Origin of the sequence: Streptococcus lishijunsis, assembly GCF_047290665.1 — a bacterium.
Lineage (GTDB): Bacteria > Bacillota > Bacilli > Lactobacillales > Streptococcaceae > Streptococcus.
The window spans coordinates 1-55,909 of the sequence record NZ_JBLBUC010000011.1; the positions used below are offsets into that span (position 1 = coordinate 1).

Annotated in this window: 64 protein-coding genes (1 of these 64 cut by a window edge); 49 read left to right on the forward strand and 15 right to left on the reverse strand. The window is 37.5% G+C overall.

All coding sequences use genetic code 11. The features are described from left to right. The first annotated feature begins 323 nt into the window (after positions 1-323). From ACLN19_RS05640 to ACLN19_RS05780, 29 genes are all read left to right on the forward strand, one after another. On the forward strand, positions 324-629 hold the full coding sequence (locus ACLN19_RS05640; RefSeq protein WP_413384186.1) for a PH domain-containing protein: 306 nt from the start codon (positions 324-326) through the stop codon (positions 627-629). A gap of 14 nt (positions 630-643) precedes the next feature. Beyond that, positions 644-1,096, forward strand: a complete 453-nt coding sequence (locus ACLN19_RS05645; RefSeq protein WP_413384188.1) for a hypothetical protein — start codon at positions 644-646, stop codon at positions 1,094-1,096. Positions 1,097-1,102: 6 nt separating this feature from the next. Beyond that, positions 1,103-2,764 carry an FtsK/SpoIIIE domain-containing protein gene (locus ACLN19_RS05650; protein ID WP_413384190.1) on the forward strand — a complete coding sequence of 554 codons (1,662 nt, stop codon included), beginning with the start codon at positions 1,103-1,105 and terminating at the stop codon, positions 2,762-2,764. Positions 2,765-3,014: 250 nt separating this feature from the next. Continuing rightward, positions 3,015-4,277 carry a replication initiation factor domain-containing protein gene (locus ACLN19_RS05655; protein WP_413384192.1) on the forward strand — a complete coding sequence of 421 codons (1,263 nt, stop codon included), beginning with the start codon at positions 3,015-3,017 and terminating at the stop codon, positions 4,275-4,277. After that, positions 4,270-4,617 carry a hypothetical protein gene (locus ACLN19_RS05660; protein WP_413384194.1) on the forward strand — a complete coding sequence of 116 codons (348 nt, stop codon included), beginning with the start codon at positions 4,270-4,272 and terminating at the stop codon, positions 4,615-4,617. Before ACLN19_RS05655 ends, ACLN19_RS05660 begins: the two co-directional genes overlap by 8 nt. After that, positions 4,614-4,958 carry a hypothetical protein gene (locus ACLN19_RS05665; protein ID WP_413384196.1) on the forward strand — a complete coding sequence of 115 codons (345 nt, stop codon included), beginning with the start codon at positions 4,614-4,616 and terminating at the stop codon, positions 4,956-4,958. Before ACLN19_RS05660 ends, ACLN19_RS05665 begins: the two co-directional genes overlap by 4 nt. A gap of 4 nt (positions 4,959-4,962) precedes the next feature. After that, a complete protein-coding gene (locus ACLN19_RS05670; protein WP_413384197.1) occupies positions 4,963-5,355 on the forward strand; it encodes a hypothetical protein in 393 nt (130 codons plus the stop codon). Positions 5,356-5,519: 164 nt separating this feature from the next. Continuing rightward, entirely contained in the window at positions 5,520-5,786 is a 267-nt protein-coding gene (locus ACLN19_RS05675) for a hypothetical protein (protein ID WP_413384199.1), read from the forward strand. Positions 5,787-5,843: 57 nt separating this feature from the next. Beyond that, positions 5,844-6,215 carry a hypothetical protein gene (locus tag ACLN19_RS05680; protein ID WP_413384201.1) on the forward strand — a complete coding sequence of 124 codons (372 nt, stop codon included), beginning with the start codon at positions 5,844-5,846 and terminating at the stop codon, positions 6,213-6,215. A gap of 2 nt (positions 6,216-6,217) precedes the next feature. Then, positions 6,218-6,592 carry a hypothetical protein gene (locus ACLN19_RS05685; RefSeq protein WP_413384203.1) on the forward strand — a complete coding sequence of 125 codons (375 nt, stop codon included), beginning with the start codon at positions 6,218-6,220 and terminating at the stop codon, positions 6,590-6,592. A gap of 597 nt (positions 6,593-7,189) precedes the next feature. Continuing rightward, positions 7,190-7,411 carry a hypothetical protein gene (locus tag ACLN19_RS05690; RefSeq protein ID WP_413384205.1) on the forward strand — a complete coding sequence of 74 codons (222 nt, stop codon included), beginning with the start codon at positions 7,190-7,192 and terminating at the stop codon, positions 7,409-7,411. Positions 7,412-7,433: 22 nt separating this feature from the next. After that, complete coding sequence (locus ACLN19_RS05695) at positions 7,434-7,601, forward strand: hypothetical protein (RefSeq protein ID WP_413384207.1); 168 nt, start codon at positions 7,434-7,436, stop codon at positions 7,599-7,601. Positions 7,602-8,583: 982 nt separating this feature from the next. Next, entirely contained in the window at positions 8,584-9,348 is a 765-nt protein-coding gene (locus ACLN19_RS05700) for a spr1630 family ClpXP-sensitive toxin (RefSeq protein ID WP_413384209.1), read from the forward strand. 29 nt (positions 9,349-9,377) lie between these two features. After that, the gene (locus ACLN19_RS05705; RefSeq protein WP_413384211.1) at positions 9,378-10,532 is read left to right on the forward strand and encodes a spr1629 family repressor/antitoxin; all 1,155 of its coding nucleotides are present in this window, start codon (positions 9,378-9,380) and stop codon (positions 10,530-10,532) included. Between the two features lie 140 nt (positions 10,533-10,672). Beyond that, entirely contained in the window at positions 10,673-10,852 is a 180-nt protein-coding gene (locus ACLN19_RS05710) for a hypothetical protein (RefSeq protein WP_413384213.1), read from the forward strand. A gap of 3 nt (positions 10,853-10,855) precedes the next feature. After that, positions 10,856-11,437, forward strand: coding sequence for an ATPase (locus ACLN19_RS05715; RefSeq protein WP_413384215.1), 582 nt, complete (start codon positions 10,856-10,858; stop codon positions 11,435-11,437). A 69-nt stretch (positions 11,438-11,506) separates the two neighbouring features. Further along, positions 11,507-11,977, forward strand: coding sequence for a hypothetical protein (locus tag ACLN19_RS05720; RefSeq protein ID WP_413384217.1), 471 nt, complete (start codon positions 11,507-11,509; stop codon positions 11,975-11,977). Between the two features lie 36 nt (positions 11,978-12,013). Beyond that, on the forward strand, positions 12,014-12,934 hold the full coding sequence (locus tag ACLN19_RS05725; protein ID WP_413384219.1) for a conjugal transfer protein: 921 nt from the start codon (positions 12,014-12,016) through the stop codon (positions 12,932-12,934). Continuing rightward, a complete protein-coding gene (locus ACLN19_RS05730; RefSeq protein WP_413384221.1) occupies positions 12,934-13,158 on the forward strand; it encodes a TcpD family membrane protein in 225 nt (74 codons plus the stop codon). The genes ACLN19_RS05725 and ACLN19_RS05730 overlap by 1 nt, the downstream gene beginning before the upstream one ends. Positions 13,159-13,160: 2 nt before the next feature. After that, positions 13,161-13,556: a TcpE family conjugal transfer membrane protein gene (locus tag ACLN19_RS05735; protein ID WP_413384223.1), complete on the forward strand. Its 396-nt coding sequence runs from the start codon at positions 13,161-13,163 to the stop codon at positions 13,554-13,556. 25 nt (positions 13,557-13,581) lie between these two features. Further along, positions 13,582-16,077: an ATP-binding protein gene (locus tag ACLN19_RS05740; protein ID WP_413384310.1), complete on the forward strand. Its 2,496-nt coding sequence runs from the start codon at positions 13,582-13,584 to the stop codon at positions 16,075-16,077. An 11-nt stretch (positions 16,078-16,088) separates the two neighbouring features. Further along, complete coding sequence (locus ACLN19_RS05745; protein WP_413384225.1) at positions 16,089-18,524, forward strand: hypothetical protein; 2,436 nt, start codon at positions 16,089-16,091, stop codon at positions 18,522-18,524. Between the two features lie 6 nt (positions 18,525-18,530). Next, on the forward strand, positions 18,531-19,949 hold the full coding sequence (locus tag ACLN19_RS05750; protein WP_413384227.1) for a phage tail tip lysozyme: 1,419 nt from the start codon (positions 18,531-18,533) through the stop codon (positions 19,947-19,949). Positions 19,950-19,955: 6 nt separating this feature from the next. After that, on the forward strand, positions 19,956-20,507 hold the full coding sequence (locus ACLN19_RS05755) for a hypothetical protein (protein ID WP_413384229.1): 552 nt from the start codon (positions 19,956-19,958) through the stop codon (positions 20,505-20,507). A 10-nt stretch (positions 20,508-20,517) separates the two neighbouring features. After that, positions 20,518-21,300 (forward strand): LPXTG cell wall anchor domain-containing protein, encoded by a 783-nt coding sequence (locus tag ACLN19_RS05760; protein ID WP_413384231.1) that lies wholly within the window; start codon positions 20,518-20,520, stop codon positions 21,298-21,300. 47 nt (positions 21,301-21,347) lie between these two features. Next, positions 21,348-21,509 (forward strand): hypothetical protein, encoded by a 162-nt coding sequence (locus ACLN19_RS05765; protein WP_413384233.1) that lies wholly within the window; start codon positions 21,348-21,350, stop codon positions 21,507-21,509. Positions 21,510-21,530: 21 nt separating this feature from the next. Further along, positions 21,531-21,830: a hypothetical protein gene (locus ACLN19_RS05770; protein WP_413384235.1), complete on the forward strand. Its 300-nt coding sequence runs from the start codon at positions 21,531-21,533 to the stop codon at positions 21,828-21,830. Between the two features lie 36 nt (positions 21,831-21,866). Continuing rightward, entirely contained in the window at positions 21,867-22,568 is a 702-nt protein-coding gene (locus ACLN19_RS05775) for a hypothetical protein (protein WP_413384237.1), read from the forward strand. A gap of 68 nt (positions 22,569-22,636) precedes the next feature. Further along, positions 22,637-22,963, forward strand: coding sequence for a hypothetical protein (locus ACLN19_RS05780; RefSeq protein WP_413384239.1), 327 nt, complete (start codon positions 22,637-22,639; stop codon positions 22,961-22,963). On the opposite strand, the gene ACLN19_RS05785 is transcribed toward ACLN19_RS05780, so the two are convergent. Then, complete coding sequence (locus tag ACLN19_RS05785) at positions 22,955-23,713, reverse strand: DUF6710 family protein (protein WP_413384312.1); 759 nt, start codon at positions 23,711-23,713, stop codon at positions 22,955-22,957. The genes ACLN19_RS05780 and ACLN19_RS05785 overlap by 9 nt on opposite strands. Here ACLN19_RS05785 and ACLN19_RS05790 point away from each other — a divergent pair. From ACLN19_RS05790 to ACLN19_RS05805, 4 genes are all read left to right on the forward strand, one after another. Continuing rightward, positions 23,643-23,948 (forward strand): hypothetical protein, encoded by a 306-nt coding sequence (locus ACLN19_RS05790; protein WP_413384316.1) that lies wholly within the window; start codon positions 23,643-23,645, stop codon positions 23,946-23,948. The two genes, ACLN19_RS05785 and ACLN19_RS05790, sit on opposite strands and share 71 nt — an antisense overlap. A gap of 11 nt (positions 23,949-23,959) precedes the next feature. Further along, on the forward strand, positions 23,960-24,304 hold the full coding sequence (locus ACLN19_RS05795; RefSeq protein WP_413384241.1) for a DUF771 domain-containing protein: 345 nt from the start codon (positions 23,960-23,962) through the stop codon (positions 24,302-24,304). Between the two features lie 64 nt (positions 24,305-24,368). Next, positions 24,369-25,487 (forward strand): tyrosine-type recombinase/integrase, encoded by a 1,119-nt coding sequence (locus tag ACLN19_RS05800; RefSeq protein WP_413384243.1) that lies wholly within the window; start codon positions 24,369-24,371, stop codon positions 25,485-25,487. Positions 25,488-25,644: 157 nt separating this feature from the next. Further along, positions 25,645-25,980, forward strand: a complete 336-nt coding sequence (locus tag ACLN19_RS05805) for a hypothetical protein (RefSeq protein ID WP_413384245.1) — start codon at positions 25,645-25,647, stop codon at positions 25,978-25,980. Positions 25,981-26,031: 51 nt separating this feature from the next. Here ACLN19_RS05805 and ACLN19_RS05810 read toward each other — a convergent pair whose 3' ends face one another. The 4 genes from ACLN19_RS05810 to ACLN19_RS05825 all read right to left on the reverse strand — a co-directional run bounded on the left by ACLN19_RS05810 (position 26,032) and on the right by ACLN19_RS05825 (position 29,447). Beyond that, entirely contained in the window at positions 26,032-27,516 is a 1,485-nt protein-coding gene (locus ACLN19_RS05810; protein WP_413384247.1) for a nucleotide sugar dehydrogenase, read from the reverse strand. Between the two features lie 119 nt (positions 27,517-27,635). Further along, a complete protein-coding gene (locus ACLN19_RS05815; RefSeq protein WP_413384249.1) occupies positions 27,636-28,202 on the reverse strand; it encodes an ECF transporter S component in 567 nt (188 codons plus the stop codon). Between the two features lie 8 nt (positions 28,203-28,210). Then, positions 28,211-28,768, reverse strand: coding sequence for a phosphopantothenoylcysteine decarboxylase (coaC, locus tag ACLN19_RS05820; RefSeq protein WP_413384252.1), 558 nt, complete (start codon positions 28,766-28,768; stop codon positions 28,211-28,213). Beyond that, positions 28,761-29,447, reverse strand: a complete 687-nt coding sequence (locus ACLN19_RS05825) for a phosphopantothenate--cysteine ligase (protein ID WP_413384254.1) — start codon at positions 29,445-29,447, stop codon at positions 28,761-28,763. Before ACLN19_RS05825 ends, coaC begins: the two co-directional genes overlap by 8 nt. A 163-nt stretch (positions 29,448-29,610) precedes the next feature. Here ACLN19_RS05825 and ACLN19_RS05830 point away from each other — a divergent pair, with 163 nt between their 5' ends. From ACLN19_RS05830 to tpx, 7 genes are all read left to right on the forward strand, one after another. Beyond that, the gene (locus tag ACLN19_RS05830) at positions 29,611-31,281 is read left to right on the forward strand and encodes a formate--tetrahydrofolate ligase (protein ID WP_413384256.1); all 1,671 of its coding nucleotides are present in this window, start codon (positions 29,611-29,613) and stop codon (positions 31,279-31,281) included. An 89-nt stretch (positions 31,282-31,370) separates the two neighbouring features. Beyond that, complete coding sequence (gene cls / locus ACLN19_RS05835) at positions 31,371-32,972, forward strand: cardiolipin synthase (protein ID WP_413384314.1); 1,602 nt, start codon at positions 31,371-31,373, stop codon at positions 32,970-32,972. A gap of 297 nt (positions 32,973-33,269) precedes the next feature. Further along, positions 33,270-34,346 (forward strand): aspartate-semialdehyde dehydrogenase, encoded by a 1,077-nt coding sequence (locus ACLN19_RS05840; RefSeq protein ID WP_413384258.1) that lies wholly within the window; start codon positions 33,270-33,272, stop codon positions 34,344-34,346. 65 nt (positions 34,347-34,411) lie between these two features. Beyond that, positions 34,412-35,341, forward strand: coding sequence for a 4-hydroxy-tetrahydrodipicolinate synthase (gene dapA / locus ACLN19_RS05845; protein ID WP_413384260.1), 930 nt, complete (start codon positions 34,412-34,414; stop codon positions 35,339-35,341). Positions 35,342-35,380: 39 nt separating this feature from the next. Further along, on the forward strand, positions 35,381-35,719 hold the full coding sequence (locus ACLN19_RS05850) for an ATP cone domain-containing protein (RefSeq protein ID WP_413384262.1): 339 nt from the start codon (positions 35,381-35,383) through the stop codon (positions 35,717-35,719). Between the two features lie 83 nt (positions 35,720-35,802). Next, positions 35,803-37,344 (forward strand): ABC-F family ATP-binding cassette domain-containing protein, encoded by a 1,542-nt coding sequence (locus tag ACLN19_RS05855; protein ID WP_413384264.1) that lies wholly within the window; start codon positions 35,803-35,805, stop codon positions 37,342-37,344. Between the two features lie 74 nt (positions 37,345-37,418). Continuing rightward, a complete protein-coding gene (gene tpx, locus ACLN19_RS05860) occupies positions 37,419-37,916 on the forward strand; it encodes a thiol peroxidase (RefSeq protein ID WP_413384266.1) in 498 nt (165 codons plus the stop codon). Positions 37,917-38,208: 292 nt separating this feature from the next. On the opposite strand, the gene ACLN19_RS05865 is transcribed toward tpx, so the two are convergent. From ACLN19_RS05865 to ACLN19_RS05890, 6 genes are all read right to left on the reverse strand, one after another. After that, positions 38,209-39,192 carry an FAD:protein FMN transferase gene (locus ACLN19_RS05865; protein ID WP_413384268.1) on the reverse strand — a complete coding sequence of 328 codons (984 nt, stop codon included), beginning with the start codon at positions 39,190-39,192 and terminating at the stop codon, positions 38,209-38,211. Between the two features lie 176 nt (positions 39,193-39,368). Then, on the reverse strand, positions 39,369-40,106 hold the full coding sequence (locus ACLN19_RS05870) for an excalibur calcium-binding domain-containing protein (RefSeq protein ID WP_413384271.1): 738 nt from the start codon (positions 40,104-40,106) through the stop codon (positions 39,369-39,371). 80 nt (positions 40,107-40,186) lie between these two features. After that, on the reverse strand, positions 40,187-40,696 hold the full coding sequence (locus tag ACLN19_RS05875) for a helix-turn-helix domain-containing protein (protein ID WP_413384273.1): 510 nt from the start codon (positions 40,694-40,696) through the stop codon (positions 40,187-40,189). Between the two features lie 161 nt (positions 40,697-40,857). Next, on the reverse strand, positions 40,858-41,043 hold the full coding sequence (locus ACLN19_RS05880; protein ID WP_413384275.1) for a 4-oxalocrotonate tautomerase: 186 nt from the start codon (positions 41,041-41,043) through the stop codon (positions 40,858-40,860). Between the two features lie 73 nt (positions 41,044-41,116). Further along, complete coding sequence (locus ACLN19_RS05885) at positions 41,117-41,785, reverse strand: ABC transporter ATP-binding protein (RefSeq protein WP_413384277.1); 669 nt, start codon at positions 41,783-41,785, stop codon at positions 41,117-41,119. A gap of 12 nt (positions 41,786-41,797) precedes the next feature. Further along, entirely contained in the window at positions 41,798-43,324 is a 1,527-nt protein-coding gene (locus ACLN19_RS05890) for an ABC transporter permease (RefSeq protein WP_413384279.1), read from the reverse strand. A gap of 249 nt (positions 43,325-43,573) precedes the next feature. Between ACLN19_RS05890 and guaC the strand changes: the two genes are divergently transcribed. Continuing rightward, positions 43,574-44,557 carry a GMP reductase gene (guaC, locus tag ACLN19_RS05895; RefSeq protein WP_413384281.1) on the forward strand — a complete coding sequence of 328 codons (984 nt, stop codon included), beginning with the start codon at positions 43,574-43,576 and terminating at the stop codon, positions 44,555-44,557. Positions 44,558-44,624: 67 nt separating this feature from the next. Here guaC and ACLN19_RS05900 read toward each other — a convergent pair whose 3' ends face one another. Continuing rightward, entirely contained in the window at positions 44,625-45,266 is a 642-nt protein-coding gene (locus ACLN19_RS05900) for an SUR7/PalI family protein (RefSeq protein ID WP_413384283.1), read from the reverse strand. Positions 45,267-45,338: 72 nt separating this feature from the next. Beyond that, positions 45,339-45,530 (reverse strand): hypothetical protein, encoded by a 192-nt coding sequence (locus ACLN19_RS05905; RefSeq protein ID WP_413384285.1) that lies wholly within the window; start codon positions 45,528-45,530, stop codon positions 45,339-45,341. A 154-nt stretch (positions 45,531-45,684) separates the two neighbouring features. On the opposite strand from ACLN19_RS05905, the gene ACLN19_RS05910 reads away from it, so the two are divergent. From ACLN19_RS05910 to budA, 4 genes are all read left to right on the forward strand, one after another. Further along, positions 45,685-46,173, forward strand: a complete 489-nt coding sequence (locus ACLN19_RS05910) for an NUDIX hydrolase (protein WP_413384287.1) — start codon at positions 45,685-45,687, stop codon at positions 46,171-46,173. Positions 46,174-46,189: 16 nt separating this feature from the next. Next, positions 46,190-47,365, forward strand: a complete 1,176-nt coding sequence (locus ACLN19_RS05915; protein WP_413384289.1) for an AI-2E family transporter — start codon at positions 46,190-46,192, stop codon at positions 47,363-47,365. Next, positions 47,355-48,593, forward strand: coding sequence for a tetratricopeptide repeat protein (locus ACLN19_RS05920; RefSeq protein ID WP_413384291.1), 1,239 nt, complete (start codon positions 47,355-47,357; stop codon positions 48,591-48,593). The genes ACLN19_RS05915 and ACLN19_RS05920 overlap by 11 nt, the downstream gene beginning before the upstream one ends. A 92-nt stretch (positions 48,594-48,685) precedes the next feature. Further along, entirely contained in the window at positions 48,686-49,405 is a 720-nt protein-coding gene (budA, locus tag ACLN19_RS05925; RefSeq protein ID WP_413384293.1) for an acetolactate decarboxylase, read from the forward strand. Positions 49,406-49,426: 21 nt separating this feature from the next. Here budA and ACLN19_RS05930 read toward each other — a convergent pair whose 3' ends face one another. Then, on the reverse strand, positions 49,427-51,082 hold the full coding sequence (locus ACLN19_RS05930) for an Rqc2 family fibronectin-binding protein (RefSeq protein ID WP_413384295.1): 1,656 nt from the start codon (positions 51,080-51,082) through the stop codon (positions 49,427-49,429). A 340-nt stretch (positions 51,083-51,422) separates the two neighbouring features. On the opposite strand from ACLN19_RS05930, the gene trpX reads away from it, so the two are divergent. Genes trpX through ACLN19_RS05945 form a run of 3 tightly spaced genes read left to right on the forward strand, consistent with a single transcriptional unit; the run spans position 51,423 to position 54,059 of the window. Next, positions 51,423-52,418: a tryptophan ABC transporter substrate-binding protein gene (gene trpX, locus ACLN19_RS05935; RefSeq protein WP_413384297.1), complete on the forward strand. Its 996-nt coding sequence runs from the start codon at positions 51,423-51,425 to the stop codon at positions 52,416-52,418. Between the two features lie 16 nt (positions 52,419-52,434). Continuing rightward, positions 52,435-53,304 carry an ABC transporter permease gene (locus ACLN19_RS05940; RefSeq protein WP_413384300.1) on the forward strand — a complete coding sequence of 290 codons (870 nt, stop codon included), beginning with the start codon at positions 52,435-52,437 and terminating at the stop codon, positions 53,302-53,304. Further along, positions 53,301-54,059 (forward strand): ABC transporter ATP-binding protein, encoded by a 759-nt coding sequence (locus ACLN19_RS05945; RefSeq protein WP_413384302.1) that lies wholly within the window; start codon positions 53,301-53,303, stop codon positions 54,057-54,059. Before ACLN19_RS05940 ends, ACLN19_RS05945 begins: the two co-directional genes overlap by 4 nt. 52 nt (positions 54,060-54,111) lie before the next feature. On the opposite strand, the gene ACLN19_RS05950 is transcribed toward ACLN19_RS05945, so the two are convergent. Continuing rightward, on the reverse strand, positions 54,112-54,372 hold the full coding sequence (locus tag ACLN19_RS05950) for a SemiSWEET family transporter (RefSeq protein WP_413384304.1): 261 nt from the start codon (positions 54,370-54,372) through the stop codon (positions 54,112-54,114). A 234-nt stretch (positions 54,373-54,606) separates the two neighbouring features. Here ACLN19_RS05950 and ACLN19_RS05955 point away from each other — a divergent pair, with 234 nt between their 5' ends. Continuing rightward, on the forward strand, positions 54,607-55,909 hold the 5' portion of the coding sequence (locus tag ACLN19_RS05955) for a ribonuclease J (protein ID WP_413384306.1). Its footprint extends 359 nt past the window's final position; the window shows 1,303 of its 1,662 coding nt (coding positions 1-1,303); its start codon is at positions 54,607-54,609; its stop codon lies beyond the right edge, outside the window.

Here is a 55,909-nt window from a genome sequence, read left to right on the forward strand (position 1 = left end):
AGCAGATATTCGACCTCCTAGTTTTAAAATGAATATATATGTGTGTCTGCTGTCTTTAGAGGGCGGATAAGTCTTTTGAAGGAGAATTTATGTTAGCGATTATTGTTGTTGTGATTTTGATAATCTTAACATTGACTGTATATGCTGCAATGCGCTTATCTAGTCAATTATCGAGATTTGAAGAAGAATCAACATATCTTTAACCTGAGTAAGTTATAAAACTGCTTTTTCAGATAGTAAACCGATAAGACAGTCTGAAAGATGACCTGAGCAAGTCTTAAAAAGGCTCTTTTGTTTTATGTAAAGAGAGGAATATTTTTGTTATGGAAATTACACGTATTTATTTAGATCAAAAAGAGGTGTTAGGTACAAAAGCGTTTGTTAGTGGAATGGAAGATGTCCCTGCTACGCAGTACTCACCAGCTTATCGTATTTTTCAGCTAGATTCTGTCAAAGAGCGCTCGGCATTTGTGATTTGTGATAACCCTAGAAACGCTGATAGCGTTAAGACAACCGCTCAAATTGAAAAGACAGATGGTTTTTCAATTGTGCATCGCACATTTACACATGCAGGTAAACGCTATTCTGAACCAGTATTTTTAGTTGATGGTCTAAAAGTTAAAAAATAAGGAGATAGATAATTATGGCAATTAAATTAGGAGCAACTGAAGCAATTTCAAATTTTGATATTAAAAAAACGTTGGGAGAACTTCTCTTCTTAGAAGTACGTCCAGTTTATGAGTTTGAAGATTATGTTAACGAAGAGACAGGTGAAAAACGCACTCGTCCGACTGATGTTATCAGTGAATATGATATTTATTGCTTATCTTCTGTTGTTAATGGTGGCATTTACATTACAGTTCCAGCAACAGCCAAAGGTGTAGAGATTGATGAAGAAAAGGCTTATCGTGAACCTATTGTGTTTGAAGGTTTATCAGCTCGCTTGTGGGAACGTCGTGAACGTCGCACTGTAGGAGGTCAAGAGCGTACTGTGTCGACAGTCGGTACAAAAATTCGTGCTAACGATTTTAAATTAGCCAATGGAACAACTGCGCCTGCTCAACCTAAACAAGATAATCAGGATAAAAAAGGGTAATGATTGATGAAGTTATGGACTTATAGAGGTTGGCGTGTTAGAAAATATTATCGTCACATTAAGTTAATAACCTTTTTACTCTTTTATTTTCCTTTTTTGGTGATAAATGGATTTGGTCATTATTTGAATTACACAAAAGCAACGGATAGTCCTTACATTTATGGGATTATCTCTGTTTTGTGTTTAGTTATCCCAGGGATTGCTTGTTATCAATTAAACCGTTTTTTGTATGAAAAAGTCCTCTTTTTTGGACGTTTAGATAATTTAAGGATTGCTAGTAATTATTTGTACGAAAATGGATTTTACTACACTAAAAAGCCAGCTAATGGCAAGGAAAAGATAAAGTTTCCGAAAGTCTATCTAAAGCGTGACACCTACGGTCTAGATCTTACCTTTATTTTACAAGGTAATAAATTTCAAGACAGATTCCTTAATATGGGTGGTATGCTTGAAACTATGTTTGATGGTGACTTTATGGCAAAAACATTTGAGAAGGGTTTTGTAACCTATACGATTATCCTAGATCAAATAAGAGGTCGTATCAATGTTGGTGATGTAAAAGTAGATAGCAATGGCTTACGCTTAATGGATAGCGTTTATTGGAATTACGACGAACAGCCGCATCTTCTTGTTTCTGGGGGTACTGGTGGCGGTAAAACGGTAACCTTGATGTCTATTATTAAAGGTCTTGCCGAAGTAGGAACAGTAAAAATTCTTGATCCTAAAAAATCCGATTTTGTCGGTTTAAAAGATGCCCCTGTTTTCAATAAGCAAGTTTTCTTTGAAAAAGAAGATATGATGAAGTGTATTGAAGACACAGTAGAAGAGATGAACAGACGTTATCTTTATATGACTAATCATAAAGATTACGCTGCTGGTAAACGTTATTCTGACTATGGTTTACGTCCTATTTTCTTGATTGCTGATGAATGGGCAGCCTTTATATCAACGTTAAAATTCGGTGAAGAATCAACCGTTATTGAGATGTTAACTCAAATTGTCTTAAAGGGTCGGCAAGCTGGGGTTATTATGATTCTGGCTTTACAAAGACCTGACGGAGAGTATATCAAAACGTCTATACGCGATAACTTTATGAAACGTTTATCAGTAGGACACTTGGAAGAACAAGGATATTTTATGATGTATGGTGATGCTAATAGGTCTAAAGTATTTAAGAAGATAGATAAAATCAACGGTAAAAAAGTTCGTGGAAGAGGGTATATCGCAAATGGTGGAGAGATAGCGCAAGAGTTCTTCTCACCATATGTCCCATTTGAAGATGGCTACTCTTTCCTTGACGAGTTTATGAAGATGCCAGTGTTGCCTGAAGATCCGTCTATACAGTATCAATTTCCATCAGATAAAGAGGAGGAGAAAAAGACAGAAGAGACCAAAGAGGTTATAGAACAAGATGATACACCTTTAGAAGAAGACTTTAAAACCTATAGCACCGCTGATCTAGCTAAGAAGCTAAAAGTCTCTCCTGCTGTTGTTAGAAAAGTAACAACGACTATTCTAGATTTAACAGAAGTAACGTTTGATAAGGACGATAAGGGACGTTATGTGTTTAGCGAAGATGATTTAGTGATGTTTACCTCGTTAGTTGATCGTAAAGAGACTTTTGAGGGAACCTGGTCTGAGCTGGTAAAGGAGTATTTTGGCGTTTAATTACTCTATTTTTATAGGGCGTTATGCCCTCTATCATGGAAAATAGGGACAAGTGCAAGGGACAAGTGCGAGCATAAGCGAAGCACGCCGTCCTGCCGCACGCCGTCCCGTTTATTTTCTATGGTAGAGGATATAAGCTTACCCCCCTAATACTAATAGGGGGGTAATCAAGGGGACAAACAGTCAACTCCGCTCCCCTAGCCGAATCTAGGTAGCTTTTAAAAGAGACAGAAGGAGATTTTTAACTAAAATGAGTAAAAAGTTAGAAAAAACAATATCAAATACAGAGCTAAAGCAAATGCGCAGAGATATTGAGTTTAACCAAAAGCAGATGGCTAGTTTGTTAGAACTTAAATTAGATACTTATAAAAAATATGAACAAGGTAAACGAAATATTCCTAAAGAGGTGGTTGTTCGCTTATACAATGTTTTAGCAAGACGTTCAGGTCATTCGTTCGAAGGTGGTATTGACTGGTTGAAAATCAGATTTAAAACACTAGATTATAAAGCGGTCATCAAAAAAGTGTTAAAAATGAAAATCAGTGCGTTTACGGATAATGATAAAACATTTTACGGCTATGAGGATATGTTAACCTATGGCAATATCCGGGTTTTGTTTCATCACGATCCGCTAAAAACAGAAGAAGGAACATTGATTGAATTTACTGGTATCGGTTGTCGTGAATTTGAATCAATTTTGTTGCAACAAAAACGTGAGTGGTGGATGTTTCTACAAGACGTCTTTAATTTTGCGGAAGAATATCGAGAGCATATGGAAATTGATGATTTTCTAGCTTTCACACGTTGTGATATTGCTTTAGATGAACTTTATAAACCAGAAGGCAATATTGAGTTACATGATTTTAAGGCACGTATTATAGCTAAAAAAATCAAAGTAAATACGGTTGGTAAGATTGGTTTTGTAGAAGGCTTGCAAAGAGTCAAAGGTCGTTTTTTAAATAATGGTTTAACCATTAATATCGGCAGTCGTCAATCGGATGTTTTTATTCGCTTCTATCAAAAAGATTATGAGCAAGCCATTGTTAAGAAAGTACCTGCGGATTATATTCGCGAGGTCGAAGGTTTTAAAAACCGTTATGAAATTGAGCTACATGGCGTTAAAGCTTATCAAGTGATCCAAGAATACGTGATGGGAACTGACTTGCTTGAAATTGGTTGCAAGATATTGATTAAGTATTTTGAGGTCTATGATTGGGATGATAAGTTAGATCTGAAATGGCAAGAATTGGTTGGCCTTTATGGCGGTTATAAATTCGTCACAAAACCTAAACGCTATGACTACTCTAGAAGTAAGAAGTGGCTTGCAAGAGCTGGCGGTGGAGCTATGTTGATGGTTAATTTTGAGAGTGTTTTAAGAGAACGTAACTTGCTAGGCGAAATAGTCGAAGAAGCAGAATTTAATGCTAAGCAGGAGAGGACGGCACGTATTATGGCTGAGAAGTACGGCGAAGATTACGAGGAGGTGTTAGAGCTTGCTAAGAGATTTGGATAACATAGAAGGTGTTTTTGTTAGGGATTTACCAAGATATTTTGAAGAATATTATTTACAGTTTAGAAAATTTGAGGATATAGCTGAACTGATTGACCATTGGGGCTTGCTTTATAATGGTGAACCAAAAGTAGATAATCGTCAAGTGCTTGATTATATGAAAAAGAGAAAGGAAAAAGATGAAGCTAGAGCTAAGCGCTATTTGACTAAGAAAGGTCGTATGAGGCAGAGACAAGGATTGTTAGATGAGTTGAAATGTTATAAGGTATCGCAGATGAGAAGGAGCGTTAGGATGACAGCTGAGATACTTTATCGGACAGGACATTGTGAGGTAGTTATATGAGTAGATATGTGGTGGTTGCTGATTTTGATTTGACAGATGTTGGGACACGTTTTTCGTTAGAAGAGGTTAGAGATAATGTTAATCGTGAATCTGGTGAAATGTTAGGACATTATTACGATGTTAAAGCGCTAGATGGTCGTTTTAGACGAAAGATGTTAACCGTTAGGGTTGATACTTATAATCGTGATATTACAAATGATGATATTGTCAAGAATGAGCAAGTGGTGGTGACTTTTAAAAATATAAAAGTGTCTAGCATCCAGCCTAGAAGAGCAGAAGGGCTTCGTGTTTTCTATATAGCTGATGAAATAGAAGTGTTAGAGAAAGTTCCAATTGAGTAAGATAATGAATAGCCAAAATATTACAAAGGTAGTTGATAAAATATTATCAGCAAAAGATGTTACCAGGGCAGTTGAATCTATTATCTATATGTTGCCAGATCGTGTATTTTATTATCCAGAATTACAAACAAGACATTTTAGGGGTTATCAGATGTATTTGAATGAGTTGATAGATGAAGTGAAATATCAAAAACCGATGACAGCGTTAGTTACTGAACAAAATTTAAGACGTAAATACCCTAAAGATAGCTTGTTGTGTTTAGCAGGAAGTAAGAGACGATTATTGATTTTGGGAATTTTAATGCAGGAACAAAATGAGCGAAAAGAACTTCTATTAAAGATGATTGATGAACATAGTTTACAAAATAGAGTGATAGCTTTAGGGGAGTGTTTATAGTGATTGTTTTTAAAAAAACTTAAAGAATTATGAAAACAAAAAGTTGCACTCAAGGTTGATTTAAATAATCAGGGGAATGTTATGAGAGCATATCGTTGTCGCGATCCAACAGATAAGCAAGTTGTTGTTTAGTTTATTTTTTTAGATAGTATAGGAGAAGTGTAATGGAACGTACAGAAGCGGATAAAAAGTTGTTGTTTGTAACTCAGGAGCTATCAGACTTATTGACAAGTCATAAATATGATGAAGCTTGGACAAAAGCTGGAGAGTTACATAGTTTGTTGAAAAATACTGAAGGTTTGACATTACCACCTTACATGCTCGATATGTTGAAAACGCATCTGAAATCATATTATTACCAAAACAATGTGGTTAACAAAGCGCATAAAGCAATGTCTGCAATTGGTGGTAAGTTGGCTGATTTTCGATAATAAGTTAAAGCAACTAGTATTAAGCTAGTTGCTTTTTTATTATAGATGGAGGTTTTAATGACTAACGATGAATTGAAAGAAAAAATTATTTATCAGACGACCCCTGCTTATATGTCAAAGATTGGCGATATGGTTTATAATGGCATTTTAGAGCATATTCCCAGTTATTATGAAGGAGGAGCTACTGGTTTACTTGACTGTATCATTAAACGATATGGTGGTCGTTTTTACGTTCCTTTTCGGTTAGGGTATGCTGGATTTAGTCACAGATTTTATTTGTCTTATGATTATTATAATAGTGAGTATAATGTTATCGAGCTTGCTGATAGTCAATTGTCGGAAGAATATTTAGTAAAGGATTCTGATATTCATGGTATGATTCTTGCTTTTGTAAATTTTATTGAAGCACATTTGGAAAAATGGGGGTAGTTATGACAGTAACAGTACAATATAGTAGTTATTCTGATGTATGTTATGGAACACATATTGGAAAAAACTTTCTTGAGTTACCACAAAAGATTATAGATGCGCTCGATGATTACTTCGATGGTGCTGAAATTGACATGAGCAGTGGCTATGGCGCAAACCCAGACAATGTTTATGTAAACAGCTATTATTGCTTATCTAATCGTGATGTTTTGGTTGGCGAAACAAAACTCTTATCAAGAGAAGAGTTTGAACAGTTAGCTGCTGACGATAAGCTAGAAGATTATATCGAAAAGAATTACGAGATGATTGTTGATCGATTATCTGATAGTTGCTATCTGCTCGGTCGTGTTCGTGATGAGTGGCATGTTTTAACTTGAGTCAAGAGAGGATAATTCCTCTCTTTTTGTTTTTGGAAAATATCACTGAAAAACAATTTAAAGTCGCTTTTGAATGATACGGAAATGATTTAGTAGATAGATTAACCTATCTACAATTCTATGATTCTATCGAGGATTATGTTGAAACAGTGATAGAGCATGACGATCGTGTATAAGCTTAAGTTCTAACGGAGTAGTGATAGAAGAGATTTAATTACATGATAGTTGAATTGTTGTTTTATTTTTTTATATTTTTACTTTATGTAGATTCCAACCTTATTTTTTTAAAGCTATATTTAAAAAAAGATGAGGTAGAGAAAGAAACGTATAAGTCGCTTGTTTTTGGGTCATCCAATTTTGAGCATTTAAGTCTTAAAAGACGGTGGTTGCTAGATTTACATTTTGTAAGTTTTGTTCATTTAGTAGCACTTGCTTTTATAGTTAAACTAATGCTAGATGTCTATTTACCTTGATAAACGATATTTTAAAGAGTTATCTATGTGGGTTAAGCTGGATATTATTGTTCGTTGAAACAGTGATAGAGCATGATGATCGTATCAGTTTAAGCTCTAATGAAGTAGTGATAGAGGAGGTTTAATGATTTTTAATATTTGGCTGTTTGTGTTGTTTTGTTTGTTGGTAACTAGTCCATTTTATTCTAAGAGAATCTATGAGATTTTGTTAAGAATAAACATTAAAATAAGACCTGAAAATGATGAGGATATTCCCAAGTTAGCACTTAATATTATTATCTTATATCTAGGTGTAACATTCCCCGTTATGCTTATTTTAGAAATAATATACGATTATTTTGTTTAGTGGCTATCTGTGGTGTTGTTTTATGAAGAAAATAGTTATTATTTTAATTGTATCTGCGTTTTTTAGTTTTTGTGCTTATCGGTTTTGTATAGTCACACCTTTTTTTAATGCTGTTGCTTTCCCTTTTTCTGTAGTGTTAGGGGCGATAGGAGGAGTGGTTTTTTATGATTGGTTATTTGGGGATCGTTAATTATTTATACAAATAATCTTTTATTGAAATAGTTTTTAAAGGTAAAGTTTGGTTTTTGTAGGAACTGTTTATAAGAATTTGCAGTACAATTTTTCTTTCTGCATAAAATAGTTGTATTATAAAATAATATAGTAGAATAAAACCTAGAATTGTTAAAATAAGCAATATATAAGCCACTAAGTTTTCGTTGTTGAAAAATTCTGGGTATTCCATATGTTGATTGAATTGTTTAGAGGAAACATCAAGATATTTAAGATAGATGTTAATTATTGCATTTCCTAATAATATGACTACAGTTGCTAAAATACCACAACTCCATTTCGTGAATTCTATAGATTTTTGTATAGCATTCTCTATTTCGGTTATCAATTTATTTCTATCTGAATCTTGGAATTTATTTTTGATTGATAACGTTGGTTTGAAGACTTCTTTTCTAATGTGTAGGGTAATCTGTCTAATGATAAACCAAATCATGGATAATAATATTACAGAGTTGAGTAAATATGTTTCGTCGTTGGTTGATCTGCGACTTATTGAAAAGAGGAGAATCATTATAAATAATATAAGCAATAAACTTTTTTTAATAACTTCACAAAATATTAACCATCTAGGTGATATGTGTTGCTTTATTTCGTTTAGAACTAAAAAATAAAAATGACTCATTTATATCCGCTCCATATTCTGTTGATTATGATTATTTTATCACGTTTTAAAATTAGGAGGTATATCCATGATTGCTATTATTCGGATTTGTAATGAGACAAATAGTTATGAATTGTGTGAGTTGGATCTGATGAAATTTTCAATGGAATTGCAATAGAGACGGTATAGTATGTTCTAGACAGATATTTTCCTATTTAGAAGAGTATGAAATTGAAAATAAAACCTCTTTGTAGTAATAAACTTTAATTTTCAATCCCATATTTGTAATTTTCTTTTGAAATATGTTATAATGAAGGAAATTGTATTTCGAGGTGGTTAAATGATTAAACCAAATATTTTTTCTGAAGAGCAGTGTCAGCAATTAGTTAATATCATTCTTAAAGGAAATAAAGAGTTTTGTAAAGAAATGGAAGAAAAAGAAAAAGTAGAGCCGATTTATTCTGCTGCCAAAAATGGGCGAGGAAATAAGATTGATAGTCATCTTATCAAAGCCTTTAAAGATCAAAAACTCAGCGCTATAAAGAGTTATAGTATTGAAAAAGCTGGACATAATTGGGACTACGGTGAGTATATTTGTGAAACAGCTTATGGTCGAGCTTTATTTATAGTTAAGTCTGATCAGGCGTTAAAAAGAGTTTTTCCTAAGTCTAATAGTAATAAAAGTTTTTCTGAGAATGAGGATAAAAAATATTTTGAAAATTATTTGGAAACTAATCAACAAACAATTTGTCAAAGCGAAGAGCCGATTGAGGGTTTATTTGAGATTCCAGTTCCTCTGTTTGAAGAAGAAAGAAATTCTGAAATCTTGTTAATTCCAAATGAAGCTCCTTATAAAGATATTGTTTTCTTTTTTGTTCTGACCTATAAAACATCTGGCAAAGAGGTAGTAAGTATTGAATTGACTTTCCCTAATCCAGTCTCAAATGATCTGCGGTTGGTACAAGATTTATCAGGATACATCCAAACAAGTCAATTTAATAGTGATGATAATCAAGCTCCCATTAATAATGTTTCTCCTGAAGAAGGTGATGAAGACATGGAAAACTTTGGCGGAGGAGTGATTGAGACGAGGAAAAGTAAGTGAAAAATTAAAACGTAAAGGGGGATTCACTCGTGTTTAACGGTGATATATTAAAACAATTACGTCTTTTATATGGTATGACAAGAAAGGAGTTGGCGGACAAATTAGATATAACTGAGCAAGCGGTTTGGCAATTTGAAAAAAATGAAACTTCTCCTAAAACGTCAGTTAGACTTAAAATGACTAATTTGTTTGGAGTACGTTCAGATTATTTTTCGCAAGTAAGCCCCAAATCAAATTTTGACATGACATCAGTAGCTTTCAGAAATGAGGCAGAAAATACACGAAAAGCCACAGATATACAAGAAACTTATCTAAACGTATTGGATTCTCTTATTGTATTTCTTGAAAGCATAGTAACGATTCCCAATCAAAAAATTATAGATCTAGTAAACCTTATTTCTCAAAAAGAATTAGACAAGAATAATCTAGAAGAATTGGCGTTATTTACTAAAGAGTTTCTAGGTATCTCTGATGACAATAGTGACCTTCTCTATCAATTGGAAAAATCGGGTATTTATATTTTTGAGAGAAAAATGGCTAACAATGAAGATGCATATAGTATATGGTCTAATAGGAATAGACCATTTATTATTTTGGGAACTGGAAAGACTGCTGTGAGACGAAATTTTGATTTAGCTCACGAATTGGGACATCTTCTCTTACACAGGAATGTTGATTTTAGCGTCTTATCTAGAGATGAATTTTTAGAGAAAGAATCAGAAGCCAATAACTTTGCTTCTTACCTTTTATTGCCAAGAGAAATCTTTGTTCAAGATATGATTAATCTTGTTGGAAAACGGGTAAGTAATCCTGATAATTATATTGATTTAAAACGGAAATATACTGTTTCTATACAAGCACTGGAATATCGTGCCTTTAAGTTGGGTTTGCTTACTCCGTCGCAACATGGTTATTTTTATAGATTAATCAATAAAAATGGTTATAGGATTTCTGAGATACTCGATGATGAGATAGTAGTAAGAAGGCCTTCTAAAGTAAGAAGTATGTTAAACACAATTTTGTTAAATGTCTTGACATTAGAGAGTTTATCTAGTACTTTAAAGGTTGATAGTCGTTTCTTAGCGTATTTGTTATCAGTGAAACCACAATTTTTTGATAAATACAAAAAAACGATTAGTGATGAAGAGCGATTTAATAACGTTATCCAGCTGAAAAAAATTTAGTTGAATGTAATTGCTGTTTTCTACTATCTTAAGTAAGAATTGCTTGCTATTGTTCATACAGAAAATGTTGACATTGTAGACTAGATGTTATTTGCTTGAGTATGGTATAATAGAGTTACTCAGAAAGTGAGGAACACGATATGATGGAAGATTTTAATCACCTGAAAGAAACCCTAAAAAGAGTTGATCCTGAAACTTTGTTTGATCAATTTGTCAATGCTAAAGATGATAAAGAAAAAGCTCTTTATTTGGAGCTTTATAATTTGTGTCTTCAGGAACGTCAACGTGAAGTTATCAATCGCACAGAGTTTATAAGATAGTTTATGAAACCACAATACATTATCGTTGCTGGTGTTAACGGTGCTGGAAAAAGCACTTTGTACGAAATTAATCCAGGACTTTTTAAAGGCACTAGACGAATCAATGCGGATGAATGGCTTCGTGAAAATGGTGGAAATTGGCGTAATCTTTCAGATAGCATGAAGGCTATGAAAGCTGTTGTGAAAGACCTTAAACAATCTCTTGATAATGAGGAATCTATTCATCAGGAAACGACTCTATCAGGTGCAGGAAAGCCATTTCTCAATCTGATTAATAAGGCTCATGCTAAAGGTTATGAGGTCACTCTTCTTTACATTAAGTTAGATAGTCCAGAGACAGCTATTAATCGTGTGAGTGATAGAGTTAAAAAGGGTGGTCATGGTGTGGATTCAGATTTAATTCGAAAACGTTATGTCCAATCACTTAAGAATCTTAAGAAAATCTCTAAAGTTGTTGATAGAGTTAAAATTTACGATAATACTAAAGATTTTACTCTACATTATTATCGTGAAAAAGAACGCATCGTCTTTGATATTTGTAAAGGGTCTATGAAGAAATCAACTCAAATTAACACAAAAGAATGAGTATTTATCAAAGTACTTGTAATACAATTAAAGCCTGATAAGGCTTTTTATTTTTGCGGAGGTGTATCTATGATTGCTATTATTCGGATTCGTAATGAGACAAGTAGTTATGAATTGTGTGAGTTGGATCTGATGAAATTCTCAGAAGAACAAGTTCGTGAGCGTATGAGTGAAAGAGGTATCAAAGATGATACTTTTTTTGTTTATGGTTTTTCGGATTGGGGCGTTGATACGCAGATGAATTTGCAGGTCGCGTACATGTTAAAGAAATTAATAGTAGAAGTCTATGAAGGTGACGATGACATTGTTAAATATTGGCTACAATCCCATAGAAAGCCACTTGAGCTTTTTCACGTATACTGGGAATTTATCTCAAAAAGCGAAGAAGATGCTATGTTTGAGATTTTCAACCGTTTAAATAAAGAAACGGTCATCACGATGTTTTGTGTCGAGAAAAGCTTAGCTAACGTCGCACGCTCGCTTATAAGCCAATCTCGTATCCTAAAGACAGACAAAGGCTTTTACTATTCTGAGCATTAAATTGAAAGGAGGTGAATTATTATTTTAAAGAAACAGATGAATTTTTTAAAACGCTCCAAACCTAAAGAAAAGCAGGAAATGAAAGTGGTTAGTCAACGTAAGATGAATGCTTATTTTATAGGTGGAGCTGCAGCATTCTTGTTACTCACTGGTACAGCTATTACAACTAATGTATTAAATAATACAAGCAAAACAACAACACAAGACTTATCGAGCGTTACATTTGGTAAAACGAATGTGGATTATCGACTACAACAGTTTTTAGATAATTTTGTGCAAGATTATTTTACTTATTCGGATGATCCCTCTGAACAAAAAGGACAACAGGAAAAAGTAGAAAGTTATTACGATAATGTTCCAGATACGCAAGTATCAGCTGAGGATAAAAAGCCTAGTCAGTTAGTAGGAGCTTTGTTACAAACTATCAAAAATAATGTAGCAACCTATCAAGTTGTTTATGCTACTGGTGATGAATTATCTAACACGATTACTATTCGTTTTTCAATCCCTTTTGGAGAAAAGAATGGTGGATTTTATGTGTCAGGATTACCTTGGATTGAAGCGGTAAGTGATTTAAAGGCTAGTGGCGTAAATAAGAATGAGAAGTTAAGTTTAACAGCTACTGATAATTTATCTCAATCTGAAAAGAAAGAGTTAGATGATTTTCTAGAGTTGTTCTTTACAAATTATACGACCAGTCAAAAAAATCTTAATTTAATTTCAGATGACATCAAAACAGTAAATGGTGTTATGTTTGAAGGTATTGATTTTGTTTATTATGTTAAAAATACTTCAAGTACCATTGCTTATGTGCAAGTTAAATTTGATATTGCTGGCAATAAGTATAGTGAAAATTTTACGCTTAAATTGGTTCGTAAAAGGGGTGATTATTATGTGAGCAATTTAAAACATACTATTCCAGTTGATTATGCTAAAAATACGGAGGATTCTAACTAATGAGTTTAAGTACATTGTGGACTTGGTTTTTTGATAATATCGGAGTTTGGATTGTTATTGCTTACTGTGCTTGGGGTTTTATCAAAGGTGCTAATGATGGTGCGTGGGGTAAAGCGATTACGCAGTTAGCGATAGGTGCTTTTGCTTACTACTATTCGACAAATCCTGAGTCGGTTATGAAAACGTTAAGTTCTATTATAGCTAAGGTTTTTAACGGAGGGTAAATATGGATCGTCCTGATAAGGAGCTATATAGTTATAAGCAAGCCTTGTCGCAACCTTATTGGATCCAACGTTTAACAGATAGCTTTTCGCTTTCATCAGCAGTTAAGCTATCTTTTTTTATTTATGGATTTGTAGTTGCTGTTTTGACGTGGTATCTGTTAGATTTTTTGGTCTTTTTTCTTCCCTGGGGCTTAAGAGGAGTTTTAAGTCTTGGAGCAGGCATTTATCTTGGAGGGCAGTTATCAGATGTGGTTGTGGATGGCAAAGCTTTTGTGTTTTATTTGAAAGATTATCTTGTTTTTTATATCAAGTATGGTATGAGTGAAAAATCAATCTATATCAATAAAGGTCAAGTGTATCAAAAGCCAAAAGAAAGGAGAAAACGTGTTATTAAATAATGTTGTTAATAAGAGAGACAAACAGATGTTAAATACGCTTTGGGATATTAAAGATAATTTAATGCTCTTAAAAGATGGTTCTGTATTTGCAGTCTATCATGTCCCTCCTAAAGTTATCAATTCTCCTGATTTTAAAGGAAAAGAAAATTTTAAGGAAACAGGTTTTTCTGCTCTTAGTAATTTAAGGCAGTATCATGATTTTGAAATTGCACGAGTGCCTATAGACCAAGATATTATTCCCTTATTTAATAAAATAGCTCAAGATATTGATTGGGAAGATGGTTCAGCTTCTTTGGCAGAGTATTTATTAAATGGCATGGTTGATAAATTATATGAGTCGTTAGGTACGATTTATGAGTATCGTTATTATATTATTGCTCCCTTGAAATCAATTCATGTATCTGTTGATTTAAAATCAGTTGTCTCAGAAGGTTATAGAACATTACGTAATTCAACTTTATCTATTTTTGGTTTAGGCGAACAAGTACCTCTTGATTGGCATAAAAAGTATGAAAATCAGGAGAAAATACTTAAAGGGAAATTAGATATACTTAATGTTAAACGTGTATCTACTGAAGAACATCTATTTATCCAACGTTTGCAATTTTTACGTGGAATGATAGTGAATAAAGACAAAGAAGTTCTTCTTGTTAAAAACAATATTGAAAATGTTGACGAGGTTAATATCGAATTTGAGCATGTTAATATTATGAAATTCTCAAATATGGATGAAACTATTTATCAAGCGGCACTACCGATTGATAGACTTCCTGAGAATGTCTCTTATTTACATTTGCAAGAGGAAATTGACCGTTTAAATTTTCCAGTGGAATCTCGTTATAAGGTACAGTTTTCAACGCCAGTAGGTGTTTTTTCACTGCCAAATAAAGCTAAACGCTCTAGAAGGCGTTTAAAGAACACTATGAATGAAGCAGCTGAAGCTGATGATGCGCAAAATACACAAGTTGTTCGCTCTAGCTTTTTGTTAGAAGATTTAAAGGAAAAAGTAGATGAAGATATACCGTTAGTCTCTTATATGCATACTCTTTTTGTAACTGGGGAAACGATAGATATTTTAAAGTCTAAAATTGATATTTTATTTTCAGTGTTTAGTGAAATGGGTATCTCTTTAGTGAGAGCAAATGCAGATCAACCCTATCTTTTTTATAAAAATCGCTATGGAGAAGTATTGACTAAAGGAGATAAAAATTTTATTCAATCAATGACTTTAGAAGCATTTTGTGAAAATTTGTTTTTTATGACACGAAAAGTTGGTACAGATATAGGTTTCCCAATAGGTCGGATAGACTATCAAACAGCTTCTTGGCGAGGAGACTATAAAGCAGCTATTGAAGCTAGCTCTAGTCCAGTTTATGTCAATCTCTTACAAGCCAATAAACAAGGTATCGAAGGGAAAACAACCAATAACCCACATTCAGCTGTTATTGGTGAAACAGGTTCTGGTAAATCTTATTTAATTAAATTACTTTTTCTCTATCATAGCCTTCTAAAAATGCAATGTCTCTATATTGACCCGAAGCGTGAGGTAAGAGAGCAGTATCATCGTATTTTAAAAGAATTAGAACGTAAGAATAGCTTTCCTGAGTTGCAAGATTATATCAAGAGTATTCATTATGTAACGCTTGATCCTAAAAACAAACAAAATCACGGAACACTTGATCCAATTGTTTTTTTAGAAGGTCAAGAAGCGATTGATCTTGCAGATTCGATGATTGATTCAGTCCTAAAAGATAATACCGATGAGATTGAAACAGCTTATTTAACAAGTATCGAAAAGGTTTTGAAACGTCGTCAAAAAGGTGAAAAAGTCGGTATGTTACATGTTTTTGAGGACATGCAACAATCAAGCTCAAAAGTAGTAGCCGATGCAGGATATAACTTATGGCGTAAATCTCAAAATTCGATTTTGTCTCTTTGTTTTTCAGATGGACAAAATGAAGCTATTAGCTTAACCAATAAAATAACGATTTTAGAGATTTCGGGATTAGATCTTCCTAAGTCTGAGTCAAAAGCAGATCTCACACGCTCTCAGAAAAAATCTTTAGTTGTCTTATATGGATTAGGTTATTTTTGCAAACGTTTTGGAGAGCGAGATCGTACTGTTGAAACCATGTCTGTTTTTGATGAATGTTGGATGTTTAATGCGACACCAGCAGGACGTGAGGTTATTATGGAGATGAAACGTATTGGTCGCTCTTATAATAACTTTCTTTTGTTAGGAACACAATCTGTTCACGACCTAGAAAGTGAAGATGACTCAACTGGATTTGGTACTGTTTTTGCCTTTTTAGAAGAAACTGAGATTGAAGATGTTTTGACCTATCTTAAACTTCCTATCAACGATGAAACGAAGAGTTGGATAGGGAATATGACGATGGGACAATGTATCTTCTATGATACTTATGGACGAAAAGAGCGTATAACGGTTGATGGTATGTTCCCAGAAGTGACAAAACTCTTTAATACTGTTCAAAGTTCTATGAAAGCAACTAAAGCATAGAAGGAGGCGCGATGAACTCTAAAAAGATACTCGTAACAACATTGTTATCAATAAGTTTGTTAGGAACAACAAGTAGTTTAGCGGATGAAAAAAGCTCTCCTTCTGCTAGTGAGCTAAATACCTATCAGCTATCTAAAGATAGTTCAAATGGCTTTCGAACAGGCAAGATAGAAAAGAAAGAGACGGTTGTCAAGGAAAAAGATAGTACAGAAGATACTCCAGCGAAAAAGGAATCCGCCATTGATAATTCCCAAATCACAGAATCCCTTCTTCCATCAGGCACCAAAACACTTAAAGATCTAGCTGAAGAAGATAAAGCAAAGAAATTATATAACGAAAAATTAACATATGAAAACTTTAAAAACGACTTAGATCGTTTCACATCAAAAGTTTACTTTCCTAATGATTTTTTTGGTTTTTCGTCTGAGACCAATTATCTCTTTAATTCGATGGTGCAAGGTGTTTTTTGGATTAATAAACTTTTTTTCTCAATGACAGCAACAGTCTATGAGTCTATCAGTAAAACAGGTAAGTTAGATGATCAGATTATTGAGGTGATCAATATATCAGGAGATGTCTATAAGAGTTTAGTGTCAGGAGATATCATTATCTTCTTGGGAGGTTTGTTTGTTTCTTATGCTTGGGTTATGTATATCAAGGGACGAGCTGGTTTTTTTACTTCTTTGGTAAAGTTATTTGTGGTGTTTGGTATCACAACAGCCTTTTTTACTAAAGCACCTAACGGTGATTACTATTTAGCACGGACATATAATAACGTCTCTAGTGCTGTTACAAATGTAGCTAACCAGCTATCCAGCTTTAATGGTGTATATGGTTCTTCAGCTTATGGTGGAGATAGCAGTGCAACAGTTTTAGATGCTTATTTTATGGAGTCTATCTGGAAGCCTTATGTCTTTATGAATGCGGATAAAGTATCAGATAATCCTCTGTATGTGGATGAAAAGCACAATATAAGCTTGAATGTGAGCGAAGAAAATCTGCGATTATTATTGGGCTATGATGCTGACGACAAGAACTTTAAGCTAAAGGATAAGGAAGGTAAGGAAGTTGCCATCCAACAATTTGTCTATGATGGGGATAAGCCGTTAGTAAAAAATTTGTCAAACGCCTGGGGAACTAAGTTTTCCTATGCGTTTGGTTCTATCACAAAAACAGTTGTATTAGGTATTATTATTGATGCTCTAGCTATTGTAGATTTTGTGTATCGCATCATGTTAGCCCTTCTCTTTTTCCTATCGCCGTTTGTGGCTGTGATTGCTCTTATACCAACCATGCAGATTGTTCTAACGAATTTTGGTAAAAAAGTGGGAACACTGATAGCCTTATCAGGTTTTATGAGCTTTTTTACGATAGGGCTTTTGTATCTTTGGAACATCGTAGAATTAACTATTCAATCGGTTTTTGTAGGCAATTATTTATTGACGGTATTTTTAGAAGTGATTGTCATGGTTATGTTGTGGAAAAAACGTGATTGGGTTATGTCAATAGTAACAGCAGATCGTTTACGTATCAATAATAAAGGACGGTCATTATCTCGATTTAAAAGACGATTTAAAGGAGCTGTTAGAACTAGACGTAATGGTGGGCACAGTTTAGCTAATGATATGACAAAAATGGCATTGGCTAGAAATGCAGTTAGAGGGTTAAGACGACGTGCTGTGTCTAAAGTAGGCACTCGCTTTAAATCCGGTGTAGCAAATATGTATCGCGGTAGACAACTAAGCTATGCGTTAGCTGGTGGTGGTTTTGAGAATGATAATGTAGCTAAAGGTTATGCGAGATCTAAGACAGAAGCAAGGAAAACGTTTTTAAAACGCTCTAAAGCTTCCTTTAGTAGTAGCATTGATAATTTAAGACATGCAGGTTTAATGTTGGCTAAAGAGGGTGCTAATAAGAAACAAGCTAATCCTCAATTGGATAAGCGTTTGAAAAATGCAGCTACCAAGCGTGATACCTCTAAGTTGAAAAAAGAATTGTATGCTAGACGACAAAATAGAATGCAACAACGCATGACAAAACTAGCTGAACACAGTCCTAATAAGCGATTAAGGCAAGAAAAGAATAAAGTTTTTGTTCAGTCTGTTCTGGATAAGAAAAAAGGAACAGATTTAACGGCTAAACAAGTGTATAAGCAGCAAGAAAGGAAAAATCGTATTGCTGGTCGTTCTAAAGAGTACATTTTATCTGATATTCAACACAATACAGGCAAGTCACGTGAAGAAGCTCAAAAAATCTTTGAGAGGTCTCAACAGATAAAAAAACCAAATCCAAAACATAAACCAAACCATTCTCAAAAACAAAAACGATCTAATAAGACTTCTTATAAGGTCAACCAGAAACCTAAAGCTACTAAAAAACAAAAAATGGTATTGGCTAATAAAGCTAAACAGTTTAAGGTTAAAACAGTAAAAAAAGTAACGAGGTAGCAAACTATGAAAAAGTTGACTAAGACTAAAATAGTGTCGCTTCTAGTAGTATTGTTAGGACCTCTTATCTTTTTTGTGACTATGATTATGATATTGTTTAATGTGAGTGTATCAGGAGGTTCTTGTGACGTTAGTTCATCAGAAGTATCCACTACAACATTAACAGTATCTAGCACTGCCTCTGATACCGATCCTTTCCAAAAAGGGACTAAAGCTAATCAGAATGCCGAAAAACTGGTAAACTCTTGGATAAACGTTGGCTTATCTGGAGCTGCCGCAAATGGTATGGCTGGTTGGATAAACTCAGAAGGTGGCTTTGTCATGTTTGGACGTGCCGAAGGTCATTATGGAAACGATCTAGAAAGTAATTCTATAGCTTATGGTAATAAGCCTGTTGGACTTGCTTACTATACGCATGAAGCAGGCGGTGGAACGTATCAGATAACACCTTACACAAAATACGCCCCACTTGGTGACCCTAAATGGGAAGATATAGACCAAATGAACCGCTGGGTTATGAATCAAGTTAAAAATGGCGACTGGGTTGCTTCTATGGATCTGACTGGTGGCAATCATAGCTTTGAACAGTTCGCTCAAATGACGGATGTTAAACAAGCATCGTTAGTTTGGCAAGCTTACGAGCGTGGCTCTGTTGCTCATATCAATCAGCAACAAAAGCAAGATGACGCTCAGAAGTTCTATGATCTATTCAATGGTGCTAGTCATAGCTATGATGAAGCTAAATTTAAAGAGAATTTTGGCTCATCAGCTACTGCTAGCGGTGACAGTAATAGCTCTTCTAGTAGCGAGTCATCATCTAGCTCAAAATGTGGCTCATCTAGCTCTAACGGTGGTGCTTGGGGTGATGATGGTACTGGCTCAGTTAATTATAAGAATTTTAACGCTTGGAAAGCTGACGAATTACCTGATGATTTAAAGCAGTATGCTATTGATCCCAAGTCCCTGGGGCTACAATTTCGCTTAAAAGAAGGTTGGGATGTTATCGCGTGGTCTGGAGGACAGTGCACTGACTTATCAGCAAGTCTTATGTATGCACTGTGGCAAAAAGACGGCAACCATCCAAGTCAACGAATGGGTGATGGTAAAGCAGTGGTTGGCAATTGGGTATCCGCTTTTGGTGGTTCGGTTGAAAATAAGCCATCGGCTGGTGCGGTCTTTTCATCAGCTCCAGGGACTGGTGGTTCTGGTGGAGCAGGTCATACTGGTGTTGTCTCTCATGTGTTTGAAAACGGAGATTATCTGATTGTGGAACAGAATTTTGGTAGCTATTCTGGAGATGATGGTGGATTCGGAGCTTATACGTGGAATTATCGCTATGTCACAGCAGACTCAGATGGTTACACCTTCTACTCACCATCACAAGCTGGATATAGCGTTGTAGATAACGCAAAAACATTGGGGTAATAAGAGATGAAGAAAAAATGGTTTATCATTCTTGGTTTTATTGTATTGATATTATTGATTTTCCGCTTATGGTATTTTCCAAAACATCATAAAACATCTAACAGTATAGAAAATCAGACAGAACAAACGAATAAATCAAGTAGTCAATCAATGACTGTTGAAGAAAAAGTCATAGAACAAGCACAAAATGCCTTAGAGTCAACTAAAATAGTAGATGATGAAGCTTATGGACGTGTGCAACAAACAATTGATGGGATTATGATTTATCTTAATTCTATTGATGATGTTTCTAATGTAGAGGTTAATTACGCTAATCATTTATCAATCACTTATAAGGTTGATGCAGAAACGGTGGTTAGCATGTTAAAAATAGGATATGTTTACGATAAAGAGAGCTTGGAAGTGTATGAAAGTAATTCAAGCAATGTTTATCAATTTACACTGTTGCTTAAACGCGATAATGAAGTGTTAAGTTTAACTGGTAATTATGTAGTCGGTACAGAACAAGTAGAGTTAGCAGGTTTACACGGTTCACCGACTGGAATAGCTAATGAATAGGAGAAAAATAATGACTAAAAAAGATTTGATGAAGATGGTAGCAATCTCTACGGTTGCTTTAGCTGGTGTTGGTGTAGTTGCTTTAGCAGATGATGTCGTTATTGGAGGAGATAGTCAACCGCCAACAGGACTAACAACAGATGGAGGAGGTGTTGTTATTGATAATACAGCGACAATACCTACAATTGAAGAGCAACCTAGCACACCACCAACAAATGAAACAGTGATTGGTACTGATACAGGCGAGACAATTATAGATGGTGGCGGTATTGTTACGGATAAATCAACCGAACCTAGCGTAGAAGTACCTACAACGCCATCGGTTGATGAAACCCAACCTAGTGTAGACGTGACAACACCTAGCCAACCATCGTCTGATCCAACAGATACACAGACAGATACAATTGAACCACAACCAACCCAACCTATTGTAGAAACACCTACAACACCATCAACAACAGAAGTTTTGCCTGTCACAACAGAAACAGTCGCAACGCCTATTGTAACTGAGACAGGTTATAAAGTCATTGGCACACAAGATAGTCAAGTGATTGTTGAAACGTCTGAAGGTACAGTTGAAGTGAAAACCGCTGAAGAAGTAGGCGCAACTAAACAAGATGATGGTAGCGTAGCAATCAAGACCAAAGAAGGGAAAATGGAAGTTCTTCCATCAACTGGTGATTCTAAAACCTATAAAACAGTTTTGGGTTTGGTTTTGATTTTAGGAGCAGCAGTATTTGCTTTTAAAGATAATATTATAAGTCTATTGGATAAGTTTAAAAAGAAAGATTAAGTAGATCCCATCATTGACGATGGGATTTTTTATTTAAGGAGATAAGAATGAGTATTATGGATTACTATATGATTATTTTATATGTTATTATTGTGTTTATTATTAGAAGAATGGCATCAAACGCTTTATCAAGAGGGAATATTACTTTTTTTCTGATCTGGGCTGTGCTTGGTTTAGTTTTGGCTTGCTTGCCTTTGTTATTTATTTAAACGCTGGTGAGAGGAGCAACTATGTTAAATTTTGATGAATTGTTTGAAAATTTATCTGAATTTATTTTAGAGCTAGAGCATTTAATAATAAATAATGTTTTTGATAGGAAATACCAAGAAGAAGTAAAGAATTTTGGTATTGAATTGTTTAAGTTGTGTCAACAAAAACAATTTGATATTGAAATACTAGATATTTTAAATTTGCAATCATTTGATGTGTTGATGAGAAAAGTTCCTAAAAAATTCCAATCTTATGTCCTTTCGAGGATTGAATGGTTTTATGATGAGATTATTGAATCAATAAAAGTTGAGTTATACTAGTTTTTTAAAACATATGATAAAATAAGGAGGAAAACAATGTTAGGAGATTATTCTATTATGGATTTGGTTACTTTAGGAAGCATTATTGCTGCTATTGGAACACTTTTGGGTGCTGGAGTTTCTATAAAGAATTTGATAAGCGATAATAAGGCTTTAAAAGAAAATTTAGATGCAATACCGCAAACAATATCTAGCGGTAATGCTAGTTTATCTGAAAAACTGGTTTCTGAAAGAGAGGTTTTATCAAAGGAGAGTGAAGTTTTGTATCAGAAAGTTATTGATGAGAGGAAAATTTTGTCAAGAGAAAATAGATCTATCAAAGATGATACAGATTATTTAGTTAAGCAATCATTAAAAGAAGAGATGGCACGTGAAAATCTTTATAAGAATACTGAACGAGCTAAAGAAATTTTAGAGACAATGGATATGATGAAAGAGGTTGTCTTAAAAAATGCTTTTCTAAATGAGGAAGTTTCTGATTTAAAAACACAGTTAAAACAGAAAGATGCTGAAATTGAACATAATCTTTTGGTGCTAGAATCAGAAAATAAGGCATTGAAAAAGCAAAATCAGGAATTAAGTGAAATCAATGGTAAGAATGTGATTGCTGCTATTAGTTCTTGTGAAAGAAGTTTAGCTGAATTAGAAGCTTATGGTGAAGCCGAAGAGATTAAGTATATCTTGAAAAGGGCTAAAGAAAAAATAGTAAATGCCCTGGATAATAGCATGGATAAGTAAATCAAAACCACAAATGATGTGGTTTTTTACATTGAAAAAGTATAGGACTTGTAGTAGAAAGGCTAAAAATGGTCGATGTTAAAACAAGGTTAATGATTAAATTGGTAATATATGCTTTAGAGAAAACAAGGCAGTTTATTTTTAGGGTATATGATCAGCAGTTGGCAGAAGATATCTCTTTTTGTAAAAAAGAGAACGAGAATCATCAGATGATTTGGTTTATGTTGTTTACGTTTGATTTCAGTTTAGAAAAAAATGTAAATAACGAATTCAAAAATAGAGTAGATGAGATAATTGAGAAAAGCCGAGCTATTGAAACGACTGTAGATATGTTTAATTTTGCTAAAAATGATATTCCTTATTTTATAGATAATTTAGAAAAGTTATTACCTTAAGTCGTTGATGTCGAAAGTAAGGTCGTTTTCGTAGAGTAGTTTAGACAGTTCGTATAGATAACCTATGTTTTCATGAAATAATCCTGTAGGGGTTAAGTTACAGTTGCAATTTATATGATAAAAGGCGTTATCTTGAGGTTTATATATAATATCACTATACCAGTGTTCTATGCTGGATATAAAAAGATTTTTGAGTTTTGTATTGCTTTCATATAAGGCAACATTGCCACTGTGGTTTCCGTTTTGGACAACAGTAACATTTAGAGGATAGAAATAAGTGGCTCTATGGTTCAGATTTGCTTTAAATGGATTATTAACTAGTTGACCTATTGTTTTTAAATTTTCAGGTAGGCGATGGTGATTCCATAAGGTGCATACTACAGGGAAAAGGTTTATATTTAAATTAGGTATTTTAGTTTCTGTGTGAATTTGTTTAAATTCTTTTTGACAATTATAGCATTTGAGAAATGTAGGAATTATCTCGTATCGTCCGCCTTGATTTTGTAAATGATTGGCATAATGACCATTTAACATTCTTTGGATGATAAATTGTTCTATCTCTAGTGATAGGATTTTTTGAAATTTAAGACTAACAGCCTTAATTTGATTATGAGTTGTATCATTATCGTTAATTAGATCATAGATTGTTTTATAATAAATATTTTTAGGAGAATTATTGATGTTTGAAAAAATAAAAGCATTGCTAGGTTTATTTGTGTCAAACCAATCAGAGACAAAGGATGAAAACATAATATCTCTTTCGGTATCTGATTTTGAGCGTTTGGAGAGTTTATCAAAAGAAAAGATAGAATCACTTAGTATAGAAGAAGTAGCTTTTTTTGCTAGCTTAAGAGAAGAAATTGAGCTTTTGAGGGATTTAATTAACATAGTTGAATCTCCTGAAGAAATAGATTTTATTGAAGAATATTTAGATAAACGGGGTTATGATTATAGTTTACCACAGAATAAGCGTTTTATATGTTGAAAGGAAATCTTATGGAATCACAAGTGATTAGTGTACAATTGCCAACAGTATCAATTCCTATACCAGATGATATGATTTTGATTGATCGTGTTGAGTATGAAGACCTAAAACAAAAAGCGTCTGAGATTTGGTGGGATATGAACGATATTTTAGAAAAATTGTCTATTAGCCGCTCTCATTTTCAAGAAACGGTTCTCTTGAATCCAAAATATAGAGATAAGATAGATATTGATAGAAACCCCATTGATGGCTTTGTTTGTTATCCTGAAAAGCAAGGAAATAAGTATCTGTTTTTAAAAAGCAAAGCAAAAGTATTTTTTGAAGAAAATTTTGTTGAGATATTTAAGAGAGTCTAGTCAAGTATGCTATAATGAAGCATGTAAACCTTGATTAGTCTTTTTTAGTTTAGAAAGGATAATCATGTCAGTATCATTTAGGAAACGAGGAAGTAAATGGTATTATTCTGTAAAGGATAAAAAGGGACGAACAATTGAGTCAAGAGCTTTTAAAACTAAAAAAGAAGCTCAGATAGTAGGAAATGCTAGAAATGAGCTACTCTTTAGAGGCTATGATATAGCTAACGAAAAGACTCTTTATGAGTTGTGGCAAGAGTGGTATCAAACGACAATTGTTCCTCAAAATAAGCGTGAATATACTTTATATCTTTATGAGTTACGAGGTCGTTGGATAAAAGAATATCTGTCTGATGTACCAGCAACAAAGATTAAGTATAGTCGTTATCAATCTGTTTTGACAACTTTAGGACAAAAACAATGCAAAAACGTTATAAGCCGTTTTAATTCTGATGTTAGAAAAGTAATTGCTTTTGCGAGAAGAGACAAGATAGATATAGATGATTTTACACAAGGAGCTCTTATTACGAGTCAGAAAATAGGTAAAAAACCAACAGAAAAGTCACTAACGAATCTGTCTGATTATATGAGATTGAAAGAGGCTATTAAGCGAAAAATAAGCGATAAATATGTTGTATCTTACTATGTTTTGTTTGTGGCTTTAAAAACAGGTCTTAGGGCGGGTGAAAATCTAGGGCTGACTTGGGATTGTATTGATTTTGAGAAGAAGACCATCAAAACGTACAGACGTTACGATACTTCTAAAAGACGGTTTTGTCCACCTAAAACAGAGACTTCTGTTAGAGAGGTACCTATTGATGATGAGTTAATCGAGGTGTTAAGACAGCTAAAAGAGTCTCAAAATAAATTGTTAAATAAATATGCGATAAAAAATGAAGAGAATTTTATTTATTTAACTTATGAAAATAAAGTGCCACTTAGATATGCAGCTAATCAATGTCTGCAGAGAATTTTAAAACGAGAAAAGATATATCCTAGCCAATTAACATTGACAAGTTTGAGACATAGCTATGCTAGTTATCTCTTAGCGAAGGGTATTGATATATGGGTCGTGTCAAATGTTATGGGACACAAAAATATTGAGCAGGTCACTAAAACTTATGGACACTTACTTAAGGAAAAACGGGATAATGAGTTTCAGCTTATTCGTCAGAGTTTAATTTAAAAAGTTATTTTTTGTGCCAATTTTGTGCCAAAGTGTTTATAAAGCTGATAGTTATGGGGTTTTAGGGTCTATATTTTTGTCCCGTGATGAAGAACTAGGTTGCCTTGGCACAAGGGACTTGATAGATGACAAGCACAATTGGTCTTGGTTAGAAGAGATGTGTTTATTTATTCAGGTGGATAGAGGTAGTCATGAAGGGTCTTGGCATGAGATGGTTTTTTACCATTATGATTACCAGCATATTCCAGAGATTTTTGAACAGTTAGCTAAACACTATGATTTAGCAAGGGGCAGTAACACAGATGTAGCCTTATTAGGAAAAGCTTTTAATAAGCCACTTGTGAATTTATCAGCGAGTTATCGATATGAACATCATCGAGAGGAAGAGTTATCGCTAGTCGCTTTTAAGGCCAATCAAGTTGCTTTTGAAGCGTTTATCACATGGATTAACAGTGCCACAGGTAGAGACAAATGGGACTATAAGGCTATCTAATGGAGATACAAAAAAAGTAGTAAAGATAGACTTTACTACTTTTTAATATGTTTAATCACGTCTAAAAATATCACGGGTATAGACCTTATCTTTGACATCATCAAGTTCGCTATTATAGCGGTTAGCGATGATGGAGTGGCTGAGTTTTTTGAATTGAGCAAGGTTATTGACAACTTTAGAGCCAAAGAAGGTAGAGCCGTTCTCAAGCGTTGGTTCATAGATAATAACGGTTGCACCCTTAGCCTTGATACGTTTCATCACTCCTTGGATAGAGCTTTGACGAAAATTATCGGACTGACTTTTCATTGTAAGACGGTAAACTCCGATGGTTGTTTCTTGCTCATTTTGAGGAGAATAGGCATTCTTTTCACTGTAATTGTAGTAGCCAGCAAGTTTTAGCACTTGATCAGCGATGAAATCTTTTCGTGTTCGATTGGAATCAACGATGGCGGTCATCATATTTTGAGGAATATCGTTGTAATTGGCAAGTAGTTGCTTGGTGTCTTTAGGTAGGCAGTAGCCACCATAGCCAAATGATGGGTTATTATAATGACTGCCAATACGTGGATCAAGTCCTACTCCTTCGATGATGGCTTGTGTATCTAGCGATTTCATCTCAGCATAGGTATCTAATTCATTAAAATAAGAGACACGTAGAGCTAGGTAAGTGTTGGCAAAGAGCTTGACAGCTTCTGCTTCGGTAGAGCCCATAAAGAGTAGGTCTATATCCTCTTTTTCAGCACCATTTTGTAAAAGATTAGCAAATGTCTCAGAAGCAGCGGCTAGCCTTGGATTATTACTGTCTTTGGAGACGATAATACGACTGGGATAAAGATTATCGTAAAGGGCTTTTGATTCTCTTAAAAATTCAGGACTAAAGATGATATTGTCTGTCTGGAATGTCTCTCTAGCATAGCGAGTAAATCCGACAGGAATGGTTGATTTGATGACCATAATTGCGTTAGGATTGACTGCTAAGACTTGCTTGATAACGGCTTCAACACTGCTGGTGTCAAAATAATTTTTATCACTGTCATAGTTGGTAGGTGCAGCAATGACGACAAAATCAGCGTCCTTATAAGCACTATCCCCATCTGTGGTGGCATGTAGCTGTAAGTCTTTTTCAGCAAGATAGCGCTCGATATAGTCGTCTTGGATAGGGGATTGCTTTGCGTTAATCATATCGACTTTCTCAGCGATAATATCAACTGCTGTGACAGGATTGTGCTGAGCTAAGAGGACTGCTATGGACAATCCTACATAGCCAGTACCAGCTACTGCAATGTTATAGGCTTTGTCAAGTGCTTTTTTAGCTTTTGGGGGAGTGATAAAGACATCAGTCAGCTCAAAAGAAATGGTATTAGCGAGTTTTTCGAGCTGAGAAAGAGACGGGCTATGGCTCCCCTGCTCGATTTGGCTGAGTGTAGAGCGATTGATACCCGTATTTTGTGCTAGTTGTTCTTGAGAGAGATGGTTAGCCTTGCGGTAGTGTCGAATCATATCAGACAAGGCTTGAGGTGAAAAGTGAAGTGACATATCTTACATCCTTTGTCATTAGTTTCTTATATTATAGGTTATTATGCTATTATTTGCAACAGATAAGCTAATAATAAGCATAAAAAAGATATAATTTGTTGTAAAAAAAGACAACGTGATTAACGTTGTCTTTTTAATATAGGGACGATACTGAGGACAAGCACTACTGAAATGATAAGCTCGCTAAGGGAATTGGTAGAGATAATGAGCGAGAGGACTGTTTTAAAGCTATTGCCGTAAAAAGAACCAAAAAAGAGAAAGATACCTAAAAGGACAAAGATAGTATTGGTTAATGACCCAATCGCACCAGCCACTCCTAGCCCAATTTTACCGCGCCAGTATTTAGCAATATAGTAAGGAAAAATACCTGTCAAAATACGTGGTAAAAAAGCGATAAGAAGGGAAAAGAGATTGCCATTTGGGACAAAAGGAGAAAAAAGATAGCTAGATGGTAGGATGACAATAGTATTAGTCAAGAGGCTGATAAGCCCCATCAAAGCACCCAGACTAGCTCCAATACGTGGTCCGTAGAGGATAGATGCGATAATAACAGGGATATGAATGAGTGTTGGCTTGATAGGGACAGGCCATAAGTTAAAAACGAGGTTAGAGATAAAATGAATGAGCAGCATAATGGCAAAGAAGATGGCTATTATGGCAATATGTTGGGATTTTTGTCTTTTCATGGGATCTCCTAGATAAGATGGTTTTGAGTTGGTAGAGGTAGGCTGTTGATGATAGTATCCAGCTCAGCAAGGGCACCTTGTCCTTTGTCGCCACAGGCAAGAATACTACTTCGAGGAGGTATTTCCTGATAGCCCATATCACTAAGGGTTTTGATATTAGCTTTAGTCGCTGGATGGTTGTACATCTTGGTATTCATAGCAGGTGCAAAGAATTTAGGTGTTGTCTCAGCAAGAGCCAGCGCTGTGGTAGTGACCATATTGTCAGCAAAACCATAAGCTAAATGAGCGATGGTGTTAGCAGAGGCAGGTGCTAGTAAAAAAACATCGCAGGTTTTGGCTAGTTCGATATGATTGATAATCTTTGGGTCAGTCTCTGTCATCACATCTGTATGGACAGAGTTTTTAGAGAGTACTTGTAGGGTTAGTGGGGTAATAAATTGTTGAGCTGCTTGGGTCATCAAGACATGGACATCATAGCCCATTTTTGTCAGTTGATTACTTAAATCTGCTGCCTTGTAAGCAGAGATACTACCAGATACGGCCAATAGGAGTCGTTTGTTAGACATGATGTGTCACCTTTTCATAGATAAGTTGTGCAATAGCAGGTTTGGTGTTGGCTTTTTGGATAGCGTCTTTAGACACTAAAAAGCCAATGTGTTTATTAGTATCAATATGGGTTAAGTCATTAGCTAGGATAAAATCCGCTTTATTCTTTATAAGGCTAGCCTTAGCAACGCTTAGGAGTTCTTTTTCTGACACATCAACTAATAACTTAAAGCCCACAAGAATAATATTAGGATTCCACTCTTTGATGTGGGATAGGAGCTTGGGTGTCTTTTCAAGAAAAAGAACTTGGTAGTCACTATCTGATGAAATTTTAGCTTGGTCATTCTCTTTAGTAAGGAAATTCCGAACATTTTCTTCAGCGTCAAGCTTATCAATATCCGTCATATAGATGGGACGATAATCAGACACCGCCATACTATGAATGCAGACGTCATGCTCTAAGACACGCTCTTGCAGCTCTTTTTGGAGACTAGCTGTGTTGGTGATGATTATGGTAGATAGCTTGGGGTGAGACTGAGGTTTGATGGCATTTTTTGTCGTTAGAAGAGTCACTTGATGCCCCTGCTCCAGAAATGTCTGAGCAATAAGAGCTCCAAGTTGGCCTGTGGAGTGATTGGTGATACTACGAACACTGTCGATAGCTTCTGATGTGCCACCTGATGTAATCAAAATTTTCATAGTCATATTTTAACGAAAAAAAGCTTATCCGTAAAGTTTTTTGTGGTGTTGCTAGGACAGGGCAAACCTGCTAAAAGCGAACATTTAAATAATTAAAAATAAAAACGTGCGTTTTTTAAGAGTGTTTGGTATAATGTTACTATCAAGTTAAAGAGGTGATGAAATGAAATCCGATATCGAAATTGCACAAAGTGTAACCTTGCAACCAATCACAGATATTGTTGAGCAAGTAGGAATCACAAGTGATGACTTGGAATTATATGGAAAATACAAGGCAAAATTGTCTTTTGAAAAAATAGAATCCTTGAAGGATAAAGAAGCTGGGAAGTTGATTTTGGTAACGGCTATCAACCCTACACCAGCAGGAGAAGGGAAATCTACTATGTCTATCGGACTAGCTGATGCCCTCAATAAACTAGGTAAGAAAACCATGATTGCGCTTCGTGAGCCATCCTTAGGACCTGTCATGGGTATCAAAGGTGGTGCAGCTGGTGGGGGCTATGCACAAGTACTACCTATGGAAGATATCAATCTTCATTTTACAGGGGATATGCATGCGATAACAACTGCCAATAATGCCCTGTCAGCTTTGATTGACAATCACCTTCATCAAGGAAATGCGTTAGGAATTGACCAACGTCGTATTATTTGGAAACGTGTTGTTGACTTGAATGACCGTGCTCTTCGTCATGTGACAGTGGGGCTTGGTAGCCCAGTCAATGGTATTCCACGTGAGGATGGTTTTGATATTACGGTTGCATCTGAAATTATGGCTATCTTGTGTTTGGCAACAGACCTAGCCGACTTAAAGGAGCGCTTGTCTAATATTGTCATTGGCTATCGTTTTGATCGTAGCCCTGTTTATGTTAAAGACCTAAAGGTTGAAGGCGCTCTGACCCTTATTTTAAAAGATGCCATCAAACCTAATTTGGTGCAAACGATCTATGGTACGCCTGCTTTGGTACATGGTGGTCCATTTGCCAATATCGCCCATGGTTGTAACTCTGTTTTAGCAACAACAACAGCGCTGCGTCTTGCTGATTATACTGTTACAGAAGCTGGTTTTGGAGCGGATTTGGGGGCTGAAAAGTTCCTTGACATCAAAACACCTAATCTTCCAACAAGCCCAGATGCTATTGTTGTTGTTGCGACATTACGTGCTCTTAAGATGCACGGTGGTGTCGCTAAAGCAGACTTAACACAAGAAAATATCGAGGCTATTAAGGCTGGTTTTGCCAACTTAAAACGCCATGTAAACAATATGCGTCAATACGGTGTCCCTGTCGTAGTGGCTATCAATGAGTTCGTCTCAGATACCGAAGATGAGATAAAGACACTCAAAGAGCTATGTGATAGTATTGATGTGCCTGTTGAGCTAGCTAGTGTCTGGGCAGATGGTGCTGAGGGAGGTTTAGCTCTAGCGCAGACGGTTGTTGATACCATTGAGCAACATCCAGCAACTTACACACGTCTCTATAGCGACCAAGATAGTCTTGAGGAAAAAGTAAGTAAGATTGCCAAACACATCTACGGTGCTAAAGGTGTCGTCTTTGGTCCTAAGGCTAAGACGCAGTTGAAGCAGTTTGAAGCATTTGGCTGGGACAAACTTCCTGTTTGTATGGCAAAAACACAGTACAGTTTCTCAGATAATCCAGCATTACTTGGTGCACCAGAGGATTTTGAGATTACTATTCGTGAGTTTGTACCAAAGACAGGCGCTGGCTTTATTGTGGCTCTTACAGGTGATGTCATGACAATGCCAGGCTTACCAAAACAACCTGCAGCGCTTAATATGGATGTCTTAGAGGACGGAACAGCTGTCGGCTTATTCTAATGACTATCGTAAAAAGTTGTTCTTTAAGGAGCAACTTTTTTGTGATATAGTGATTTATCTGTTCAAGGCTTTATGCTATAATAAATAGGATTGTATTTGAAGAAAAGGAGGAAGTTATCATCGCAAGTCAATCAAAACCAGTCTATTTGCTTGAAAAAGGACATCGTGGGATGAAGCGTGTCTTATTTAGCCGCGCCTTGTTGATTTTTGTACTGCTATTTGTGCAATTGCTGTTCTTAGCAGCAACTTATGTCTGGCTGGATCAATATCGTAATTTACTGATTATTTTAGAGCGTTTGTTGTCAATAGCTGCTATTTTTTACTTGGTTAATGGGGAGATGGATGCGATTTCGCGTGTCACCTGGTTGATTTTGATTATGGTGGCACCTTTGTTTGGATCAGCCTTACTGATTTATACACGTCTTGATCTAGGTTATCGTGGTCTAAAAAAACGGATTGACGATTTAACAGATGAGACATCGCACTTTTTAAAAACGAAGCCAGAAATTATGCATGACCTTAAAAGCACTGCCTCAACGACCTATCATCTGGTACGCTATTTTGAAAAGTGTCGTGGTGATTTTCCAGCTTATCAAAATACTCAGGTCACTTATTTCCCTCTAGGAGAAGATTTTTTTGCTGATTTTAAGCAGGAGTTGCTAAAAGCTAAAGATTACATTTTTCTCGAATTTTTCATCATTGATGAGGGGTTGATGTGGGGAGAGATTTTACAGATTCTGGAGCAAAAAGTCGCTGAAGGGGTCGAGGTTCGTGTGATGTATGATGGCTTGATTGAAATCACCAAATTATCAACAGACTATGCCAAGCGTCTGCAAGCTGTGGGGATTAAAGCCAAGGCCTTTTCGCCTGTTACACCATTTTTATCAACCTATTACAACTATCGTGACCACCGCAAGATTGCTATTATTGATGGTCAAGTCGCCTACACTGGTGGGGTCAATCTAGCAGATGAATACATCAATCATATTGAGCGTTTTGGACACTGGAAAGATACAGCTATCAAGTTAAGGGGAGATGCTGTTGATAGTTTTGTCGTCATCTTTTTACAGTTATGGACAACGACAGAAAGAGAGCTTTTAGTTACGCCATATCTTAGAGCGCATGACCAGCTACCAGCTACAAGTGGTTATGTTATTCCTTATGCGGACTCACCTCTTGATAGGGATAAGGTTGGTGAAAATGTTTATATTGATATTCTCAATCATGCACGCCAATATGTCTATATCATGACGCCGTATTTAATTTTAGATAGTGAGATGGAGCATGCTCTTCGTTTTGCTGCTGAGCGTGGGGTAGATGTGCGTATTATTATGCCTGGTATTCCTGATAAACCGATGGCTTATTATCTGGCTAAAACTTATTATCGTCCTCTTTTAAATTCTGGCGTGAAAATTTATGAATATACCCCTGGCTTTGTGCATGCTAAAGTCTTTGTGAGCGACCACAGTAAGGCGGTTGTTGGGACGATTAACCTTGATTATCGAAGTCTTTATCATCATTTTGAATGTGCCACTTATCTCTATAAGGTCGATGTGATTGCAGATATTTACCAGGACTTTTTAGACACCCAAGAGCTTTCTAAAAAAGTGACCCTTGAGACTGTAAAAGCACTGCCATTGCATCAAAAAGTAGCAGGCTCATTAGTTAAGACAATTGCACCGCTGTTATAGTTGCTAAGTTTTTAAAAATGTGATAGAATACTATTATGCGATGAGTCGATAAATGGTTTTGCCATTTTCGGAAAATAGGGAGGTCATTAACGCAAGGAGCGGACTTTGATTAGTTGTGTGAACCTGCTAATCACACCTTGAGGGTGCCCTTTGAGACTGAGTTTTACTCAGTCTCTTTTTTATTTTTATGATAGGCAAGCGCTTTTTCATCTTTTCAATCAGGCTAAAAAGTGATATAATTAACTATTATAATGTTAGAAAATTTTGAATGCGAAAAGTATTTACGGAGGTAAAGACATGGGATATACAGTTGCGGTTGTAGGGGCTACAGGTGCTGTCGGCACACAGATGATTAAGCAATTGGAGCAATCAAGCTTGCCAATTGATCGCGTGCGTTTGCTATCATCTAGTCGTTCAGCTGGGAAGCAACTTTTTTTTAAGGGTGAAGCGATTACCGTAGAGGAAACAACCAAAACAGCTTTTGAAGGTGTGGATATTGCCTTGTTCTCAGCTGGAGGTTCTACGTCAGCGCTGTATGCTCCCTATGCGGTAAAAGCAGGTGCCGTCGTTGTTGATAATACATCACATTTCCGCCAAAATCCTGATGTGCCTCTTGTTGTACCAGAAGTCAATGCACATGCCATGGACCAGCATAATGGTATCATCGCTTGTCCTAATTGTTCGACTATTCAGATGATGGTAGCTTTAGAGCCTATTCGCCAAAAATGGGGCTTAGATCGTATCATTGTCTCTACTTATCAAGCCGTGTCAGGTGCAGGAGCTAGAGCTATCGAAGAAACCAAGTCACAATTTAAGGAAGTCTTAAATGATGGCCGCGATCCTAAAGATGTGACGGCAGAGATTCTACCAAGTGGTGGGGATAAAAAGCATTATCCGATCGCTTTTAACGCACTTGCGCAGATTGATGTCTTTACGGACAACGACTATACCTACGAAGAAATGAAGATGACCAATGAAACCAAGAAAATTATGGAAGATGACAGCATTAAGGTCTCAGCGACTTGTGTGCGTATTCCTGTTTTATCGGCTCATTCAGAGTCTATCTACATCGAGACAAAAGACCTAGCACCTATTGAAGAGGTTAAAGCAGCTATTGCTGATTTTGATGGGGCAGTGCTAGAAGATGATCCTAAAGAGCAGCTATACCCACAAGCCGTCAACGCAGTTGGTAGTCGAGATACCTTTGTGGGACGTATTCGTAAAGACTTGGATGCTGAAAAAGGTATTCATATGTGGGTAGTTTCTGATAATCTTCTCAAAGGAGCTGCTTGGAATTCTGTGCAGATTGCAGAAACCCTTCATGAGCGCGGCTTGGTTCGTGCGACAAGTGAGCTCAAGTTTGAGTTGTTGTAGTTTTTGACGAGTGAAATCAAATCGTCTATCAGTCTGCTTTTGTAACAAATAGAAAAGAGAACATTATGTCAATTGACGCTTTAAAACAAGTAAAGCTCATCACAGCTTTAGTGACACCATTTAAAGAAGATGGCTCTATCCATTTTGATGCACTGCCTAAGTTGATTGAGCATTTATTAGAACATCACACAGAAGCCCTCTTATTAGCTGGGACAACAGCTGAGAGTCCGACATTGACTCACGATGAAGAGCTAGAGCTATTTGCGGCCGTTCAAGATATTGTTAAAGGACGTGTCCCTTTGATTGCAGGTGTAGGGACCAATGATACGAGAGATTCTGTGGATTTTGCCAAGGAAGTAGCTGACTTTGGTGGTTTTGCAGCTGGTCTAGCGATTGTTCCTTATTACAATAAACCGACACAAGAAGGACTTTATCAGCATTTTAAGGCAATTGCTGATGCGAGTGACTTGCCTATCATTATCTACAATATTCCAGGGCGAGTAATTACAGAGTTGACGCCAGAAACGATGATACGCTTGGCGCAGCATCCCAATATTATCGGTGTTAAGGAATGCACCACCTTAGACAATATGGCTTATCTTATTGAGCATAAGCCTGAGGACTTTTTAGTCTATACAGGTGAGGACGGTGAGGCTTTTCATGCCATGAATTTGGGTGCTGACGGTGTCATTAGTGTTGCTTCTCATACCAACGGTGATGAGATGTATGAGATGTTATCAGCTATTGAGTTGGGAGATATAAAAAAAGCGGCCAAGATTCAAAGACAATTTTTACCTAAAGTCAATGCACTCTTTTCAGTAGCGAGTCCTGCGCCAGTTAAGGCTGTGTTGAATCATCTTGGATTTGAGGTAGGACCATTAAGGTTGCCATTGGTGTCATGCACACAGGCAGAAGCGGAACGCATTATTCAAGTGGTGTTGAATTATGAGCCGACACCTTACTATGTGACAGGCGTTCTTCGTCCAGACTACTAGACAATACAAATGAGATAGCGAAAAAGTAAGGAGGTTGTTATGCAAGTAACCAAGCGTAATGGGCAGGTTGTAGCCTTTGACCCAGATAAGATTTATCAAGCCATTTTAAAAGCAGCGCAGACAGTCTATGCCTTAGATGATGCTCTGAGACAAGACTTAGCTCAGGTCACTAAAAAAGTGGTGATTGACCTTGAAGAGGCGCAAGTTGAGCGGCCGACGATTAGTATGGTTCAATCTCTTGTTGAGAACCGTTTGCTAGATGCAGGTTATATCACTATTGCTGAGCATTATATTGCTTATCGTCTGCAACGTGATTTAGAGCGTAGCGGTTATTCAGACCATTTAGCGGTACATCTACATTTTGAAAAGCTTAAGTAGATGGCAAAGAGGCTAGGACATTGTTCTTGCCTCGTTTTTTTGAGGATTATCCAAGAAGCTAATAATATAACAATGAGGGAATTATGAGTATTTTAGAAGTTAAGCAATTAAGTCATGGTTTTGGAGATCGTGCCATTTTTGAAAATGTGTCTTTTCGTCTTTTGAAAGGCGAGCATATCGGTCTTATTGGTGCCAATGGTGAGGGAAAATCAACCTTTATGTCCATTGTTACAGGACATCTGCAACCTGATGAAGGAAAAGTAGAGTGGTCAAAGTATGTAAGCGCTGGTTATTTAGATCAACATACAGTTTTAGAGGAAGGACAGACTGTGCGAGACGTCTTACGGACAGCTTTTGATGAGCTTTTTAAGACGGAAGCTCGTATCAATGATATTTACCTATCGATGTCTGAAGATGGTGCTGATATGGATACTTTGATGGAGGAAGTCGGTGAGCTACAAGATCGCCTCGAGAGTCGTGATTTTTATACGCTAGATGCCAAGATTGACGAAGTCGCAAGAGCACTGGGCGTCATGGATTTTGGGATGGATAGTGATGTCACTGAGCTCTCTGGTGGTCAGCGTACTAAGGTACTTTTGGCAAAGTTACTCCTAGAAAAGCCAGATATATTGCTCTTAGATGAGCCGACCAATTATTTAGATGCCGAGCATATCGAGTGGCTCAAGCGTTACTTGCAGGATTATGAAAATGCCTTTATTTTGATTTCACATGATATTCCGTTTCTAAATGATGTGATTAACATTGTCTATCATGTTGAAAATTTAGATTTGGTGCGTTATACAGGTGATTACTATCAGTTCCAAGACGTCTATGCTATGAAAAAAGCTCAGCTTGAAGCAGCTTATGAGCGTCAGCAAAAAGAAATTGCCGACTTACAAGATTTTGTTAACCGTAATAAAGCGCGCGTAGCCACACGCAATATGGCGATGTCACGTCAAAAAAAGCTGGATAAGATGGAAAAAATCGAATTGCAAGCTGAAAAACCAAAACCAAGTTTTGCGTTTAAAGAGGCGAGAACTCCGAGTCGCTTTATCTTTCAAGCTGAAAATCTACAAATCGGCTATGACAGAGCGCTAACCAAACCGTTAAATCTAACGTTTGAGCGTAATCAGAAAATCGCCATTGTTGGTGCTAATGGTATCGGGAAAACAACGCTTTTAAAAAGCTTGCTAGGGCTTATTAAACCTATATCAGGATCTGTTGAGCGTGGTGATTATTTAGAGTTGGGTTATTTTGAACAAGAAGTAGCCGCTGGTAATCGTCAAACACCTCTAGAGGCCGTGTGGGAGGCCTTTCCAGCCATGAATCAGGCAGAGATTCGTGCAGCACTAGCAAGGTGTGGCTTGACCAGTAAACATATTGAAAGTCAGATACAAGTCTTATCTGGTGGTGAGCAAGCTAAGGTACGTTTTTGCCTTTTGATGAATCGTGAACATAATGTGTTAGTACTTGATGAGCCGACTAACCACCTAGATGTCGATGCTAAAGAGGAATTGAAACGTGCCTTGAAAGCTTACAAAGGGTCAGTGCTAATGGTCTGTCATGAGCCTGATTTTTATGAGGGCTGGGTAGATGCCATTTGGGATTTTAATGAGCTGAGCTAAGCTTCTAGGCAAAATAATCGTCAAACAGACCTTAAAAGGGTATAATGGAGGTATCTCTAGAAAGAAGGTAGCATATGACAACATTTTTAGGAAAACCTGTTACTCTTATTGGTGAACAGTTGGCTGTCGGTCAAGTGGCACCCGATTTTACAGCGATGACAACGGATTTGACCTTAAAATCCCTATCAGACTTTACTGAAAACTATAAAGTGATCAGCGTTGTGCCATCTATTGATACAGGTATCTGCTCAACGCAAACGCGTACGTTCAATCAAGTCCTATCAAACATGCCAGATACTGTCGTGATTACGATTTCAAAGGATTTACCATTTGCTCAAGCGCGTTGGTGTGGTGCAGAGGGCTTGGAGAAAGCGGTTATGTTATCGGATTATAGGGAAGGTTCTTTTGGAAAAACCTATGGCTTATTGATGCAAGAGTGGAATCTGCTAGCGCGTGCAGTGCTTATTCTTGACAAGGATAATCGTGTGACCTATGTTGACTACGTTGATAATGTCAATAGTGAGCCTGATTATGATAAGGCTGTAGCAGCTCTTAAAGCTCTTATAGATTAAGAAAAAGGCCAGTAAGATTGCAGTCCTTACTGGCTCTTTTTTGTGTTCAAACGAAAAAGTGAGCTATTATTTACTGTGTATGATTTGGACTGTTAGAAAAGTCCGAATTGCGAGATAATAATGGTGTGCTAGTATGCCCAACTACAGGTATGTGAAATTGGAGTATCATAAGATACGGTACTATATGTATCAGGAAGTAAGCGAGACAAGACCATTTTAGGCATACCTATCTCCTATTTCCTTATATCGCATAGCTACTTCTTGAACATTGGTATAGATGCAGTGACTTTTGTCACTGCATTTTGTGCTTAAAAGGGTTGATAATGAGTTGATAGCCACTAAAAGGTAGAGCAGAAAAGTGCTCGCTAAGACCTGTGGTGATGTATATAGCTCTCTCTTGAGTGATGATGATGGCTTCGATTCCCTCAAGGGATTCGACAGTGCTTAAGATGACCTCTAGTTCATAACCAAATAGACGACTTGTCCAAATTTCGCCATCTAATGAAGTTTTTGAGATAATGGTTAGGCTGACAATACTGGTCTTTATGGGATAGCCTGTATGTCTGTCTAGGATATGGTGGTAAGTTTTTGGACCAATCTTTAGATAACGTTCATAGATACCAGAGGTCACAACAGAGCGATTTTTGATGTGGAGATAGCCTAGACACAAGCCACGTTTTTGCATGGGCTGCTGGATACCGATTGACCAGTGGCTTTCTTGAGCTTGGGCTGGTGCTCCATAAGTTAGGATGTTACCCCCAAGATTTAGCATGGCAGAGCGAACGCCCTTAGACTTGAGGTAGCAGACGAGCTGATCTGCGATATAGCCCTTAGCTAGAGCACCTAAGTCTAACTTCATGCCCGTGTGTTTGAGAAAGACGCTCTTATTTTGGGAATCGAGTTGGATGTCGCGCGGATTAGTGAGGAGTAGTTGTGTTTTTATTTCGTCTGGTCTAGGTTTTTGAGCCTCTTTAAAGCCGATACGCCACAATTGCACTAAAGGCCCAATAGCAATGTTAAGTTGGCTAGGATAGGCTAGACTATGCTGTTTACCAATAGCGATAAGCTCAACTAATTGTGGGTGGCAATAGATAGGACTAAGTCCAGCTTTGTGGTTGATGGCCATCAATTCAGACTGACTGTCGTTAGCGCTAAAGCGATTGGTGTAGAGGTGAAGTTTAGCTACTAAATGCTTGATATGCTCACTTGGCTTATCTGAATCAATAGTTAAATCAATAACCGTCCCCATCAGGTGTAATCGATGACTAGCAAACATAGAAACTCCTTTATAGTATTGTGAGTAATAATAACAACGTACCTTACTTGATTTGTGCTTGATGTGAACATGTTGAGAGATACGATTTATCTTGGCTTAATTTCTTTTTGTTGCATTTTTACCTGACATGATTGTTACTTTCTAAGAAAGCACCCATTGGGTGCTTTTTGTGTTAGTTATTTGTTCCATTCACAAGCGATACCGTCTCCGTCACGGTCTAAGTGTACACCGTAGCCATCTTGCCCACGATAAATTGGACCAACTCCAGCATTTTGAGCGGCAGTACAGTTTGGGTAATGAGTTTTGGGACTTTGTTGAGGGGTAGTCCCTTGTACTGGTTGAGGATTTTGTTGTTGTGCTTGATACTGTGCATTTTGTTGAGCAACAATGTCCGCTTGTCTTTGTGCTTCTAGTTCAGCCTGTCTTTGTGCTTGTTCTTGACGTTCTGCTTCCCTTTGTGCTTCAATCTCGGCTTCTCTTTGTGCTTTTTCTGCGGCTGCTATTCTTGCTCGTTCTTCTAAGATGGCATTGTAAACAAAATTGACTCGTTCTTGAAGTTCCATTTTAGTAGCATAATCATTAACAATTTTGACAGCCTCTTGAGCAGGATAGTAGAACTCTATTATGCGGTGGTACTCTAGGTTTGCGACGGCTGTTTCGGCGTTTTGGATTATTCTTTCATTTTCTGCTTTTCTCCTCTCTTCGGCTATCTGTTTAGCGCTTTTAGAAGAAGAGGTGGTTGTCTTAGTACTTTTAGAAGATGATATAGAGGTCTTTTTTACATAGTTAATAGTGCCTGGTCGTTCTCTTCCATACGTAGCACTTAGCCATAATTCACCTAACAAGCCAAGTAGAAGAATAAACCCCAGTGCAATAAAAACGCCAGTCGTTATAACTTCTTTAGTGATTTTCATTTTTTTCTTTTCCCTCTCTCCTTAAATATAAAAAAATCATTTTAAAATAGATTAGGCTTATTGTCAATCCCTTTTGAGAATTATTTTTGATTAAGTAAGTTCTCTAACAGTCTATTGGTTTCTTTTTGAAGTTGGTTTCCCTCCTCTTGCGCATCCAGTATGGAGCGTAACAAGATATTGTTTTCGTCTATCTTATTTAAGAGTGAACGCTGTAACTTCAAATCAGCAGTGCTTAGGTTCTGCATGGTGGTGTTGTGGTCGGTTTGGTCGCTATCTGGAGTAAAATTATAGGTATTATTCCCTATAGTATTCATACTATTATTGTCACCCAGTATAATGTTTTTAGGTTCAACTCTTGGGACGTTATAACCCATAAGCCATGCTTCGCTAACTCCCAATGTTTTACCGAGCAATGTTAATTTATGTTGGTCTGGGGTAGATGAACCACTTAGATACTCTGATAACGAACTTTTAGACATCGAGATACCTAATTCCTCTTGGTACTTTTTAGATAAATTTAAAACATCGACTTGTCTTAAATTCCTTTCAGCCATAACTTGCTGAAGTCTTTGCGCTGTACTTGCTTTCATTAAATACTCCTTAAGGCTATGTCTGAACTTATACTATATAAGCTAATGAGAGGAAACGCTAAAAAGTTCGTATCGTTTCTCATACATTGACTAAGCTATGTGGAGGTGAACCGCCAATAGCATGGTGTTGAGAATCTGATACGAACTCTAAGTTTGGTCTGTTAGTTTTTGCGTTTCATTTCGCCGTGTGGGAAATAAGTGCCTTCAGGCATGTCATTGATAAAGACGTGGATATTGTCTTTAGGAGCTTTGGCAATACGTGAGACAACTTCAGTGACTTCACGCGCCAAGGCTTCTTTTTGCTCTAATGTGCGTCCTTCAAATAAATCAATTGTTACAAATGGCATAATAAACCAACTTTCTTTAAGTAAATGATACTTTCATTTTACCACAAAGCTATCAAAATCAGTAGCTTTAATGCTAAGTGATTTTAGAGAGGGGACGAAAGGTTTTATGTTTGAGTTGGTAGATGACATCAGAATTGTCTGCGACGTCTCTTTCATGAGTGACGATGATAACGATTTTACCTTGTTGGTGAGCGATATCTTTGAAAATGCTCATGATGTCTTGTGTGGTAGTATCATCAAGGTTTCCAGTAGGTTCATCAGCTATAATAACGTCGTGCCCAGTTGCTATAGCACGGACGATAGCCACACGTTGTTGCTGTCCGCCAGAGAGTTTTAAGACAGGCTTGTCCATTAAGTCTTCGCTGATGCCGATGCGCTTAAATAACTCAGAGATAGCTTGATCATCGCTTTTTTTACCTGAGATAGCTAGAGCTGCTTTGACATTTTGTCTAGCCGTCATATAAGTGAGCAGGTTGTAGGATTGGAAAATAGTAGCTACTCGATGTTGACGATAGTGAGTAAGACCTTTTTGGGAGATGTCCACATCATCTAAGAAAACAGCCCCCTCCTTAGGGCTATCAAGCCCAGCTAATAGAGATAAAAAGGTTGTTTTACCGCTTCCAGATTGACCTAGAATGCTATAAACCTGACCTGTTTCAAAACTTAGGTTGACGTCTTTAAAGAGATAATCATCAGGATGTTCTGTATAAGAATAGCCTAGGTTTTGTGTGCGTAAAATCATAAGAATTCCTCTCTAGTGTGATGTTAAAATATCTTTAGGTTTCATACGGATAATGCCAATGCTAGCCAGACACGTAGAGATAAAGGCGATAAGGATAGCAATGCCCCCTAGTTTACTGAGATCACTTGCAGTGACTTTGATATTTAAGTTGTTTATATCAGAAGAAGGGGAGATGATATTATGGATAGCTGTCATCGGTCCACCACCTTGAGGTGCGTTGTCGGGACGCTTGTTGTCAGTAGCTTTGGAGGTATTATCTGACGAAGTGGTGTCTTTTATCTCAGGCGCTTTGTCACCCTGTGGACCATTAGCGCTCATATGTGTAGCTGTCGTTGAGCTTAGCAGTTGTTGACCAAGGGCATTACCGATAAGATTACCACAAGCGCCAGCTAACATGATAGAAACGACCGCTACACTGACAAGCTCAATGAAAAACTGTCCAATAATCTTGAGACGATGTTCCCCTAAGCTCATGAGCACACCTATCTCATAGCGACGCTCACGTATGCTTAGCATGATGATCAAGGTGAGGATAATAGCTCCTGCCACAGCGACTAAAATAACAATGTATTGAGCAATAGATGAGATGGTGTTTAGAGGTGAGAGCATCTGCTGATAAAGTTCATCGCTTGAGGTAACACTGTATTTGTCGGAGTCGAGGTCTTTTTGGACAGTCTTGACAAAGCTATTGACTTTAGTAGGATTCTTGAGTGTATAAGTGGCAAGATCTAAACTATCGCTATTGCCTTTAAGGTTATTAGCAGTAGTGATAGTAGTGTAGATGTTATTAACAGGATTGCTACTATTGGTTTGAAGTTGAGCAGAAGACGTGGTTTCTGAGCTGGTGTAGATACCCATGACAGTCAAGGTGTGGCTAGTCTCAACCCCGTTAATAGTTGTTTTTACAGTAAAGTCATCACCGACTTTGAGATTATTTTTATCTGCTAAGTCTGATGAAATCAAGGCACTATTATCAGCGCTCTCTTCTGTAATGCCTTGACCACTACTAATACGATTGCTAGAGGAGCTAAAGCTGCTTAGATTATCAGTTGCGTTGACGCCAGTAATGGTGAAATCAAAAGATGCCATCCTTGCAAAAGGAGCATTCTCTCCTTGATTGGTTTGAGATGATGTTGTAGAGGATGTGCTGATAGGACTGATATGATCTCCTGCATTTGCATTAGTTGTACTGGTGAAGAGGTATGATTTGACCTCGCTATTTTCAGCTATTTGTTGGGCTTGACTTAAAGACAGACTAGGCATCGATGAGCTAGTATTAGTAGTTTGACTTTCTTGACTTTGTGATGTATTTTGGCTATCGGGTGGGGTCATTTGGCTCATCATATAATCACGGCTGACTGAGACACTAACAGAAGCGCCAGTCTCTTTTTTAGCGTTTTCCACGGCTGTATCAGCTGCATTTTTTATGGTTAGTCCTGCTAAAACAAAAACTAAAATAGCCGTTGTCACTAAGGTTAGGAGGGAAGTGCGCCCTTTTTTGGCTCTTAAAAAGAGAAAAGCGCGTGTTATAAGGTTCATAAAGAACTCCTTTCAAAATTAGCTTCTAAACAAAGCTTATAAAAGAAGCCTTAATCACAACTGAAAGAAAACTAAAGGAAAACTTAACAAAACGTTCGTAAATAACGAATATTTTATTAAAATAAAAGTCTTTAAATTGACGAAAAGCAAATCATTTGCTAGACTGTAAGATGGAAGGGTAAGATTTTTACCTAGCGATGTGAAAGTGATTTCGCATAGGAAGGTCATTTTATTTAGAGGAGTATAGCTATGCTAAATGACATCCCTGTTTTTGACTATGAAGACGTTCAATTGATTCCTAATAAGTGTATTATTAGTAGTCGCTCAGAAGCTGATACCAGTGTGACTCTTGGCGGTCATACTTTTAAAATGCCAGTTGTCCCAGCGAATATGCAGACGATTATTGATGAGACTATTGCTGAGAGATTAGCGCGTGAAGGGTATTTTTATATCATGCACCGTTTTGATGAGGCGGCGCGTAAGCCTTTTATTGAGCGTATGCACAAGGAAGGATTGATTGCGTCTATCTCTGTCGGTGTTAAAGACTATGAATATGATTTTGTGAGCTCGCTAAAAGAAGACGCCCCTGAGTTTATCACGATTGATATTGCCCATGGTCATGCAGATAGTGTTATGGCTATGATTAAGCATATCAAACAAGAGTTGCCTAAGACTTTTGTCATCGCTGGAAATGTCGGTACACCTCAAGCCGTTCGCGATTTAGAAAATGCAGGTGCTGATGCGACAAAAGTCGGTATCGGTCCTGGAAAAGTTTGTATTACTAAGGTTAAGACAGGCTTTGGGACAGGAGGCTGGCAATTGGCAGCGCTACGTTGGTGTGCCAAAGCGGCTCGCAAGCCTATCATTGCTGATGGTGGTATTCGTACCAATGGCGACATTGCCAAATCGATTCGATTTGGTGCGACTATGGTCATGATAGGCTCTTTATTTGCAGGCCATCTAGAGAGCCCAGGTCAGCTAGTAGAGGTCGATGGTGAGTCTTATAAGGAATATTATGGCTCTGCGTCACAGTACCAAAAAGGTGAGCATAAAAATGTTGAAGGCAAAAAAATTCTCTTGCCTGTCAAAGGGCATTTAGCTGATACGCTGACAGAGATGCAACAAGACTTACAAAGTTCTATTTCTTATGCTGGTGGTAAGGATTTAGACAGCTTATGTCATGTCGATTATGTTATTGTTAAGAATTCGATTTGGAATGGTGACTCTATCTAATCACAAGCTATATAAAAGACCCTTGAGATAAGGGTCTTTTTGTGTATTTAAATAACTAGTATGCTTATTAAATAGTTGATTCTGTGGCAATATCAGAGTTACCATCTGTCTCTTGGTCTGTGTCTGCTTTGGCGTTAACAGAGTAGATATCAGCCAGCATAGTTGCTGCAGTGTGTTCTCGACGAGCAATGGTTTCGTAGGTCGTCGTTCCTAAAGCAACCCCATAAATAGTCAAAGTGTCATCTTCGGCTAGTTCTTCTAAGTAACGCTCTTTTTCAATATAAGCGATAACGGTTTGTTCTTCACTGTCATCAGGCGTCAGATAGATGGCATAGGCTGTACCTTCCTCATCCTCAATGATATCAAAGATAGTCCCAGTGACATAGACTAGGCTACCTTCTTCTAGGTCTTCATTGAGCCAAGCATCCATATCTGCTTTTTGATAATCTTCAATCGTAGGGCTTTCAGAAGAACGTGATGTTGAGCTATCTTTTTTGCCAGAAGTGCTTGGTTGCCTAACAATGATGCGTTCTTCTTGGAAATCATCAGGATCCACCAAGGTGCTACTTACAAAGAAAGCAACGATGGCTACTGTCAGGGTAATCAGACTAGGGATACGTAGCTGTCTAAAGGATTTGAACAGGCTCATGACCAGCAATGTAAGTGCGATAAAAATCGCAATGAAACTAAGAATAAAGAGAAATTCCATAAGATCATTCCTTTTCAGATAAATCTAGGCGATAAATAAGGTCAGAAGTATGATAGACTATGACCTTAGGTATCATTTGTTGAAAAGCCCTTTGAGACCATCTAGTGCCTTGTCAAGACCACCAGCCTTTTCGACTAGAGATTTAGCTTGGTCAAAATAAGTGCCTAGGTCATCTTTATGCTCGTCGATAAAGGCTTTCGCAGCATTGATGTCTTTTTTAGCGATGAGGTCTTTGACTTCATTGAGTAATTCTGTTGGATTCATAGTTATAATCTCCTTAGGTTTATAACTCATTTAATCATATTTTGAAAGAGTTTTCAAGTAATTGATTTTATTTTGTGACCTGATGTCTTTTTTGTAAATTTGGCGTGAAAATCTGCTATAATGTAAAAGATAAGAATGAAAGAAAGGGAGATTAATGACACAGTTAGCAACGATTTGTTATATTGACAATGGACGTGAACTATTATTGTTACATCGCAATAAAAAGCCCAATGATGTGCATGAGGGAAAATGGATTTCTGTGGGCGGTAAGCTAGAGCCAGGAGAGAGTCCTGATGAATGCGCTAAGCGTGAAATCCTAGAGGAGACTCATCTCAAGGTGACGGAGATGGACTTTAGAGGTGTGATTACCTTTCCTAACTTTACCCCAGAGACAGACTGGTACACTTATGTCTTTAAGGTGACGGGTTTTGAGGGCGAGCTCATCTCAGACGAAGAGTCACGAGAAGGGACACTGTCCTGGGTGCCTTATGACGAGGTGTTGACAAAGCCTACTTGGGAAGGTGACTATGCCTTATTTAAGTGGATTTTAGATGATGTTCCCTTTTTTTCAGCGAAGTTTAGCTATGATGATAAGCAACGCTTGGTAGATAAAAGTGTCATCTTTTATGACAACAAAAAGTAAGCAAGGAGTTTTTGATATGAAGCAGCATCCTGATAAACAGTTTTCAGAAACATGGTTTTTCAGATGGATTTTAAACAATAAGGCATCAACTGCCATTATAATTACCCTACTTACAGGGTTGACCCTCTTGGTTTTGGTGAGAATTTCGCCCTTGTTTAGCCCAGTACTTGATTTTTTGAGTATCATCCTCTTACCCTTAGTCATCTCGGCTCTTTTGTACTACCTTCTAAAGCCTTTAGTGGATATGCTTGAGAAAAAAGGGGTAGGACGTAACCTAGCTATTTTCTTAGTGTTTTTGGTCATTGGTGCTATTATCGTTATGACATTTGCTAATGTGATTCCTTTGATTACACGGCAATTAGGGCATTTCATCGATGATTTACCAAGCTATATCCAAACGGTCAATAAAGAAATAAACGGTATCTTGGCGCATCCTTTGCTACGCAATTATCAAGGTGAGCTAGATGAGATGCTAAACAGCATCAGTGGCAAGGCCGTGGGCTATGCGGAGAGTTTTTCTAAAAATGCACTATCATGGGCTAGCAATTTTGCAGGCGCTTTTGCTCGTGTTTTGGTTGCTTTAGTGATTTCGCCCTTTATTTTATTTTATCTGCTACGTGATGGGCATCAGATGAAAGGTGGCATTTTAAAGGTGCTACCGACACGGACAAGAAGTTCTTTTTCACGGATTTTATCAGATGTCAATAACCAATTAGCAGGGTATGTGCAAGGACAGGTTGTCGTAGCTATTGTGGTTGGCTTGATGTTTGCTATTATGTACAGTATCGTTGGACTACGTTATGGTGTCACCTTAGGGATTATCGCAGGTATCTTGAATATGGTTCCTTACCTAGGTAGTTTTCTAGCTCAGATTCCAGTTTTTATCTTAGCGATTGTAGCTGGTCCTGTGATGGTATTAAAGGTGGCTATTGTTTTTGTGATTGAGCAGACGATTGAAGGACGTTTTGTGTCACCGCTTGTTTTAGGCACTAAGCTCAACATTCATCCGATTACCATCATGTTGATTTTATTGACAGCAGGGGCTATGTTTGGCGTCTGGGGCGTTTTTTTAGGTATTCCAATTTATGCTTCTGTAAAGGTCATTGTCAAGGAAGTTTTTGCTTGGTATAAGGTTGTTAGTGGTCTTTATGAGGACGTAGAGGAAGAGGAGGCACTAGATAATGTCAAATAGTGAAAAAATGCTAGTTGCCTTAGAGCAACAGGATTTAAAAAAAGCTAATCAATATCTTGAGAAAGCTTTGAGAGAAGATGAGAGTAGCCTCTTGTTAGAATTGGCAGAGTATTTAGAGAGTATCGGCTTTCTACAAGATGCCAAGCGCATTTACCTTGCTCTTAGAGAGGATTATCCGCACGTAGCAATCAACTTAGCCCAAATCGCTGCTGAAGACGGTGCTATTGAAGAGGCGTTTTTGTATCTGGAGGGTATCCCAGAAGATAGTGATGATTATGTCACCGCTCTTGTGGTTATGGCGGATTTGTATGATATGGAAGGTCTGGATGATGTGGCTCATGACAAGCTTGTCTTAGCCCACTCTATCAGCGATGATCCTTTAATTACTTTAGGATTGGCAGAGTTAGAGCTTGGTCTAGGACGCTTTGAAGAAGCTCTAAAGCATTATGCTAGTCTGGATAATCGCATGATTTTAGAGCAGACAGGCATCTCGACTTACCAACGTATTGGACGCATTTATGCTAGTCTTGGGAAGTTTGAAGCCGCAGCTGAATTTTTAGAAAAATCAGTGGAGATAGCCTATGATGACCAGACTGTCTTTGAGTTAGCAACACTGCTTTACGATATGACAGAGTACCAAAAGGCGGCGCTTTATTTCAAACAGCTAGATACTATAAATCCTGATTTTGCAGGTTATGAATACCCTTATGCGCTCACGCTACGTCAAGAACATCAGCTAAAAGAGGCGCTAAGATTAGTACAGCAAGGTTTGGGGAAAAATAGTTTTGATGGGCAGTTGTTATTATTAGCGTCACAACTTTCTTATGAAAACCATGATAGTCAGGCAGCAGAGCGTTATCTCTTAAAAGCTAAAGAGTTGGTCGAAGATGATGAGGAAGTGCTGATGCGCTTAACGAACCTTTATCTGGAGCAAGAACGCTATGAAGAGGTTGTTGCACTAGATAAAGAAGGTATTGATAATGTCCTCACCAAGTGGAATATCGCTCGTAGTTATCGCGCTTTAGAAGAGGAAGATAAGGCTTATGAGCTTTATCAAGATGTTGCTAAAGATTTGGCAGATAATCCTGATTTTTTGAAAGATTATGCTTATCTCCTTCATGCTTATGGTTATCAAGACAAGGCGCGTGAGCTAGCAGAGCGCTATCTCACTTATGTTGCTGATGATATGGAAATGCATGATTTTGTAAGCTATCTTAGAAAAGAGTGATTGACGTGTCAGCTAAGCCATTTTATTATGTCATGGTGGAGCATCAGGTTTATGAAAATAGGTGTCTATTAAGCAAGTTGTAGGAGAAAGATATGTCAGAAGCAGTGAAATTATTTCAATACAATACCTTGAGTGCCTTGATGGCTGGTCTGTATGGTGGGAGTTTGACAATTGGGGAATTATTAGAACACGGTGATTTAGGCATTGGCACTCTTGACTCTATTGATGGTGAGCTGATTGTATTGGACGGAAAGGCCTACCAAGCTAAAAGTTCAAAAGGTCAGGTAGCTGTTGTTGAGGTCTCGCCAGATGTCAAGGTCCCTTATGCAGCGGTTGTTCCCCATCAAGCTGAAGTTATTTTTAAGCAACGCTTTGAAATGACAGATAAGGAATTAGAATCGCGTATTGAATCTTATTATGACGGGGTCAATTTGTTTCGTTCGATTAAGATTACAGGGGATTTTGCAAGGATGCATGTCCGTATGATTCCCAAATCAACGCCAGATGTCAAATTTGCTGATGTCGCTGTGAGACAGCCCGAGTACACTAAAGAGCATGTGTCAGGGACGATTGTGGGTTTTTGGACGCCCCAGATGTTTCATGGTGTTAGTGTGGCAGGTTATCATCTTCACTTTATTTCAAGCGATCATAGCTTTGGTGGGCATGTCATGGACTTTGTGATTAAGGAAGGGGTCGTTGAAGTGGGTGCCGTTGATCAGCTCGATCAGCGCTTCCCTGTTCAAGACCGAAAATACCTCTTTGCTCATTTTAATGTGGATGAACTCAAAAAAGATATTGATAAGAGTGAATAAAAATAGACAAGATGACCTTGTCTATTTTTTGATTAGCATTGTGTTTATCTTGTCTGGGTTGGGTGTGACGCGCAGTGTTTTTTGGCCTGTATAAGTGACAAAGCCAGGTTTAGCACCACTTGGTTTATGTAATTTCTTGGCTTCGATCATATCCACCTGCACTAAGTTAGAGAGTCTAGCTTTAGAATAATAAGCGGCCAACTCAGCAGCATCTGTCTTGACCTCATCGCTAGGTGTGGTATTATCCTTAATCAGCACATGACTACCAGGGATGTCTTTAGCATGAAACCAAAGCTCGCCTTTTTTAGCCATCTTGAACGATAGGTCATCGTTTTGAAGATTATTTCGCCCGACCAAGATAATGGTTTGGCCGTCAGAGGCTAAGAATTCTTGAGGTTTTTGGCGTTTTTGACGCTTATCATGGCGTTTATACTTGATAAAGCCTGTCTCGACTAATTCTTCGCGTAATTCAGCAATATCCTCTAGTGAAGCTTGATTGAGAGCTGTTTCGACACTCTCAAGATAACTAATAGTATCTTTAGTCTCTTGGATGATAGTGGTTAGGTGTTTGACAGCTTCTTTTAGTTTTTGATATTTTTTGAAATAGCGCTGCGCATTTTGGCTCGGTGTGAGTGCTTTATCTAGCGAAATCGTGATATCCTGGTTGGTGTAATAATTGGCTAGAACGACCTTTTCTTGATTATTGGGGACCATAGACAGATAAGTGGTCAACAGCTCTCCTTTTTGGCGAAATAGCTCTGCTTTATCGGTATCAGCTAATTCTTTTTCTTGCTTGGCTAGCTTTTTGATATTTTTATCAAGCTCAGACTGAATACGATGGATAAGATCGCTTGCTTGTTGGCTAATGCGATCTTTTTCAGCTTTTTCATGATAGACATAATCAAGCAAGTCACCAAAGTCAGAAAAGCTTTCTTGAGCATCGCTAAAAGCGACAGGAGCAAAAGATTTTTCTGTGGTACAAGGGGAGCTTTCTTGAGAAAAGAAAGCACGAAACTGTTTGAGTTTATTACTTTCTAGATGTTTGGCTAATTCGTAAGCAGTATCTCGCCCCAATCCCTGAAATTGCCGTTGCAGGTTTTTAGGCGTAAGCTCTTGCGTCTGTAAGATTTCAAAGAGTTTGTCATCAGCGATAGTGAAGGGATTTTGAGCAGTGCTTTGAGGTGGTGCGATATAGCTAGCTCCTGGTAAAATGGTGCGATAGCTATTTTGAGAAAACCCTACGTGTTTGATAGATTCGATGATTTTATCTTCGGCTTTATCGACCAGCATGATATTACTGTGTTTGCCCATGATTTCAATGATAAGTGTTACCTTGACCTTATCGCCAATTTCATTTTTATTGGAGACCGTTATTTCTAAGATACGGTCGTTTTCTATCTGACGGATACCTTCAATGACAGCTCCTTGGAGATACTTACGCATAATCATGGTAAAGGTATTGGGGTGTTTAGGATTTTGAAAGTCAGTTTGTGTGATTTGCACACGTCCAAAGACAGGATGAGCAGATAGGAGGAGCTTATAGTTGGTGCGATTTTGACGAATAGCAAGTACCATTTCACGCTCAAAGGGCTGATTGACTTTTTGGATACGTCCCCCAGCTAGCTTGTGTTGTAACTCTTTTGTGAGATGATGTAGAAAAAAACCATCAAAAGACATTATTTCTCTCCTTGTGTTGTTTGGTCTTTTTATTATAACATAGACTAAAGTGTCAGAGGGAAGAAAAACTAAAAAAGCTATTGCCAATTGTCAGAATATAGTGTATAATTAAAACATCAATGATTCAAGAAAGGAGACTAGCATGACATATACGGTTTATACAGTAGCTAAAGATTGGCGTAGATAGACTCGTATTTATGTGTATGGCATAGATACGACTTTTGGTGTACATCAAAACGTGTCTATGCGCTAGTCAATTACTCTATATAGCGCATGGTAGGTTACTATCAGGCGCTTTTTGATTGTCTAAATAAGAGGAGTTATCATAAAGGAGTTATTCATGAAAAATAAAGCATTGATTCTAACAGTTATTGCCATAGCCTTGTTGGTGTGTGGTTCGCTTATCTATAAACAATTAGATACCAAAACAAAGAGCACTCATCAAGTTGCTAAAGTAGGGATCTTACAATACGTCACTCACGAGGCGTTAGACGAGATTGAAAAAGGGATTGAAGATGGCTTAGCTGATGCGGGGTATTCAGGAGATAATGTCGAGCTGACGCTTTTAAATGCTGAAGGTGACCAAAGTAAGATTCAGACGATGAGTCGTCAGTTAGTATCTGCGGATAATGACGTTTTGATTGGTATTGCGACTCCTGCAGCTCAAGCCTTAGCATCGGCAACCTCAGATATCCCAGTTGTAATGGGAGCAGTCACTGACCCTGTTGGTGCAAAGCTTGTTAAAGATCTTGAAAAACCAGAAGGAAATGTCACAGGTCTTTCTAATAAAACGCCTATCAAGCAAGCGGTAGAATTGATTGGAACCTTGACTCCTACTGCTAAGACTATCGGTGTTTTGTATGCTAGCAGTGAGGACAACTCTGTCTCACAAGTAGCTGACTTTAAAAAATATGCCCAAGAAGCAGGCTTAACTGTGAAAGAATATGCTGTACCCACGACTAATGAAATCAAAACGACTATGTCTGTGATGACAGGACAAGTGGATGCTGTCTTTGTCCCACAGGACAATACGATTGCTAGTGCTTTTACGACGGTAGTCGATGTAGCTAATACAGCTAATCTGCCTGTTTACTCGAGTGTTGATAGCATGGTTAAAGAAGGCAGTATTGCAGCTATCTCACAGAGTCAGTACAATCTAGGGCTTGAGACAGCCAAGGTAGCCGTCAAGCTACTAGCAGGTAAAAAAGTATCAGAAGTACCTGTTGAGATTGTGGATACTGGTGAGGTGACTTTAAATATGAAAGCTATCAAAGCACTAGGCATCACCGTTCCAGCTGATGTTTTAGAAACAGCAGATATCGTTGTGGCAGAATAAATAGAAAGAGAATATTATGATTATTTCATCTGTATCACAAGGACTCCTATGGGGGATTCTTGGTTTAGGGATTTACCTTACCTTTCGGATTTTAAATTTTCCAGATATGACGACAGAAGGCTCCTTTCCACTTGGAGGCGCTGTGACCGTCACCTTGATCAATCAGAATGTCGATCCCTTATTGGCGACTTTAGCAGGGATGTTAGCAGGGATGTTGGCTGGTTTAGTGACAGGTCTTCTTTATACTAAGGGGAAAATCCCTACTATTTTAGCTGGTATCTTGGTGATGACTTCTTGTAATTCTATTATGTTGATGGTGATGCAACGCGCTAATCTCGGCTTGTCAGATCACAAGCGTATCCAAGACTACCTTCCCTTTGATGATGAGGTCAATTTACTAGTTTTAGGTCTTTTGGCGGTGGTTATCGCTATTTTAGCAGTTGTCTATTTTCTTTATACGCGTCTAGGGCAAGCTTATATCGCAACAGGGGATAATCCTGATATGGCAAGGAGCTTCGGTATCAATACAGACCGTATGGAGCTTATGGGGCTTGTCGTCTCAAATGGCTTGATTGCTCTATCAGGATCTCTTGTTAGTCAGCAAGACGGCTATGCCGATGTGTCTAAAGGTATTGGTGTTATCGTTATTGGGCTAGCAAGTATTATCATCGGTGAGGTGCTCTATGCGTCTAGCTTGACGCTTCCTGAGCGTCTAGTCGCTACTATTGTGGGGTCAATATTCTATCAGTTTTTAATTGTCCTTGTCATTGCGCTTCACTTCAATACCAATTATCTCAAACTCTTTAGTGCTATTGTCCTTGCTATCTGCTTAATGGTACCTGTCTTTAAGCAAAAACTTTTTAAAGGAATGAGGTGGTCACGATGACAGCTGTAATTGAGCTAAAAGATGCTACAGTAGAGGTTAATAACGGCTTTGATGAAGTCAAAACGATTTTAAATCATGTTGATTTAACCATTTACGAGCATGACTTTATTACGATTTTAGGTGGTAATGGTGCTGGCAAATCAACCTTGTTTAATGTGATTGCAGGGACCTTGATGCTAAGTAGTGGAAGCATTTCGATTTTAGGGCAGGATGTGACCCATCTTCCAGCTCAAAAGCGAGCCAATTATTTAGCGAGGGTCTTTCAAGACCCTAAAATGGGGACAGCTCCTCGTATGACGGTTGCTGAAAATCTCTTGATAGCCAATTATCGTGGTCAGAAACGTCGCTTTGTGCCACGTGGTATCCACCACTTTAAAGAGGAGTTTACAAACTTACTGAAAAAGACAGGCAATGGTCTTGATAAGCATTTGGAAACCCCAACAGGTCTCTTATCTGGTGGTCAGCGTCAAGCCCTAAGTCTGTTGATGGCGACCTTGAAGCGCCCAGAATTGTTACTTTTAGACGAACACACAGCGGCTCTCGATCCTAAAACAAGTGTCTCTTTGATGACATTGACAGATGAGTTTGTTCAAAAAGATAAGTTGACAACCTTGATGATTACTCATCATATGGAGGACGCTCTGACATATGGGAATCGTGTACTGGTCATGAAAGAAGGCAAAATCATTTCTGATTTGAAGCAGGAAGAAAAGGCGAAGTTAAGTCTAGCAGATTACTACCAACTCTTTGAGTAAACTATCAAAAATCCCCTTTAGCTAAAGGGGATTTTGCGTATGCTTCATTTCATTAGATAAGTGCCGTTAGGGCAGTGATAAGACCAAACACAATACCTGGGGCATTGGCAGCGGCTAGTGGAATATCGCGCTCTTTTTTAAAGAGCCCATAGTAAACCCAGAGACTACAGTTAATAGCGGCAACTAGGGGTTGTACAAAGTTTCCTTTATGTCCAGCGAGATTGTCCATAATTTGCGGGATGTAGGATACATACATCATGACAGACATAAAAGTGGCAATCCAGCCAAGTGTTTTCATTTTATTTTCGCTCATTTTCAAACTCCTTTCAATAGACCATTATTATAACATAGCTATTTTTACAATTGTACTAAAAGGTTGGAGACTATGTTACGATTAGTTGGCACTTGGCTGACAAATTTTGTGGTAGATAGCAGACCCTTTAGCACTAAATGGAAAAAGTATGGTATAATAAAAATGCTGTAATTCGACTTATCACACGGAGATAAGGACCGTATGTAATCAAAATATCAAAAAAGGAGTGAGATGATGACAGATATCAAAATCATGGCGCTTGGTGGCGTTCGTGAGAATGGTAAAAATTTATACGTTGTTGAAGTCAATGATGCTATTTTCGTCTTAGATGCAGGATTGAAATACCCTGAAAATGAACAATTGGGGGTGGATGTTGTTATTCCCAACCTGGATTATTTGATTGAGAACAAAAAGCGTGTTCAAGGGATTTTTCTCACGCATGGGCATGCTGATGCTATCGGAGCGTTGCCTTATCTGATCTCAGAGGTGAAGGCACCTGTATTTGGCTCACCATTGACCATTGAGTTGGCTAAATTATTCGTTAAAAATAACAGCTCTGTCAAGAAATTTAATCATTTTCATGTGATTGACAGCGAAACTGAGATTGAATTTGAAGATGCGGTAGTGTCTTTCTTTAAAACGACGCACTCTATTCCAGAGAGTATGGGGATTGTCGTTGGAACAAAGGAAGGTAACATCGTCTATACAGGTGATTTTAAATTTGACCAAGCCGCTCGTAAATACTATCAAACAGACCTTGGGCGTTTGGCAGAAATCGGTCGAGAAGGTGTTCTTGCCTTGCTGTCTGACTCTGCCAATGCGACAAGCACTGACCAGATAGCTAGTGAATTTGAGGTAGGAGATGAGATTGATAATGTCATCTCAGAAGCACCAGGGCGCGTGATTGTGGCAGCAGTTGCCAGCAATCTTGTGCGTATCCAGCAAGTCTTTGATGCTGCAGCTGAGCATGGTCGAAAGGTAGTGCTTACAGGATTTGATGTCGAAAATATCGTGCGTACAGCTATTCGCATGAAAAAAATCCGTCTAGAAGATACCAATCTACTCATCAAACCAAAAGATATGAGCCGATTTGAAGACCATGAATTGGTGATTTTAGAGACTGGACGTATGGGTGAGCCTATCAATGGGCTTCAAAAGATGACAGCAGGACGCCATCGTTATGTGGAAATCAAAGAAGGTGATTTGGTCTTTATTGTCACAACACCAAGTATCGCTCAAGAAGCTTTAGTAGCACGCACAGAGAATTTGATTTACAAAGCTGGTGGTAGTGTCAAGGTCATCACTCAAAATCTTCGTGTGTCAGGTCATGCTAATGGCAGAGATCTGCAGTTGATGATTAACTTATTGAAACCTAAGTACCTCTTTCCTATCCAAGGTGAGTACCGTGACTTGATAGCGCATGCTAATTTGGCAGAAGAAGTCGGTATGTATCCTGAAAATATCTATATCGTCAAGCGTGGTGATGTAATGGTCTTACATGAGGATGGTTTTCTTCATGAAGGTGGTGTGGCTGCAA

Bases quoted from the DNA above. Each gene is read 5' to 3' on its own strand.
- ACLN19_RS05640 (WP_413384186.1), top strand. From the start codon at position 324: ATGGAAATTACACGTATTTATTTAGATCAAAAAGAGGTGTTAGGTACA.
- ACLN19_RS05645 (WP_413384188.1), top strand. From the start codon at position 644: ATGGCAATTAAATTAGGAGCAACTGAAGCAATTTCAAATTTTGATATT.
- ACLN19_RS05650 (WP_413384190.1), top strand. From the start codon at position 1,103: ATGAAGTTATGGACTTATAGAGGTTGGCGTGTTAGAAAATATTATCGT.
- ACLN19_RS05655 (WP_413384192.1), top strand. From the start codon at position 3,015: ATGAGTAAAAAGTTAGAAAAAACAATATCAAATACAGAGCTAAAGCAA.
- ACLN19_RS05665 (WP_413384196.1), top strand. From the start codon at position 4,614: ATGAGTAGATATGTGGTGGTTGCTGATTTTGATTTGACAGATGTTGGG.
- ACLN19_RS05670 (WP_413384197.1), top strand. From the start codon at position 4,963: ATGAATAGCCAAAATATTACAAAGGTAGTTGATAAAATATTATCAGCA.
- ACLN19_RS05675 (WP_413384199.1), top strand. From the start codon at position 5,520: ATGGAACGTACAGAAGCGGATAAAAAGTTGTTGTTTGTAACTCAGGAG.
- ACLN19_RS05680 (WP_413384201.1), top strand. From the start codon at position 5,844: ATGACTAACGATGAATTGAAAGAAAAAATTATTTATCAGACGACCCCT.
- ACLN19_RS05685 (WP_413384203.1), top strand. From the start codon at position 6,218: ATGACAGTAACAGTACAATATAGTAGTTATTCTGATGTATGTTATGGA.
- ACLN19_RS05690 (WP_413384205.1), top strand. From the start codon at position 7,190: ATGATTTTTAATATTTGGCTGTTTGTGTTGTTTTGTTTGTTGGTAACT.
- ACLN19_RS05695 (WP_413384207.1), top strand. From the start codon at position 7,434: ATGAAGAAAATAGTTATTATTTTAATTGTATCTGCGTTTTTTAGTTTT.
- ACLN19_RS05700 (WP_413384209.1), top strand. From the start codon at position 8,584: ATGATTAAACCAAATATTTTTTCTGAAGAGCAGTGTCAGCAATTAGTT.
- ACLN19_RS05710 (WP_413384213.1), top strand. From the start codon at position 10,673: ATGATGGAAGATTTTAATCACCTGAAAGAAACCCTAAAAAGAGTTGAT.
- ACLN19_RS05715 (WP_413384215.1), top strand. From the start codon at position 10,856: ATGAAACCACAATACATTATCGTTGCTGGTGTTAACGGTGCTGGAAAA.
- ACLN19_RS05720 (WP_413384217.1), top strand. From the start codon at position 11,507: ATGATTGCTATTATTCGGATTCGTAATGAGACAAGTAGTTATGAATTG.
- ACLN19_RS05725 (WP_413384219.1), top strand. From the start codon at position 12,014: ATGAATTTTTTAAAACGCTCCAAACCTAAAGAAAAGCAGGAAATGAAA.
- ACLN19_RS05730 (WP_413384221.1), top strand. From the start codon at position 12,934: ATGAGTTTAAGTACATTGTGGACTTGGTTTTTTGATAATATCGGAGTT.
- ACLN19_RS05735 (WP_413384223.1), top strand. From the start codon at position 13,161: ATGGATCGTCCTGATAAGGAGCTATATAGTTATAAGCAAGCCTTGTCG.
- ACLN19_RS05740 (WP_413384310.1), top strand. From the start codon at position 13,582: ATGTTAAATACGCTTTGGGATATTAAAGATAATTTAATGCTCTTAAAA.
- ACLN19_RS05745 (WP_413384225.1), top strand. From the start codon at position 16,089: ATGAACTCTAAAAAGATACTCGTAACAACATTGTTATCAATAAGTTTG.
- ACLN19_RS05750 (WP_413384227.1), top strand. From the start codon at position 18,531: ATGAAAAAGTTGACTAAGACTAAAATAGTGTCGCTTCTAGTAGTATTG.
- ACLN19_RS05755 (WP_413384229.1), top strand. From the start codon at position 19,956: ATGAAGAAAAAATGGTTTATCATTCTTGGTTTTATTGTATTGATATTA.
- ACLN19_RS05760 (WP_413384231.1), top strand. From the start codon at position 20,518: ATGACTAAAAAAGATTTGATGAAGATGGTAGCAATCTCTACGGTTGCT.
- ACLN19_RS05765 (WP_413384233.1), top strand. From the start codon at position 21,348: ATGAGTATTATGGATTACTATATGATTATTTTATATGTTATTATTGTG.
- ACLN19_RS05770 (WP_413384235.1), top strand. From the start codon at position 21,531: ATGTTAAATTTTGATGAATTGTTTGAAAATTTATCTGAATTTATTTTA.
- ACLN19_RS05775 (WP_413384237.1), top strand. From the start codon at position 21,867: ATGTTAGGAGATTATTCTATTATGGATTTGGTTACTTTAGGAAGCATT.
- ACLN19_RS05780 (WP_413384239.1), top strand. From the start codon at position 22,637: ATGGTCGATGTTAAAACAAGGTTAATGATTAAATTGGTAATATATGCT.
- ACLN19_RS05790 (WP_413384316.1), top strand. From the start codon at position 23,643: ATGTTTGAAAAAATAAAAGCATTGCTAGGTTTATTTGTGTCAAACCAA.
- ACLN19_RS05785 (WP_413384312.1), bottom strand. From the start codon at position 23,713: ATGTTTTCATCCTTTGTCTCTGATTGGTTTGACACAAATAAACCTAGC.
- ACLN19_RS05795 (WP_413384241.1), top strand. From the start codon at position 23,960: ATGGAATCACAAGTGATTAGTGTACAATTGCCAACAGTATCAATTCCT.
- ACLN19_RS05800 (WP_413384243.1), top strand. From the start codon at position 24,369: ATGTCAGTATCATTTAGGAAACGAGGAAGTAAATGGTATTATTCTGTA.
- ACLN19_RS05805 (WP_413384245.1), top strand. From the start codon at position 25,645: ATGTGTTTATTTATTCAGGTGGATAGAGGTAGTCATGAAGGGTCTTGG.
- ACLN19_RS05810 (WP_413384247.1), bottom strand. From the start codon at position 27,516: ATGTCACTTCACTTTTCACCTCAAGCCTTGTCTGATATGATTCGACAC.
- ACLN19_RS05815 (WP_413384249.1), bottom strand. From the start codon at position 28,202: ATGAAAAGACAAAAATCCCAACATATTGCCATAATAGCCATCTTCTTT.
- coaC (WP_413384252.1), bottom strand. From the start codon at position 28,768: ATGTCTAACAAACGACTCCTATTGGCCGTATCTGGTAGTATCTCTGCT.
- ACLN19_RS05825 (WP_413384254.1), bottom strand. From the start codon at position 29,447: ATGAAAATTTTGATTACATCAGGTGGCACATCAGAAGCTATCGACAGT.
- ACLN19_RS05830 (WP_413384256.1), top strand. From the start codon at position 29,611: ATGAAATCCGATATCGAAATTGCACAAAGTGTAACCTTGCAACCAATC.
- ACLN19_RS05840 (WP_413384258.1), top strand. From the start codon at position 33,270: ATGGGATATACAGTTGCGGTTGTAGGGGCTACAGGTGCTGTCGGCACA.
- dapA (WP_413384260.1), top strand. From the start codon at position 34,412: ATGTCAATTGACGCTTTAAAACAAGTAAAGCTCATCACAGCTTTAGTG.
- ACLN19_RS05850 (WP_413384262.1), top strand. From the start codon at position 35,381: ATGCAAGTAACCAAGCGTAATGGGCAGGTTGTAGCCTTTGACCCAGAT.
- ACLN19_RS05855 (WP_413384264.1), top strand. From the start codon at position 35,803: ATGAGTATTTTAGAAGTTAAGCAATTAAGTCATGGTTTTGGAGATCGT.
- tpx (WP_413384266.1), top strand. From the start codon at position 37,419: ATGACAACATTTTTAGGAAAACCTGTTACTCTTATTGGTGAACAGTTG.
- ACLN19_RS05865 (WP_413384268.1), bottom strand. From the start codon at position 39,192: ATGTTTGCTAGTCATCGATTACACCTGATGGGGACGGTTATTGATTTA.
- ACLN19_RS05870 (WP_413384271.1), bottom strand. From the start codon at position 40,106: ATGAAAATCACTAAAGAAGTTATAACGACTGGCGTTTTTATTGCACTG.
- ACLN19_RS05875 (WP_413384273.1), bottom strand. From the start codon at position 40,696: ATGAAAGCAAGTACAGCGCAAAGACTTCAGCAAGTTATGGCTGAAAGG.
- ACLN19_RS05880 (WP_413384275.1), bottom strand. From the start codon at position 41,043: ATGCCATTTGTAACAATTGATTTATTTGAAGGACGCACATTAGAGCAA.
- ACLN19_RS05885 (WP_413384277.1), bottom strand. From the start codon at position 41,785: ATGATTTTACGCACACAAAACCTAGGCTATTCTTATACAGAACATCCT.
- ACLN19_RS05890 (WP_413384279.1), bottom strand. From the start codon at position 43,324: ATGAACCTTATAACACGCGCTTTTCTCTTTTTAAGAGCCAAAAAAGGG.
- guaC (WP_413384281.1), top strand. From the start codon at position 43,574: ATGCTAAATGACATCCCTGTTTTTGACTATGAAGACGTTCAATTGATT.
- ACLN19_RS05900 (WP_413384283.1), bottom strand. From the start codon at position 45,266: ATGGAATTTCTCTTTATTCTTAGTTTCATTGCGATTTTTATCGCACTT.
- ACLN19_RS05905 (WP_413384285.1), bottom strand. From the start codon at position 45,530: ATGAATCCAACAGAATTACTCAATGAAGTCAAAGACCTCATCGCTAAA.
- ACLN19_RS05910 (WP_413384287.1), top strand. From the start codon at position 45,685: ATGACACAGTTAGCAACGATTTGTTATATTGACAATGGACGTGAACTA.
- ACLN19_RS05915 (WP_413384289.1), top strand. From the start codon at position 46,190: ATGAAGCAGCATCCTGATAAACAGTTTTCAGAAACATGGTTTTTCAGA.
- ACLN19_RS05920 (WP_413384291.1), top strand. From the start codon at position 47,355: ATGTCAAATAGTGAAAAAATGCTAGTTGCCTTAGAGCAACAGGATTTA.
- budA (WP_413384293.1), top strand. From the start codon at position 48,686: ATGTCAGAAGCAGTGAAATTATTTCAATACAATACCTTGAGTGCCTTG.
- ACLN19_RS05930 (WP_413384295.1), bottom strand. From the start codon at position 51,082: ATGTCTTTTGATGGTTTTTTTCTACATCATCTCACAAAAGAGTTACAA.
- trpX (WP_413384297.1), top strand. From the start codon at position 51,423: ATGAAAAATAAAGCATTGATTCTAACAGTTATTGCCATAGCCTTGTTG.
- ACLN19_RS05940 (WP_413384300.1), top strand. From the start codon at position 52,435: ATGATTATTTCATCTGTATCACAAGGACTCCTATGGGGGATTCTTGGT.
- ACLN19_RS05945 (WP_413384302.1), top strand. From the start codon at position 53,301: ATGACAGCTGTAATTGAGCTAAAAGATGCTACAGTAGAGGTTAATAAC.
- ACLN19_RS05950 (WP_413384304.1), bottom strand. From the start codon at position 54,372: ATGAGCGAAAATAAAATGAAAACACTTGGCTGGATTGCCACTTTTATG.